Raw genomic sequence first — 57,671 nt, 5'->3', positions numbered from 1 at the left:
GTACATCGAAAACCTGCTTGGCGGTTTCGATATAGTGCCGCCCATAGTGCCGTTTCAGCTCGACATTGGTAATGATACCTACATGACATCCGTCGTAGGCCAGACCCTCACCCAGAATGCTATCGCTACCATTTTCAAAAACCGCGGCTTCTATCGAACGATTCGTCAGGATGTTGTTAGCCGTCTTCCATTTAGCATGATCGCCCTTATGGACTTGCCTGCGGTCGAGGTAAAACCCATCGCTGCATGCCAGTCCCGTATGTTTGCCGGACAACGCGAGTAGATGAGCGATAAGGTGCGCCACTGTGGTTTTACCATAGCTGCCAGTAATGCCGACGACCGGAACCCGGCCGTCTCCCTGGTTGGGGAAGAGATGCTCGACGATAGCTTCGCCAACGGGGCGCGGCGTACCGATGACAGGTTTGATGTGCATCAGCAAACCGGGCCCGGCATTGACCTCGACAATCGCCCCTCCCTGTTCGGCAAGTGGACGGGAAATATCCCTGGCAACGAGATCGACGCCGGCAATATCCAGCCCGACGATGCGGGCCGCAAGTGAAGCAGCCGCAGCGATGCTGGGATGTACTTCGTCAGTCACATCAAAAGCATGATTGCCATTACGCTGAATCAGAACTTCAAGACCGGCTTGCGGTATTGAATTGATGGTAAAGCCCTGGCGGGTGATTTCCATCATCGTTACGCCATCGATGCTGACCGGATTCAAGGGATGGTCTTCGCTTGTCCCGCGGCGCGGATCTGAATTGATCTGGTGGCGTATCAACTCGTCAATGGTTGATCTACCATCGCCGATCACTGAGACCGAATCGCCTCGGCTGGCCGCCACGAGGCGTCCGCCAACCACCAGCAAGCGGTGTTCCGTACCCGGAACATAACGTTCGACCAATACGCCGTCACCTTCTTCCAAAGCAGCGCGATAAGCGGACTCGACTTCTTCCTGCCTGCTCAGCTCAATAAAAACGCCACGTCCATGATTGCCATCGCTGGGCTTGACCACGACCGGCAGACCTATGTCCTGGGCGGCTGCCCATGCGTCTTCCGCACTATGAACACTGCGCCCGTCAGGGACTGAAACGCCGCAGGACTGAAGCAACACCTTGGTCAGGTCCTTGTCCCGCGAGATGCTTTCGGCAATGGCCGGCGTGAGATCGGTCTCGGCTGTCCATATACGCTGGCTTCGAGCGCCATAGCCGAGTTGCACGAGATTTCCCTTGGCGAGAAGGCGGATGGCGGGAATGTTGCGGATGGCAGCAGCCTCGACGATACAGGCGGTAGATGGCCCCAGCCAGAGTGAATCCACCATGTCGCGCAGGCGCTCGATGGAATCCTTGACGTTATAGGGTTGGCCGTTGGGCTGCAAGTGTCCCATTGCCGCCAGCACCAACTCACGCGCCTCCGACAGAGCGCTACGCGCGATATTCTCATGCCAGGCGCTGACGGCAACCTTATAAACGCCACGCAAGGAAGTTTCTCTGGCTCTGCCAAAGCCGCCGTGCATGCCCGCGAGGTTTTGCAGTTCAAGCGTAACATGCTCGAGAATGTGGCCGGTCCAGGTGCCGTCCTTGAGTCGGCGCAGGAATCCACCGCGCTCTCCATAGCTGCAGCGGTGCTCGATCAGCGAAGGAAGCCAGGAAGAAAGGCGCTCGTAAAAACCGGGGATGGTATTTGACGGAAAATCCTCCAGATCTCCGATATCAACAATAGCCTCGAGCACCGGGCGAAGCGTCCAGATGTTAGGCCCATTCAGGTGGCGAACCTCAAGAAATTTAATGTCCCTGTTTGCACAATCGGTATTTGTATCCGCGTACGCCAGCATAAATAGGATTCTCGAAAGAGTAAGTTAAATCCGGACTAACGCGGCTGACGGAAATCGGTTTACAGCTAAGCAGTCCAGCGCTGCTGCATGCTTCAACCAGAATCCGGCAGTTGGACGGGATGGAGTGAGCTCACCAGAAAGGTCAAGCTCACAGGGCATGAAAAATCCTTTTCGGTTATAGCGCTTGGTTGACAAATGGGCTGACCAACGAGCTGAAGAATGAGCGGTCAACTACCGGATTCAGGTTCAAAGTCTGCTGCAAAAAGGTTTCAGATCCTCGGTCGTTCATCCGGATGCTCTCGCTCAGCTCGAGGCAGCCTGCACGATAGCAGGCATGACTCAGGTTTTTTATTGATAGCTGATGCCGCTATCTCGTGGCGTATCGGCTTGACGATTTTGGGGAACTCGATTGTGCCATGTGCGTCTTGCGATCGGCACTTCCAAAGTGGAAAAGTCTCGTGAATTTACCTTATCGTTTATGGCGCCCGGTTATTGCCCAATTATTGTCCGTTATGGATTGGTAACCCGATAAAGAATAAAGCATTCATCATACCAGCTTTAATTAATCTTATTAAACAATATGTTGCCTCCATCAAGGAAACTATTATTGTCGCCATTCAGCGACAATAATATTCAAATTGATACTAACCGGTTGATGAAATATGACTATCGTATGTCTCCTGTCAGCGACAATTCCATACAGAGCCTAATGAGACCAAAACGGGACAACATGAAAAGAACAACGACGTAAAGTCGACACACAAGATCAGCCTGTCTTGATGAGAAGTTGAGACATGCTGAGGCGGATTATCGCAAACTGTGAAAGCATTTTTGTGACACATCTCTTTTGTAGTCCGGGGGCTACAGGAAGCGATCCAGAATCCTTCGGCTGTGATGATCCAGAGCGAAACGGTCGCGGATGAGGAAGTGAATGCCCTGACTGTCCGTGACCAGCAGAGAGGGCGGCTTGAGCCTGCGAATGTATTCCTCCCCCTTGAGGATGAAAGCGGTTTCGCCCCGATCCGTTTCCACGTACCAAGTGCTGGGCGTAGCAAAACTTGAAACCTCATGGATACGCCTGATTTCCGGCATGAACTCCCGACCCGCAAGATCCGCTTCCACGAGTTTACGCATTTCGTCCGGCAGATCGCTTAATTTCTCGATCCAGGCGAGTTCGCGACCGTGCGAATCGATCAGGGCGATATCTCGCTCGGGCGCGGTAATCGGAAACGCTCGTACTGGAACTACGCCTTCCTGCACCTTCCCATCGTTCGCGACAAATACCAGTCGCCCGAACGTGTTACGGCTTAACAGATAATCAGGTTTGCCGTTCATTCTCGACCATCCTCGGCTTTGCGGTCGACATTCGGTCTACGCAAGTCATCCTCGGTATCGATGTTACGTGCCTGGGCCTCATAGAGGCTGTAGTAATGGCCTTTTCGTGACATAAGTTCTTCGTGGCTGCCGACCTCGATGATGCTGCCGCGGTCGAGTACGATGAGCCGGTTAGCATCGCGTAGCGTAGAGAGGCGGTGGGCAATCGCAATCGTCGTGCGGCCCCGCACCAGATTTTCGAGCGCTTTCTGGATTTCTTTCTCGGTGGTTGTATCGACAGAAGAAGTGGCCTCGTCGAGAATGAGAATACGAGGATCGATGAGCAGGGCGCGAGCAATCGAGATGCGCTGCCGCTCGCCCCCCGAGAGCGTCTGGCCTCGCTCGCCGACCAGGGAATCATAGCCGTGCGGCAGGCGCAGGATGAACTCATGGGCATGCGCTGCGCGGGCTGCGGCAACGACCTCCTCCAGGTCTGCATCCGGTTTGCCGTAAGCAATATTCTCGGCGATGGTTCCAAAAAACAGGAACGGCTCTTGAAGCACGAGCCCGATGTGCCGGCGGTATTCGGCGACCGGCAAGGAGCGAATGTCTACACCGTCCAGCAAAATTGCGCCTTCGGTTACATCATAAAATCGGCAGATCAGGTTGACAAGCGTGCTCTTGCCTGAGCCGCTGTGCCCCACGAGACCGATCATTTCGCCCGGCGCAATGGTGAGGCTGATATCCTGTGTCACGGTGCGGGTACCATAACGGAATCCAACATTGCATAACTCGATCCGACCTTCAACGATCATATCAATTGCTGCCATCAGGTTCGCTCAGCACAAGGAATCCAACATTGCATAACTCGATCCGACCTTCAACGATGGGTAAATGCACGGGATGCGCAGGATCCGGCACGCTGGAAACGTGATCGAGGATTTCGAAGATACGCTTGGTGCCGGCCGCTGCTTTCTGCGTAAACGAGACAATGCGGCTCATCGAGTCCAGCCGCATGTAGAAACGGCTGATGTAGGCAAGAAAAGCGATAAGCACGCCCACCGTGATTTCGTCCCTGGATATCTGCCAGATGCCGAACACCCACACCACGAGCAAACCGACTTCGGTTAATAGTGTCACGGTCGGCGTGAACAATGACCAGACCTTGTTGACCCTGTCGTTGACTTCCAGATTATGATCGTTTGCCGAGCGGAAGCGTGCCGCTTCGCGTTTCTCCTGCGCAAACGCCTTCACGACGCGTACGCCGGGGATGGTATCGGCAAGCACGCTGGTAACCTCCGCCCAGGCGCGGTCGACTTTTTCAAATCCCGTTCGCAGCCTGTCGCGCACCAAATGGATCAGCCAGGCGATAATCGGCAGGGGCATCAGCGTTACCAGCGCCAGCCAGGGGTTGATTGAAACCAGGACGGCTACTGTCATGCCGATCATCAACACGTCAGTAAAAAAATCAAGCAGGTGTAGCGACATGAAAACGTTGAGGCGATCGGTCTCGGAGCCGATGCGCGCCATCAGGTCGCCCGTGCGCTTTCCGCCGAAATAGGCATGTGAAAGTTTGAGGAGATGCTCGTACGTGGCAGTGCGCAAGTCGGCGCCGATACGCTCTGAAACAAGTGCCAGCATATATGTTCGCGACCAGCCCAACACCCATGCCAGAACTGCGGCACCCAGCAGGCCGGTCAGATAAAATATGACCAGATCAATATCAATCGGCTTGCCGTTCTGATAGGGAATCAGAATATTATCCATTAGCGGCATGGTCAGATAGGGCGGCACCATCGTTGCAGCCGTGCTGCCCAACGTCAGCAAGAATCCGGCAAGCAATCGTCCTTTATAGGGTTTGGCAAAGCGCCACAAGCGGAACAGCGTCCAGGTCGACGGCGGCGTTTCGGTTTCCCGGCTGCAGACCTCGCACTCTTCCTGCCCCGGCAATAGGGGTGTATCAAGCGCCCTCTGGCATTTTGGGCAGAAAGCCTGAGCAGGCGCCGACGGAACCTCGCCGGTAAGTTGATGGTTGAGTTGCAGGTTGAAACTCTCGATCAAGCGCCCAGCTGCAGTATCCGCGCCAAGCGTGTAGCGCCAGTGAGCAAGCAGTGAATGCTCATCAAGAAGCTCAAGGCTGCCAATACCGGCGTGATCGTAGCGCGCCAACGTCAATCCGGGACGATAAGGCCATTCCTGCCAGGTTGTATCCCTGCCTGATGTCGCTAACAGGCGTTTATTGGTAACAACAATCAGGCCGGATGCAAAATACAGTTGGGTATCAAGATCCGTCTCAAGCCAGGCCAGGACATTTTCTTCCTGGTAAAGCCGTGATTCAACGCTTGTAATCCAGGCGGACGGCAGAATGAGCGGCGGCCTGCCGGGCAGGTGGCCGGCAGGCAAAATCGGCAAAGACTTGGAGTGTGGCGTTGTCAATCTGGTGAATGGACCAAAAATTTTCTTTACTCAAAAGCGGGTTGCCGCTACGCGACATTGCTCATCGTTTCCATGGGCCGATATACAGATCCTCGCATGTCGCTGTCGCCAATACAGTTCCTTAACATCGGCCTTCATTCAATCGATGACGATTTCGGGCTCCCTGCAGGCGATTCTTGATGGACTGGAGGCGCCTAGTTGGGATCAGCTTCGTTGGGATCAAGCGGATTATGCCCTATCGAAGTTGTTATGTTACTTACATTCAAGCTCTGGTTCTGCTTCATGATTCTCCCGTGCTCCAAGGATGGCGCCTGCAGTCACCGCCGCCAATCCCGACAGCGTCAGCAGGGACAGCGGTTCCCCCAGAATGGGCACAGCAGCCAGCGCGGATGCGACAGGCACAAAAGCCATCAGCAAAGCCACTGTTTGGGAACCAAGGCGGCTCACCGCGAAGGTAAAAAGCAGCATAGCCAGGAATACCACTACTACGCCCTGATATATTGCCTGAACGGCAATTTCGTTGACAGGTGCCTGGCCAAGCGTACTGGGCAGGAACAACCACCAGATCGGCAGATAGACTACCGCGCTACCCAGCGTAGTCGCTACCGTCGCGGCAAGCGGCCGTATCGGGTAGCGGCTGAGCAGCAGCGTGAAGACGGCCCAGGATGATGAACCGCATAGTAAGAGCAGGTCGCCAAGAATTTGCGTATGGGTGAGTTTCGGTCCGCGAGAAAACGAGTCTACGGCAATCAATACGATTCCGGCAAAGACAATGACCAGCGCAATGTGGCGTTTTCTCAATGGCCTCTGCCCAAGCCATAACCATGCAATGATCGCCGTCAAAAAAGGCAGTGCGCCAGGCAATAGCACAGAAGCATGAGCAGCCGGCGTTATGCGGAATGCAGCATACACGACGATAGCATAACCTATGCCGCCGAACAGCGAGAACAGCACGATCACCTTGAATGGCGGCAGCAGAATCCGTGGCAAAAAAAAGACCGCGATGCAGGCGCCGACACCAAAACGCAGCGCCGCGATGTCCCAGCTTGTCAGCATGCCTGTGCCACCCAGACGCGTAACCAGGATGAAGCCGGTCCAGATGCACATGCTTAAGAAAGCCGCGATCCAACCGCTACGAGAATGTGCTGCTGGATTCACGATGTTAACCACTGTCGGCAAGATATCCAAATACGAAAACTATAGCCGGAACGCGGCAATAAAGGCTATCACTCTAGCGGAACGGCGGGGCGTTTTTGTCAAATACTATAGGGAGGAGAAGGCAGTGCCGGGGGAAGCTTCCTGAAAACTTCAGATATAAGCCCATACGCCATGCATTTTGCGTTGCTATGGGCAAATGCTTATCGTGGATGAGGGTTGACCTGAACCCGATTCATCGCCCGTGCCTAATAGCTTGTGCTAACTCAACCCATCATAAATTGTGGTTATCCAGGGTAATGGATAAACAATATTGGAAATAAACCGCATGACTCGTTGGGCCAAATAACTCAGCAATACCCACACTCACCGATAGGTGTACCTCGGTCCAATTGCTTGCTTAACCATTGAGCCTACAATCCAGTCTGGTCGGATATCTGATCTTCAAGGACCTCCTTAAGAAACAGAAACTTACCCCGTTGGTTAATCACGATATTTATTCAGTAACTCGAGAAAATGATCAGCTTCTCGCCTCTCAATCAGGAAGAACAACAACAAGGAGAAAGGTATGAAGAAAGTAGTTGCTACAATTGTTGCATTCAGTATTGCAGTTTCGGGATGCTCTGCATTTGTGCCAAAAACCCAGACTGTTAGTGCCGTCTGCTCGGAGCCTGATGCAAACCTTCAGGTCAATGGTCAAATGTACCAGGGAAAAGCTCAGATTGAGGCAAAAAGAAACAAGTCAGTTTCCATTATGTGTACGAAAGCGGGGTATTTCCCTGCACAGAAAACGATTGATCACTCTTTGAGCGGAACAGGGATTGCGGACATCATTGGTACTGTATTTTTCCTGTTCCCTGGCCTTGGCCTGTTCACCGCTGGAGCGTGGAATCTTGACGAAACAGATGTGAGCCTACCCATGATGAAGAACGAAAAATAACCACCGCTAGCTAATTTTTCCTTTTCGAGGGGTTGGACATTAATAGCCAAATTGCGGCGCGAGTTGTTCCCTCGTCAGGATGAAGTCGATCCGCAACACAGCGATCTGACTGGTCCACTTGAGATCGTCCAGTTGCAGCAACAGGTTCACGAACAATCGCCGCTCACCATCAATCAAGTGGAACTGACATAAAAAATGCCGCGCTGATCTTCTGGTCCGGATCCCCTGTGGCAAGTGAATACTATCGTCATTACGTAAATGCGATTGCTGACAAGGGACTGGGTAAACAATATCCCGAAGGAAATGGAGTCATGACTGAACCGGCAATTACCTGCTCGCGATTTCTAATCTGTCTGAATTGAGGGCCATTGCACGAGCTAGCGACTGGAAAGTATTTGTTCTGCATCCTTTAAGAAAGTACTCGCAGCTCGCGTGTCAAGTCTGCTTATCATTCGGTGAACACTGATAACACCCTGTTCAACACCGCACCTTGCGTAAACAATGCCAAGATTAGTCAATATTGTGACATTGGTTGGGGCAGCGGCGACACCGCTTTTAAAGGCCTTGGCCGCTTCCTGCGGATTGTTTGCGTTAGTATAAGCGATGCCGAGATTGTTCCAAATCTCTGCCACTTCTGGATCAATACGAGCGGCTTCTCTGAACGCATCTATTGCTTTGGCCGAATCGCCCAGCTTAGTATATGCGTTACCAAGTCGATACCATAACGGACCAGCCGAGAGCTTCCTGCCAAAGAAGTCAACTGGATGAGGAGGGGCTACCTCCAGTCCTTTGCGATATGCGGAAATTGCTTCTTCCACCATGCCTAGTTGGGTAAGCGAATCTCCAATGCCTTGCCATGCAAAAAGATTATGTGGTTCCGCAGCAGCCCATTCCTTGCTGTGGGTAAGCACTTCTTGCCAGTTACCAGTCTTCTCAAGCTCTGCGGCTCTCTCAAGTCTTTCGAGTATATAGTCCATTGCAATTCCTCAAAGAATTACACAAACGATCTCATATACACTGCACACCACGCTGCAAGAGCGCTAACGACTGATGCTCCGGCAGCAATAATCGCCATAACCCACATTTTCTGTGCTTGAAGATGGCGCTCGGCCTCGATAACGCGACGCTGCAGTTCAGCATCAGATACTCTAGCTCTAAAAACCTCATATGCACCAGACGATTCGTTCGGATCATCTTTTGTGATGACCACACCAAGAGTTTCTGCCCGCTTTCTTAGCGCCTCGCCAGTTGGAAGTGCATTCTTCATTTTACTGAATCTCGATATATTGATCACTTAACATTAGCCAACACCTATGTCCAGATATTTAATGCTGACAGGTGAGTAGCAGCCATTAGCACGTTTTTTCTGTTTGGAATGTCTCAAAATGACACATTCCAAACAGTTAGATCTCCCGGATAACGTTGCCGTGTCAGGGGCCGACGTATGCCTCTAACTCGGCGTATAGGGTATCTTTGAAAGGCACTTGCCGAATGGATATCTCTTGTCCATTCGTTATATGCAGTATTAAATTTTTGCAAAAAGCATATAGAATATGGGCGGCAACATACACTCCACGCTCCTGACTGTCAGTTTTTTGGCGGAAACACCAATAGCTCGTTTTGGCACAAAGATGCCTATCCAAGATTCACATCACGAAGTAATGGATTGCAAATAAGCAATTCAATTCTAAGTAACCTTGAAGTAAGGGCGCTTGGCACCCATATGTCAAGCGCTATAACGAAAAGGTTTTTTCGTATCCCGTGAACCTCACTTTTTTGGTGAGCCTGCTCCATCCTCCAACTGCCGGATTTAGGTTGAAACGTAATTGCTGCGGTAATGAAAATATGAATTTCTAGAGATGCTGTCAGGCTGGAACCGATCCAGGTTGAACTCTATGTCGTGCTTTCCTGATATTTTCAAGGGCAGCTTCAATGATGTGGCGCGGCGTACCGATATTCATGCGCATGAAGCCACTTCCGGCTTCGCCGAAAAGCGTACCGGGACTCATGCCCACGCCAGCTTCGTGTACGAAGAAATGCCTGAGCTGTGCATCGTCTATATCTAATGCAGTCATTAGCGCACGACAATCAAGCCAGAGCAGATACGTTCCCTCCGGTCTGATAAGGCGAATTTCCGGAAGATGCCTTGCCAGATACGTCGCGACGAAATCGCGGGTATCCTGAAGATAAACAAGCAACGCGTCCAGCCATGCCCCGCCTTCTCGATAGGCAGCCTCGAAAGCAGTGATACTGAAAGGATTGGATGCACTGACGTGCATCGTATCGAATATTTGCGTGAGTTCCTTGCGGCGCTGCGGATCGGCCACAACAAGCGCGGAGAGATTCATCCCGGGGATGTTGAATGTCTTGCTGGGCGCGGTAGCGGTCACAATATTGCAACCTTTTCCGGGTGCCGCTTCCGCCAGCATCGACAGCGTATGGTGCTGATTTCCAGGATAGACCAAATCGGCGTGAATCTCATCCGAGAATATCACCAGATCGTGTTTCTCGGCAATTTGCAGAATCCGCTCCAGCTCCTGCTTGCTCCATACCCTGCCGACCGGATTATGTGGGGAGCATATCAACAACAGGCGGGCTTTCTCCGCGCATTGCTCCAGGTGGTCATAGTCGATGTCGTAGCGGCCGTTCCTGAGGCACAACGGATTATGTATCAGTTGCCGGCCGGTGCCGGTAACCGCCGAAAAAAAAGGAAAATAAACCGGCGGTTGCACGATAACCGACTCGCCCACTGAGGCGAAAGCCATTACAGCTGCATGTAGCGAGGGGACCACACCGGGACACATCATGATCCAGTCGCGGCGTACTTCCCAACCATGACGCTGCTTCAACCAGCCTATCAAGGATTCATACAAGCTTTCCGGGTAGACGGTATAGCCGTATATGGGGTGGGCGGCACGCCGCGAAAGGGCCTGGGTCACTGCCGACGGTGCCGCAAAATCCATGTCCGCCACCCATAGGGGAACGACGTCCGCTGCACCAAACATACTCTGGCGTGCTTCATATTTCAAACTGGCGGTACCGCCCCTTTTGATTTCAATATCGAAATCAGGGGCGGGAATATTGCTGCCGCTCAATCAATTCTCTCCCAGATCGTCGCTTGCGAGACCGTATGCTGGAATTTCCGCCGGGTTTCCCGAATTACGAATGGTACGTCCTGTGGATCTTGGATCAGTTTGAAATGGCTGCCCAGGATCTTTTTCAGGCCGTCAAGCGTGGTAAAACTTTCACCATCCCGCTTGAATCCACCAATCCATGCATCCCGCTTGGTATGTTCATCCAACCAGGTATACGGCGAAGCGATCAGCAAAAGACCACCTGGGTTGAGCCGTGTATGAATGGTTGTGAGCAGTTTGGCCGGATCGTAAAGACGATCGATGAGGTTGGCTGCAAGGATGAGATCGTAACCGGTAAAAATAGGCTTGAGGTTACAGGCGTCTCCCTGGTAGAACATTACTTTATGCTTCACGTCATCCAAACCAAGGCCGGTCAGCGTACGCTCTCTATAGAGAACGAGATCGCCCTCATCCGTTAGTGTATAGCGCAACATACCCTGCGCAGCAAGCTGGACGCCTTGTCCGATGAAGCGGGCGGAGAAATCGATACCGGTTACCTCATCGAAATGCCGCGCCAGCTCAAAAGTCGAACGTCCGGAAGCGCAACCGAGGTCGAGTGCTTTGCGGGACGGTTTATTACCCATGGCGGCGATAGCCAGCTTGGCAAGTGCCTTCGAAAAATTAGGCACACCAAAGTAGGTATCGCCATAATGAAATTCAGCGTACTCGGAAAGGAGCTTGTCGGTTTCATAGTGAGAGTCATGCCGCACGGCAGGCGCATCGCTGACCACGTAGCGAAATCCGGCATGCTGAAAAAAATGACGCCGAAACGCATAGCGAGCGCTCTTCCGCGATTCATCCCCACATGAAATCCAGGAGCCGCCCTTCATGAGATTGTGCCGCCCATCGAATGTGGGCGTGGTGAAATCATCGTAATGCGGATGAATATCAAAACCTTCAAATGGATAGATAGGGGTTTCAGTCCATTGCCAGACGTTACCGACGATATCGTAGAAATCTCCCTGAGGAAATTCATTGACCGGGTGAGCGGATGCAAAATGATCGAGATGAATATTGGCCGGCGCAGGTTCAGCGGGGGGAAGCTCGGATATTCCGGCCATATCGTAAAGGCGATACCATTCGTCTTCCGTCGGGAGCCGGTACGGTTGACCGCTTGCTGCCGCTTTCCAGTTGCAAAACGCCTTTGCTTCATGATAATTCACTTCAGCCGGCCAATCCCATGGCATGGGTATTTCTTCGGTCATCAGGCGCAATCGCCACTCGGCGCCTTGCCTGATCCAGAAAAGGGGGTATTCCGCGCGAGTATGACATCGCCAGGCACGGCCTTCTTCTTCCCAGAAACTTTCGGTGCCGTAGCCGTTTGCCTGGACGAAGGCAAGGAACTCCTGGTTGCTTACCAGGTATTTGCCGGCTTTAAAAGCCGCAACTTCCGCTACATGGCTGCCATACTCATTATCCCATCCATAGGTGGGATCGGCTTTGTCTTTACCAAGACGCACGGTGCCCGAAGTAACATTGATGAGCCGGTTTTGGGGCGCCGGGCCGGACTTCCGGCAGGGTTCCCATGCTGGATGAGGCTTGACATGTTTAATTGCATGCTGCCGGATGAGCACGGATGACGTCTCAAGATGGATGAGCTCGTGCTCGATACACATCATGATGGTCCACCAGGGGTTATCCCAGCCTATCGGCAAGCTAAGCGGCGTGTCCCTGATAAGTTGGTCCACGACATTGCGCACCGTATTGCGGTAAGCTCGCACTTCTTCGACGGACGGCCAGTCGTAATGGGTCGTGTCCAGGTCATCCCAGCCCATTTCGTCGACGCCTACCGCGAACATGGATTCCATCCTGGGGTTGATCCGTTCCGTGATAAGCCCCGCAAGCAGCAGCTTGTTTGTAAAAAAAGTAGACGTATGGCCCAGGTAAAAGACTAGCGGATGACGCAACGGAATCGGTTTTTTGAAATAGGCTTCATCGCCCTGCAAGGTCTCAAAAAGCTGCTCGTAGCGATCCAGCGTGGCGTGAAAATATTCGCGTATCTCCTCACGTTTTGCAGCGACATTATCGCCAGAAAGAACAGGCGTTCTCGGGAAAAGCAATTTTGGCATCATGCGTAACTTTGGAATTTCAGAAGCGGACTGGACGGGCATTATGCCTTTTTTTGCGCTCAGATTCATATTCAACCTCGGGTATGAATTGCCTCGATAAAGTAAAGAACAAACCAGGGAGTGTACACCCGGATACATTGCCGCAACATTGCTTTAAACCTGAATCCCCCACTCAGCCGCTCATTTTTTTACTCATTTTCCACTTAGCGGCATGATCCAAAGAGACTTTTTACACCACTTTTTTCCATTCCTCGACCTCGTCTTTTTGGTCGGTTCGCTACAGCACGGATAGATTGGATCGTCTGAGGGAAAATCAGCGTATCCCGGATTGGAGGATTAAGGTTAAGTCAGCTAAATCAACCAGCAAGTCGAGCCGATGCACCATTTCAGATCAACCGGTCGAACAGATATTATCTTCGAATTCGATTCTGATGACAGGAATGAGTTCCTTAACCTGCCTTCCCCTTCCCCCGCATTCCGTCTTTTGGAGCTGGATTCTGCGTGTATAGCCGCAAAGTGGAGGTAAAGGATGTGCATGAGGCAAGAGAGTAGCGCAAATAAGAAAAAAAATGAACGCCTTCGACGATTCAGGCAGGGTTACCCTGGCAGCCTGTCCGGCTTCGTGATGTCAAAGGCTCAGGATCAGGCTCAACGATAGGTGAACTCTTGCCGCGCTGTACCGAAAAATCGATATTGTTGATGCAGGGGGATACAGCCATCATTCATCGCAGGGTGACGCCTATTTTCGAGAAGGCATCTAGATATACCCAGATGGCTATGCTGGCTTGGGTACTCGCATTTTTACCGGTCCTGTCATCGGCAGGGAATGAGCGAGTGGACATCGCCCGTTTCTCGCGCGGCGACCTGGCCGGCTGGAAACCGAAGGTGTTTTCCGGTTCGACCCATTATGCCTTCACGAACGAGAACGGACGAACCGCGCTGCGTGCGCAGAGCAATGCCACCGCATCGGGGCTCTATCGCGAGGTGAGCATAGAACTCGGCAAGACGCCTATCCTTAACTGGACATGGCAGATTGGCAACATACTGGCGGGGGCGGATGAGCGCACTCGTGCAGGCGACGATTACCCTGCACGCGTCTATGTCGTCTTTTCCGGCGGCATGATGTTCTGGCGCACGCGCGCCATCAATTATGTATGGTCAAGCAAGCGGCCGGTCGGTAGTGGCTGGCCTAATGCGTTTACGGGTAATGCATACATGATCGCAGTAGAATCGGGCTCTGAGCGGGCCGGCCGATGGGTTGAGGAGCGCCGCGACGTTCTTTCCGATTACCGGCAGGCTTTTGGTGAAGAGCCTGGCCCCGTCGATGCCGTGGCAATCATGACCGACACGGACAATACAGGCACAACTGCAACCGCCTGGTATGGAGACATCTGGTTTAGCTCGAAATAAAAATCGGTACTTATCGATATCGTGAAATTGCGCCCTCTTTTCCTGTCTGTTCCTATTGTTATTGTGAATGCTACCGCTCGCCAACGTCATCGTCACCGTCACCGTCACCGTCACCGTCATTGGGATATGTTGCGTTTCATCGCCAACCTACGCCGAGCTTGATCGAGGGTACTCCATGGAAGAAATAGAGCTTCGTCACGAGCGCATGGCGGGCAATGGCATAGATCTTCATGTTGTCGCCGCCGGAAAGGGGCCGGCGGTCATTTTGCTCCATGGCTTCCCCGAAAATTGGCGCTCCTGGTTGCATCAGATCCCGGTCCTGGCCGCCGCGGGCTTTTCAGTACTGGTGCCGGATATGCGGGGATACAATCTTTCAGGACGTCCGGCGGAGCAAGATGCTTATAAATTAGATCGCCTTGTTGCAGACATCGCTGCTCTGGTGCATGCAACCGGCTACCCCCGAGCCCATATCGTCGGGCACGACTGGGGCGGTATTATCGCGTGGTCGTTCGCAGACCGGTATCCCGAGCTGGTGGACAAGCTTGTGATCCTTAATGCGCCCCACCCCAAAATCTATCTCGAAAAAGTGCGGCATCTGCCACAAATGCTCAGGAGCTGGTATGTGCTCTTTTTTTTACTGCCACGCTTACCCGAGCTTATGCTTTCAGCCAATAACTATCAGGCAATACGCGATATGTTCCAACTGCGCCCGGCACGAAGAGGAGCTTTCGGCAAAAGGGATATCGAGCATTATATCGAAGCGCTTTCACAGCCGGGGGCGCTTACCGCCGCACTTGATTACTACCGGGCAAACGTGCCTGGAGGCTTGCGCAAGTTTGCGCAAGATGGGCGTATCAACGCGGAAACTCTTGTGATCTGGGGAGAACTCGACCCCGCGTTAGGACCCGAGTTACTTGACGGACTTAGCAATGTTGCATCCCACGTCCGGGTTTATCGAATCCCGGATGCGAGCCATTGGGTACAAAATGAGGCGCCTGCGGAAGTTAATCAGGTACTCGTGGACTTTTTAAAGGGTGAAAACATCAAAACTTCCCGTCAAGAGACCGGCAGCGCTGCTCAGGAAAATTTTTCGTGAAGTCAATATTACTCTTCCAGTTTTCAACTATGCTGTAAACGATATTCGGAGAAATTTTGGGGCGCCAGTGGATGTCACCGCGCATTCCGGAAAGTGCTTTCATAATCGAAGGGAACAAGGCCATGAAATTATATCTATTATCCTTCTGTATGTTGTTGAGCGCATGCGTCGGGCTGCCGTCCGCGGTCAGGAATGTGCCCGTTGCAGATATTACCTATCCCCAGGCGAGCCGGGACCTGAACCAATACAAGGATACATCCGTCCGCTGGGGTGGGGTCATAATCGATGTAGACAATGAAGAAAATTTCACGCTCGTACAAGTATTGTCCTATCCCCTTAATTATTATGGCCGACCCCAGCTAAGCAAGGCGGCGGAAGGGCGTTTTGTCATTAAAAGCAGTGAGTTTCTTGACCCGGCCGTTTATGCAAAAGATCGGGAAATCACGGTGGCGGGAAAACTTGAGGGCAATATCCAGCGTATGATAGGAAAGAAGACCGTGCTGCTGCCATTGCTGGCTTCTCAAGCTCTTTATCTATGGCCGGTTTATCAAAATGATCCTTATGGCTATGGTTATAGAGGCATGGGCGGTTATGGCTTTAATCCCTATTTCGGATATGGATACTATGGCAGCCCATTTTATTGGGGTGGATACTATAGACCATACTGGTAAGATATGGGCCTGATATTCGGGTCCTTAAGCCATCCGGGTGCCACCATTATCGATTTTCCACGCCGCTGCATGGGTGGCATTCGGCCCGGATGCTCGACTTTTGCGTTTCGTTCACCGATAGCTCTCGAAATACTCCCGCTTGATGCACAAACTTCTCCTTATTTCGATAAGCTTGCTGGCCGTTGTCCTTTTGGCACTGGCGACCGCGTTATCGCTCGCCATTGAAGACCGCCCTCGTATCGAGCGCCAGGTCACTCTCACGCCAGAGCATATAGGCCGCGCCAAGGGGATCATCGACGCACATCGTTACTGGGTGAGGCCAGGCATGCTCGCAGCCGCCAACATAACGTCCTCCGATGTTGATCTTGCCGCAAATTACCTGGCGCATCGTTTTGGAAAAGGCAGCGCGCAGGTAATCCTTGCCGATGGTAACGCGGTCATCCACCTGAGCCTTCCTATGGCGACAATTCCAATTAATGGCTATATAAATCTTGCGGCATCGGTGATGGAGGTAGATGGAAAACCAAAGCTCCAGTCAGTGCAGATAGGGAAACTCATGCTGCCCGATGTGCTTACGCAGGTACTCGCACTTCAGTTCATGGACTGGCTGCGGCAAAGCGACGAATATAAAGCAGGGCTCGATGCGCTGAAACGGATCAAATTGTCGCGCAACGAATTGAGTATCGTTTATCGTTGGGCAGGTGGTTTTTCCAAGGGTATGCGGGCTTCGATCATTGATAAACAGGAGCGCGAGCGCCTGCTCCGTTATCAATCGATCCTGGCTGCGAATAGCATACGCAATGAAGCCGTAATGCCTCTATCCGAAATCCTGCCTCCACTCGTCCGTGTTGCCGCCGCCCGCTCGGTGAATGGAGACGCGTTGGCGGAAAATCGCGCGGTAATCCTGGTCATGGCATTTCACGTACTAGGTGTCTCTTTGAAACGGATTGTTCCGGAAGCTGCGAACTGGCCCCGGGCTGCACCTCAGAGCATTACGCTCGACGGACGTGATGACTTTGCAAAACACTTCATGGCCTCTGCCGCTATCGCGGCCTATGCCGACACCATGCTGTCCGATGCGATCGGGTTGTATAAGGAGATCGAGGATTCCCTGCACGGCAGCGGCTTCTCATTCAATGATATTGCCGCTGACCGCGCAGGTACGAAATTTGGGGAAAAGGCGGTAATAAGCGAAGCCTCCGCACTGCAACTTCAACACCGGGTTGTTTCAGGGCTCAAGGACGCGGATCTAATGCCTTTGTGGTCGGATTTGCCTGAATTCATGTCTGCGATGGAGTTCAAGCAACGCTTCGGTGGAATCGATACGCCGGCCTACCAGGGAATGATGCAGAAGATCGAGCAACGCGTCGCAGCTTTGCGCGTGCTGCAATAAGAATTTTGGGAAGAAAGGTTGACACAAGGAATTGATGCTTGGGGACGGCGTCCCCCGTACCCGAGGCGATAGCCAAGTATTAGCAGGGGCGGAGAAACGCTTCGGCAAGAGTCAATGCACCGGCAGAGCAGTAAAACCATGGATCCGCTTGCAGTGCTCGAATTTGTTGTATGCCGCCCCGTACTCGCTGTGGCTGGCTACGCAGTAGCGCGCTTACAGCCTGTTGAGGAATGTTGATATGATAGGCCAGGTCCACGCATCGATATCCCGCTGGCCCACTGGCTCAGGCAATTTTGCCGGCAGTTTATCGTCATCGCCGTGGATGAGCAGCACGGGCACCCTCCCCTCATAGGCACAGCGCAACTCCCATTGCTGACCATCAGCCCTGATAACGTTTTTCGTGATAAGGCCAATCACGCCATCACAATCGGTCACCACCTTGCGGCACTCTTCCTTCCAGGATGGCTCCCATGATTGCTTGATGGGCATTTCCACAAAAGAATAGGTTGTTTGCTCCTTATTCAATTGCTCAAGGAGCCGGTCGTGCGCCTTGATATCCCTGAGCGCAAAGCTGATAAAAACTTTATTCGTTGAAGCCATTCATTACCTCCCTGGAGTAATTATTGTTACCGGACTCTATGCAAGCTCAAATTGCATTCGTCATCGACTGACCACCTACACCTGCCACCTGCAACCGTGGCAATATCTCAGGTACCCGAGCCGCGACGGGCCGTTACCTGGATTTCAATACGCATGCGCGGATCGGACAAGCCGGCTGAGATCATCATCGCCGCGGGCCTGATCTGCCCGAGATGTTTGCGGAAGATCGGCCAGCACTTGGGGAAGTCTGCTGCATGAGGCAGTACATAGGTTACCCGGACAATATCTCCCATACTTGTTCCCGCTTCGCCCAGGGCTGCCTGGATATTCTTGAAACACTGTTCAGCCTGCTCCAGCAGATCATCGGAAATGGTCATCCGGCCATAGTCGAATCCGGTTGTGCCGGAGACAAAAATCCAGTCGCCGTCAACCACGGCTCTCGAATAACCAATCTCCTGCTCGAATGTAGAACCTGAACTTATTAATTGGCGTGGCATAAAACTCTCCCAGTTACCGTAGCCGCAAATGCTCAGTTACTGCATTGCGGCTCGAAAGCAAGCACATCGAAAGCGACCCGGTAGCGTCCGATACCCACTTAGCCCAACTCTGCAGGCATTAATTGGAAAAACATTGACTCTTGTCTGACACAACAGTGCAGGCATATAGCAACTGTTGAACGCCTCCGGCACGGTTAAAAATATACTCCGCCCTCAGTGCCTTGAACTCGGAATCTTTAAAAGAAATCGATTGAGACACGTGGCGCTCCTGGTTCCAGAACCTCACTCTGCAAAAGTCAGGCTCGGATCGGCATAACTTGCTAAGTGCTGCGCCATAAACAGCCTTGTCCATATCGCGGTTGCTATCGATCAGGACCATGTGAATAAAATTTCCCGAGTTTCCGAGCTCGAGTGACCGGACAAGGCGCCAGCCATCGCCATGGGGTAGCTGTGTTTGCTGGGCCTGTGGCTGTGCCTGCGGCTTTGGTTGCGATAACGAGGCGGCAGAAACTGGCCATGACAAGACCAATGCGACAAATGCAATACTTGTTAATTTTTTGTTCATGAGTACTCCTGAGCTAAATTTTTTCCAGCCGTAGAACAAAAAAAAATGCCACCCGGCAATAAAACAGCATCACGACTCGCACCACTTGAACGTGCCGCAAGCCACCGCTAAATAGCCGAGAGCATATATCCAACTTTTATGAAGTGTACCTAAAAGCGGCGCCCTATTTCCATAAACTTTTCCATGTCTTGCCGCCTGACGCGTTCAAGACCCCCTCCCGATATCTCTCGATAAATTGAGCAGATCCGAGTATATGATCCTGGATCCGCCAGTTGACCGCTCATTTGTCAGCTAAGCGCCATAGCCGAAAAGGGTTTTCTACCCTTTGCGCCTCACTTTCCTGGTGAGTTCGCTACGGAACGAGTTGAACGGGTTGAACGGTTTTTGCAGCGCTGCGCTGCAACTTCCTGGAATGGAATGGCACCCCGAAGCGTCGCATGAGGATCCCAGCAAAGCGGGAACCGGGCAGCTTAGGGAATACCGCGATCGCGTTCTACGTGCATGTGCGCATCCCGCTTCGAGGCTGCACCTTCCTGCGGAAGGCACTGCTGTCCTGCACCGTTACATCCCGTGTCGTTGCGCCGTTCTTTTCTCCAAAAACCGATCATCCATTCCGTCCAGCCGCCGGATTCAAGATTATCGAATTTATTCTATCAACAAAGAAAGTCGTCAACAAGGAAATCCCGTTCTGCGGTTAACAACTGCGCTGCGTATCACCAGCTTCGGACGCTGGATCACGATCGATGCTTTCCGCCGCAGGTCCTATACCTCGCGTTGAATCAGCGCCGGGAATGCGAGCAGACTCGAGACTGCTTATTGATGGGGGAGCAGTGCCTGCGCCATGGGACGAAATTGCAAATGGTAAAACATATCGAGATAACGTTCAGTTTCTTCATGCTCCAGATTGCTGACGAATTTCCAGAAACCGTAGATACGCGATAAAGTCATCATTCGTTCTGCGTACAAACGCCATGTATAACGTGATTCAACCCGTTTTAAAGCCATTTGGGAAATATGGTCCCAAAAATCGGGATCGGCGGCTGAGCGAGTGAAAAAATCAGCCATGGCTTCGGCCGCGGCAGAACCGTCGTTCGGGTCGAAATGATAGCCCGATATTCCATGCTGAATGATCTCCCGCGGACCGCCATGACACGTAGCGAATACGGGAAGGCCGGAAGCCATAGCCTCGATGATGGTCAGCCCAAATGCCTCGAATCGGGCCGGCTGGACAAAAATGCCGCGCTTATCAGCCACATGCCGATACAATTCGCCCGCCAGATTCTTTTCCAGGCGAGTGCCGAGCCAGCGCATGCGCCCTTCCAGCTTATATTCATTCATGATGGCGTGCATGTGGTCAATTTCGGCCCGTTCCTCACCATCGGTCGAAGCGGCAGGGTCGATATACCCACCGATTACGAGTAGATTGGCTGCATCAGATAGACGCGCACATTGTGCAAACCACGCCGCCAATCCAGTCAAATTCTTGACCAGATCGAGGCGGGCCATTGTAAAAATCAGGGGCTTGGCAGGATCGCTGAAATGACCGCGCCAGGGTACGCCGGGATCGTCTCCATATAAAAGACGCTCGATGTCGGGCAATAGCGTTTTCAGACGGCGCTCCCCGTCGAGATAGGAGAAATACACCTCGGCATCGGCACCGGGGGAGACGATATTGAACTTGGGGTCAAAAAGATCGACGCCGTTCAGCACTCGATACAAGCCGGGCATCGTGTAGTTCTGATAGGTTTCATATTGGCCCACGGTATGAGAGGTACCCGCAATCTCCTGATAGGTACTGGTAATAATAAAATCGGCGCTATTCATTGCAATCAGATCAGCGGTGTACTGGCAATTGAAATGATACTGGGCTTCATTCTCGCGCCAGTGCAAGGCGGAATGCAAATATTTGCTCTGCTCCAGCGCGTGGGCGATATTGCACTGTGTTACACCGATTCGTTTGGAAATCAGTGAGGCCACCAGGTTTCCATCCGAATAATTGCCGATTACCAGGTCCGGGCGGCCACTCAGTTGTGCCAGCGCTTCGCGTTCAAGATCATGCGCAAAATTCTCCAGATAAGGCCATATCTCGAAACGCGATATCCAGGACCGGACAACTTCGCCGTTGGGTTTACGAAATGGCACACGCACAATCCATGAGTTCTGGGTGCCGTGGATTTTTTCCAACGGCTGGTTGCACAGGGTATCTCCCGCCTCGGGGATCAGGCGTGTGCCTATCAGAATTTTCGGTTGGGCCGTTATCCCCTGGAGCATTAGGCGCTCGCTCATGTCCCGTTCCAGAGCCCTTACCTGATCCAGGATGTAAACCACCTGACCGCCCGTATCCGGCAATCCCAACACATTATCCTGCCCGAAATAGCCATGGGGCGACAGGACCAGCAACTTTGATATCATGGGAATTCGCGCTAGGAAATTCTCGAGTATTTGTGCTGAAGGCGCTTCGAGAATATCCACCAGGAGGCTCATGGTGTCGCTCACCCGCTTGGCGCAATCACCCCAACCCGGTGCAAAACCCAGTCCGCTCAGTAACTCCGCAATCGTTATCCATGGCGTATCGTCGGGATATCTGTCGAGCAACCCAAGCGCGCGGCGCAACCCGGCGCGCAACGCCGCAACGTCGGCAAAGTTGCCGTTGAGCATCAATTGATGCCCGTCCATGGAATGCACCGCCAAAAAATTCAATAGCTTGACCGAGCCCATGCCCGGATGGGTAAACAGCGTGCCTGCCAGTTGCTTGTTGAGAAAAATCACCCCTTGACCGATCGAGCGAATTTCCTTGAGCCGCGGGAAACCACGATTAAATGGCGCGAAATCCAGTTCCAACACCGGTTCATGAGCGCTATCCGGGCGCACCAGCATTTCCTTGAAAGCCAGATAATCGGACACGCTGACAGGCTCAGGTATCAACTGCTGCTGATGAATGCTCATGAAGTGCCAACTCCCGGCACCTTCGCGTAACGCCATATAAATCAGCGGGGGCCGGCACACCGCCTCTTGCAGAAGATCGACGACTTCTTGCAGCGGTGTCTCGACGAGGGAGTGGGGAAGCTCTGCGCTTAATGCATCAAAAGCTGCCCGAAGGTCCGAGCGCAGCAAAAGCGGACGTTCCAGTTCGAACCATCTACGTAACAATGCATACAAATCGCTACGGTGATCCGCAGCCCAGGCATCAAATTTAGGTATCATTCGCAGTCTCCATGAGGGAAGTGCCAAACTCGTAATGTGCCATGCCTTCAGCGATGCCGTCCGCGTAGCCTGCACGGGCAAAATAAATTTGCTCATTTCCCCTTAGACTCGCCAATTCGGGGCTATGGTTTGCAACGATCACGCCAAGTGTGTCACCGATCAGCATTTCTCTATCGTTGCCTGAATCACCTGCGACTAAAAAGGAGCGCAACGGCAGCCCCCATTTATAGGCAAGATAACGTATTGCCCCCCCTTTGGAACCGCGCAGAGGCAAAATGTCGAGATAAGCCTGGCGCGAATAAACCAAATGTGCGGACAATTTTTGCTCACGTAATAGAGCCCTGATTTTTGCCATTGGCGGCATTTTTTCGGGATCTACATTGTAGCTAAGCTTGAATTCGCGCTGATTCTCCTTCGCTTGCAATGTGAGACCCGGCACTCCGTCAAGCACGCTTTCAATCGCATCGCGGCGCCACAGGTACTTGATGAAATTTTGCCATCCTATATCCGGGCGGAGTTCAGGACCATAATTGATCTCGCTGCCGACCGCGGTAATCAGCACATCAGGTAAGGGAACGCCCCATTCCTTTAATATCTTGAGTGTACTTTCCAATGTGCGCCCTGTGGCGACTCCAAAGCCTAAATTGGACGGGGTCGCCCGCAAGATAGTCAGAAAACGGCGCAAGGCGGCACGATCACCCAGCAGGGTATTGTCGATATCGCTAATGAGCATATGCGATATCAGCGGTAACGGATGGCGTTGCGGCCTCTGGTATATCGCCATGGTGCGCCGGATTTGCTTACGCTCCTGATGCAACAGACGGAACAGAACGCGCAGGTATTTCCTGACGTGCGCATCCCAGGTGTAGTAATTCCTGACCCCTGCAATACCATTGCGCGACCAGCGCCGCCAACGGGTCGAATCCGCCAGTCCGTATTCAATCGCCTCCGCTATGGCATTGATATCCATGGGATTCACCAGCACGCCATTTTTGCAGTGCGCCACGATATCGCGCGGTCCTCCGTCTTCTGTAGCAACGATGGGAAGCCCGCTGGCAGCCGCTTCGATCAAGGTAAGACCGAACGGTTCGGTGAGCGCCGGATTGACAAATATGCCCCGGCGCCGGGCTGCAAGCCGGTAGAATCCCGCGATATCGGCCGGCTTGTGCTGTTTGGGTAGCGCCACTTTACCCCATAAATCGTAAAGATCGATATCGAGCAATAGATCGGTCATTACCTCAACCTGCGCGACGTCAAGCTTACGGATGTCCTCGCGATTACCCGCTATGATGGCCAGGTTGGCGTGCTCATGCAATTCAGGTGAACTGCCGAATGCGGCGATCAAAGCACCGAGATTCTTTCGCATTTCCGGGCGGCAAATCGTGAGTACCAAAGGCTTGCGCGGGTGCACCAGAAAACGGTCGATGAGCCTCGCAGCCTCCGGTTCCGGCGCTATCCGGCGACTGGGCGGAGAAAAGCGCGAGATATCAGTCCCGGGGGGAATAACCACGGCACGCTCACGTTGATAGTTTGTATACAGTCCGTATTGCTCGTCACTCTCCTGAGGTGTGCTTGTTATGATCAGGCTTGCATGCTGAAGTATGGCCTCCTCGGTCGATATTCGGCGGTAGAAGCTGAATTGACGCTCCAGTGCCTGTGGTTTACGCCCTTGTGCAAGCAGGCGCTGCTGCTTGCTTCGCCCGAGCGAGTGCCCGGTATGGATCTGCGGGATACCGAGAAGCTGAGAAAGCTGCATCCCGACATAGCCCGCATCGGCATAATGACTATGGATGACATCAGGCAAACGTTTCTGCTCGCGCAGAAAAAGCAGCGCACGATCTACCAGTTGATCGAGATAGGGCCAAAGGCTCTCCTTACGCAGATATCGGCGCGGCCCGCAAGGAAGACGAATTATTCGTGCATTGTCGCCGAGCATCTCTTCCGGGCGTGCATAGTCGGCGGATACGGAGGAATCTTCTATCCTCCGGGTCAGCAGATCGACCTTGACGACCTCGTGCTGGCGCGCCAATGCCCGGGCGACCTCCACCACGTATAGCACCTGCCCGCCAGTATCCGCGTCGCGCCCCAGTTCCAGGTCGTTCCCCCGGATCAACCCGTGCAGGCTTAGCATCAGGATATATAAATCTTTCATTCAGATGGGTTCATATGCCAGTCGCTGATGAATGGTTCGTAGAAATCGTTGTGCTCCGGAAGTCCGCCACGTATCCGGCAAATTGCACCGGCAAAATGATGTGCCCGTTGCAAGGTGAGGGGCACGGCCCAACCGTGCAGCAGGCCAAGCATAAAAACGGCCGAGAACGCATCGCCGGCGCCTACCGTATCACGGATATCCGTGATGGGATCGGATACCGCCGTTATCGGTTCCGCGGAATCTTCCAGCCACCAGGCCCCCGCTTCACCGCGAGTGACAAGCATGCCGCGCAACTGGTAACGCTTGATCAGCACCTTGGCCTGAGCCTCGGCGGATATTTCCTCGATATTCAGTAGCCGAGCTATTCTCTCAAGCTCGTCGTCATTAGCCTTGACGATATCTGCGTGCTGTAATGACCATTGTATGCGATCCACATAAACCCAGGGATCGCGCAAATTGACATCAAAGAAACGCTGACCACCGGCAGCACGCAATAAATGACGCAGGGCTCGATGCGAGCCGGCACGCTGCGCCAATGTTCCAAAATAGACAAGTTCCGGATTCGCGGCGAGGGCGGCCATGCGCGATAGCCGGGGATGAATATGATCGTAGGCTTGATCGGGAATAATATCGAACCGGTGACCTTCAGAAGTGAAATTGATATCTACCATGCCGGTAGGGTAGATGGTATCGAGCTGAACACCGTGTGTGGCGAGTCCCGAGCGTTCCAGGGTCTGCAACACGCGAGCGCCCGCGGCGTCCTGTCCTATACGCGTAACCAGGACAGGTGCGCAGCCAAACGCACGCAAGTGCCGGGCAACATTGAAGGGCGCACCGCCCAATACCTCCCTGTCGGGAAACCGGTCTACCAGAATTTCACCAAACAGGAGTACGACATGACGACTGCCGGTCATTGTTTTTACCTTGCGAAGGATTGATTCCCCAATTCAACCTTGATTCAAACATAAATCGGGCCGTAACCAACGCATCTGCGAGACTTTCCTGATGGTGGTCTTCTTCAATGCCGAAGATCAGGGAGAGTTGCTTATCATGGATTGGTCAAGGCTCTTCTTGTACAGCAACCGGATCTCATGCTCGAGGCCAGCACCTGTCTTATGGTGTCTTATCGGTGTCCATGCGCATTGCACAGACACCCGATAGGGTCTCAGCTCATTTTCTGCGGATGAGCAAACCTTTTATCTGCGTGGAGAACCGGGGGGAATTAGAGTGATACTAACAAGCGCCAGGAAATTTTTCTGTACGCTATCATACATACAAGAGTAATCGTTTCTCCTCCAATCGCCGAGGTGTTTCGGCCTTAGAGTCTTTCGGCCTTAAAACTTGTAGCCACGGTGAAGCGCAACCACGCTCGCCGATAGATTGAAGTACTCTACTCGCTCGAATCCGGCGTTTTGCATCAATTGTTTCAATTCCTCCTGCGAGGGATGCACGCGAATGGATTCGACCAGATAGCGATAGCTATCCGGGTCTCCGGCAATGAACCCGCCCATCGCTGGAAGTACCTTGAATGAGTAAAGATCATAAAAGCTTTGCAATGGCTTCCATACCTTGGAGAATTCAAGCACGATAACCCGTCCGCCAGGTCGGAGCACGCGCAGCATTTCTTTCAATGCCATATCCTTGTGGGTCATGTTTCTGAGGCCGAAGGCAACACTGACACAATCAAAATAGTTGCTTGGGAATGGCAGCTTTTCCGCATCGCACTGCGCTACCGAGACAGCCGCACCTTCATCGAGTAACCGGTCGCGGCCTATCGTGAGCATAGCGTTGTTGATGTCGGTGAGCCAGACCTCGCCATTGCTGCCCACCTGCTCCAAAAACAAGGCGCTCAAGTCGGCGGTGCCGCCGGCAATATCAAGCACCCGGTCTCCTTTTCTGACTCCGCTGGTCTCTACCGCAAATCGCTTCCACATCCGGTGCATACCCGCCGACATGAAGTCATTCATCAGGTTGTAGCGCTCGGCAACCGAATCGAATACCCCGGCTACCTTGCGGGCTTTCTCTGCTTCAGCTACGGTATTGAAGCCGAAATGAGTTGTTTTTGTCATGGATGGTCAGTATTTGAATGAAGGGCACATACTACAGCAAGACGGGTTGCTGTAGAACCTGTGCAAAAGCCGCGGATTGGGGCGAATAGTTGGGGCTGGGCTGGCAGCCGAGCCGATTACCGAGCCGCGAAACCGGGAAGTTGTTCAGCGGATTTCCTTGCCGGTTACGGTTCAATGCTTGCTGGGGGTCATCGGTTCCCGGCTCGCGCCTGCTTCTTGCATGCGATGAAGGTACCGCTGCCACATTTCATCGTGGCGCAAGCCGTAGTCATAAAGTAAATCCCACGAATAAAGGCCGGTATTATGCCCATCCGAGAAATTAAGCTGGATTGCATAATTGCCCACGGGTTTGATATCGTTGATATTTACCTCTCTCTTACCGGTTTGCAGCACTTCTTGCCCGGGGCTGTGGCCGCGCACTTCCGCGGAAGGCGAATAGACCCGCAAAAACTCACAGGGAAACTGGAAAATTTTTCCATCACTGAAAGAAATCTCCAGTATTCTGGACTTCCGATGAAGTTTTATTTCGCTGGGACTGGGAGTGTCTTTACTTAGCCCTGCCATTGTGCCGCTCCTCCAGTTTGCAACTGGCGAATGATAAACCAGCGTGGATAAAACAAAAACATCGATACGGGGATGCCGACCATTATAACCAACTCGTCAAATGGCGCCCATCCTCATGAGCTGATACTTATCGGTGGCGGCCACACACACGTCTTATTGCTGCGAAAACTCAGCAAAAATCCTTTACGCGGCGTGCGTATGACCATGGTGAGCGATTTCGAGTGCGCTGCATACTCGGGAATGTTGCCAGGGCATATCAGCGGCTTCTACCAGCAAGCAGAACTGCTTATCGATCTACGACATCTATGCAGGCTCGCCAATGTTCAGTTCATCCATGCAAAAGCGTGTGGAATGAATTTGAAACAAAAGCAGGTGCTGCTCGACGGCAGTGCTGAGCCCCTGGCTGCCGACCTGGTTTCCATTAATGTCGGCGGGATATCTTGTACGGAAGGTGTAGAGGGCGCGAAATCATGGGCGATTCCGGCGAAGCCTGTGCCATGCCTGCTGAAAGGCTGGGCAAGCACCATGGCCGCGGCCCGGAATAGCACAGGCCGGCTGCAAATCATTCTCGTGGGCGGCGGTGCAGGCGGCGTGGAACTGGCGCTAGCCATGCGTTCCCGGCTGGCGCACGCTGAATTCACCATCATTCACAGCGAGCCATGCTTGCTGCCGGGGCACAATTCACGCGCACGACACATTGTTCACAACCTGTTACTGGAACGAAATGTGGCTGCGATAACCGAGGCCAAGGTGGTCGAGGTGATGCCGGATAGTGTGCGTCTCGATGACGGACAATTGTTGGCTGCGGACTTCGTTTTCTGGGTTACGCAGGCTGTACCCCCGGCGTGGCTGGGGGAGAGCGGCCTGGATATTACGCGTGAAGGCTTCATTAGAGTCAAGCCAACCCTTCAGGCAATAAATCATCCCTGGATTTTTGCTGCGGGGGATGCAGCTTCCATCGAAAACCGGAAATTACCCAGATCCGGTGTATTTGCGGTGCGTATGGCGAAACCGCTGGAGCACAACCTTCGAGCCTATCTGGCGGGTCGTCTACTCAAGGATTATAAACCTCAGCGGCACAGCCTCAGCCTTATCGGCACTGCGGATGGACGCGCCATTGCTTCTTACAGCGACTTGGCAGCGCGTTCCGCTTTTTTCTGGTGGTTAAAAAACTGGATTGACCAGCGTTTCATGCGCCAGTTCCAGTAACGGCCGTTATGTAGCTATCTTGCAAGACATGTCAGAGGTTTAAGGAAACGCGGGTATTATGGGTTCCGTCCCTTCGACCTTCACTTCAGGCAAGTGTGCTTTTATCCGCGCCTCAATATCGGCAACGCGTTTTTTTGGCACATCGGCCAGAACGAGTAACTGGCCAGCCTCGATTGCCTCCTCAAATTGCTTGACCCTGGAATTGGCCGTGCTCACGCCTATCATACTACCCGCCCATGCGCCTACTCCCGCCCCTGCGAGAGTGCTGCCCAACAGAATTCCGCCTGCAATGACCGTCGAGGCGGGGGGAAGCGCGATGGCGACCAGTCCGGCGAGCGCACCCGCTGTTCCGCCCAGTGCAAGTCCACGCTCCACTGCAGGAACAAAATCGCTCTTCTGAAGCAAGCTGGCTTCGGGCAGTTCTTCCAGAGGAGTACCGCGCTTCGCCAGCACGTGAATGTGTCGTTCTTCGATTCGCGAAAGGAGTAGCTCGTCGACGATACGTTTGGTCGTGGTTAAATCGGGAACAAGAAAGTAGATTCGTCGCATCATGATCTCCTAAAAATTGTTCACAGATAAATCATTCAGGGCGGAAATGGCAGAGACGCAAACCAGCCTGATTTCATCATAGGACGGCTCAAATGAAAAAGCAAACCATCGCAGAAATTCTCAAGCGAGACGCAACCACCGCTAAAAAGAAGTAACGGAATTTGAAAACTGACGGATTCCTGAGCATACTAGCCTTGCTGATCAAAGTACGAAGACGGAGCGAACTACATGGAAACAATCAAAACACGTGCAGCGGTTGCATGGGGACCGGGCCAACCGTTAACTATCGAAGAGCTTGACCTGCTGCCGCCACGAAAAGGCGAAGTACTCGTTCGCATCGTAGCCACCGGCGTTTGCCATACGGATGCATTCACCCTGTCGGGGAAAGATCCCGAGGGAAAGTTTCCGGCGGTTCTCGGTCATGAGGGTGGCGGCATCGTCGAGGCGCTCGGCGAAGGTGTCACGAGTGTTGAGGTGGGAGATCATGTAATCCCGCTCTACACCCCTGAATGCGGCGAGTGCAAGTTTTGCAAATCGGGTAAAACCAACCTGTGCCAGGCTATCCGGGCCACCCAGGGACAAGGGCTTATGCCCGACGGTACGACACGTTTTTTTAAGGACGGGAAACCCATTTATCATTACATGGGCACCTCGACCTTTTCGGAATATACGGTAATACCTGAAATTTCATTGGCCAGAATCAGTAAGGAGGCACCGCTGGAAAAAGTATGCCTTCTCGGTTGCGGCGTGACGACAGGTCTGGGCGCTGTTGCCAAGACCGCGAAGGTGAAGGCAGGCGATACCGTGGCGGTTTTCGGCTTGGGCGGCATTGGCCTGGCCGTGATTATCGGTGCGGCCATGGCCCGGGCCGGGCGCATTATTGCAATCGACATCAATCCCGGCAAATTCAAAATAGCACGTCAACTGGGTGCCTCCGATGTCGTGAATCCCAAGGACTACGACAAGCCGATTCAAGACGTGATTATCGATATGACCGGCGGAGGCGTGGATTTTTCGTTCGAATGTGTCGGCAATGTCAAGCTGATGCGTTCTGCCCTTGAATGCTGTCATAAAGGCTGGGGAGAATCCGTGATTATAGGCGTCGCCGGCGCGGGTGAAGAAATCTGCACACGCCCTTTTCAACTGGTAACGGGGCGTGTATGGCGCGGCTCGGCATTTGGCGGCGTAAAAGGCCGTACCGAACTTCCCGGCTATGTTCAACGCTATCTGGATGGAGAATTCGAGCTCGATACTTTTATTACTCACACTATGGGCCTGGAAGATATCAATAAAGCGTTCGACCTCATGCACGAAGGTAAATCCATTCGCACGGTTATTCATTTCGATAAATAAGGCCAGGGGTTTTACCCGAGGCTGAAGGTTGCTTTTAAGGATAGGGATATGCCGGAACTACAGCTTCTCTCGTCGCACCGCTCATTCGATGGGTCGCAAGCGCGTTACAGACACGCTTCGAAGTCTTTGAATTGCAACATGAACTTTTCTATTTATCTTCCTCCTCGGATATCCTCCCCGCTGGGCAATCGCGGGCAAGTGCCGACCGTTTACTGGCTATCGGGATTGACCTGCACCGATGAGAACTTTGTCACCAAAGCCGGAGCCCAACGGGTCGCGGCGGAACTCGGGATTGCGCTTGTCATGCCGGATACCAGCCCACGGGGTGAGGGCGTAGCGGATGTTGCGGATGCGTATGACCTGGGGCTGGGCGCCGGTTTTTACGTAAACGCAACCGAGGAGCCCTGGCGCAGCCATTACCGCATGTACGACTATATCGTGGATGAACTACCGGCCCTGGTCGAGCAGCATTTTCCGATTAACGAGCGGCGCTCGATCTGCGGACACTCCATGGGGGGCCACGGCGCGCTCATGATTGCATTGCGAAATCCTGTACGCTACCGGTCGGTATCGGCTTTTTCACCTGTGGTCAACCCGACCACCAGTCCTTGGGGGAAGAAAGCGTTCAGCCATTACCTGGGCAACGATATGAAAAACTGGCAGGCTTATGACGCCACGCTACTGATTGAGGCCGCACACGCATCGGAGCATCTGCCGATATTGATCGATCAGGGCGATGCGGATGAATTCCTGGCTGAGCAACTGAAAACCGAGCGGTTCATTGCCGCCTGTGAAGCAGCACACTATCCCGCACAGATCAACATGCGAACGGGGTACGATCACAGCCACTTCTTTATTAGTACATTTATCGAAAACCATCTGCAGTTTCACGCTCAGGCATTGCGTAGTTGATCGAGTAATCAATGGATTAACGGGACGGCAGTTCGGCAGCGTCAAGCGGCTTCCTTCGTTTATTTTTGATATCTGCGTACATTACGACAGTTGACCGCCCACTTCCTATTTGTTAATTAAGTACTATCGCTGAAAAGGATTTTTCTACCCACAAGCTTCACCTTTCTGGTGAGCTCGTTACGGGGCGGATGGCGGGAAACACAGCAACGCTAACCCGACTTTCGCTATTCGCGCCCTGAAACCACTATTTTCCATTGATTTTTGACGCGGCCTCTGCGGTAAGTCGTTGATTTTGCTTTTGGGTGTACTGTTAAAAGCGTGAAAGTCGCTGTAATGAAGACCTTGGTCCTTGGCAACGGGGGAGCGAGTTCTTAAACTGGGTGCATGTTCCTCAAATGCACACGACGGACCAAGGATGGCAAGACGCACCACTACTGGAGTGTAGCGGAGAACCGACGTCTGTTGAATGGCAAGGTGGTACAGCGTCAGGTGCTATACCACACGTTGCGCTTATAAGTTGAGAAAGAGATAGGAGTTCAATAACGTTTAATGAAACTTTCTGCCTTCTTGCGTCGTGCCATAAACCTGACCAACCCCAGCCCTATGAGCATCAAGGCATAGATTTCTGGTTCCGGAACAATGCCTATGCAATCACTTGTCCATTGTTATTGAGCCCCCTGGCTTCCGTTAGAATCCATCCCTCGGGCAGATCCACTAGTGAATTAAAGTTCATCATCCCCATTCCATCTGGACGGTGATGAAGGCACGGTCAACACCTGTAGACGCTCCTGTAGCTATGCTAGAACCGGCCCACCACTTGGCCCACATCGTTGATGTCATTAGGAAGCTGAAATCCCGCCTAACGTGCTAAGCACGGTCACTGCCCCGGTATTGAGGTATGAGGAAGGAGCGCCGTTCTAGGGCGAAAACGTGAGTAACAAGGCCGAGGCCGGTAATCAGGGCTGCGGCCCGAATGAGGCTGCAGATTTTGAAGCGATGGCAAAGTGTCATGGCACCCTCCAACAGGTGGCGTTTAGCATTCATTGCTTCAACTTAGGTGATGGAATTTAAGCTATCAAAGCAATACGCCTATACCCACTGCGTTGGCCATAGGTTCCATGAAATGTAGTAAAAGGGAACTATTTTGCTAACGGATTAATAGTAAGATGCCATTTCTTGAACTACAAATAAACAAGAATGACGAAAGAATATGGCTGACGTTCTAAAACTTCTAACAAAATGGCATCCCGAAGATGATCCGATATCGAGAGAGCAAGCAGATGTACTAATTTCGATAGTCGGGGAGCGCCTAACTGAATCGGCAATGGAAGGCTTCCTGATTGTGTGTTGCCGCTTTGTAGATGAATATGGAAATCATCGAACTTCCGAGTTGGAGAATATTTTCAGGACTCATACAGAAGCGGGAAAACAAGCTCTCGTCGCAAGCTTGGAACATGTGAACAGTTGGGTTGGCGGAATGGAAGCATATGAGCGAAATTACCCAGTTACCGTCAACCCTTCCAATCCTGCGTTTCCACTTTTTAAAATCCTTAAAATTGAAAACCTAGCGCCTTCTATTTTTAGAATCCTAAACTCAAAAGGAATGGTAGATCCAAAGGAAAGTCTCATAGATTACATCTCTCGAACTGGTAAGTTACCAGCGGTACCCAAACAAACGGAGCCTGTAAGGCGGATCAAACCTGACTTCCACTGGTGCTCCTACGACAAATGGGAAAGCCCTGAGCAGACACGAAATGCACTGCAAATTCTCTCAGAATGGAGTGATTGTCAATTACGCGCCACGATCATGACTGCGGGCTTAGGAGAATCATGTTATGTGGCCTTCAATGGTGATAAATCTGACCCAGCAGATTCCAAATTACGCTTCTACAAGTATTTTTATGAACCCATTAGCCAGGATCATCCAGAATTCGAAGGGGGTGGACTGCAGATAGGTGTTGAGGGGGCACCAAAGGTTCAACTCCTCGAGCTCTGGGACTTGGACCATGGCCAATGGAAGGTAATTTGGAAAAGATAGTTCGTCTCCGTTGCCTAGGGAAGCGCTGATCAAATAGCTGCTTCCAGATCTGTGGAGGCTGGTTGCTGTTTTTTTAGCGCAAACCAACCGACAATTCATTTCCCGGTCCTATTTCATTGCCGAGTTGCCCTGTTTTTCTGTTTCATCGTCCGCTCTGGACAATAGCGAACGGATTTCGCCCCTCAGATATTCCCATCTGCCGTGATCCCCGCTTGTATTCCTCACTGATGTAGCCCGCATCGCCAAAGATGACTTCGTCTTGCGCAAGCCAATCGCTGAAAGTTGAGATCATCGCTGTCTTTCGACGGTGAAGCGGCACCATTCGTGACGGAATACATAATGCTAAATCAATAAAATAAGTAGAGACGGATCCTCTTCTGTGGTATGCTATTGACATTATGAGTAGAAGAGGGAATGCGCTGGTATGGCAACGAACCGTGCGACACCCGGTGGGTGACATAACCTTGCGCAACCAGGAAAGCAGGCTGTATCTGGCGTGGCAGTGGATTTTTACTCGGGCATCGTGGTGGGCTGGTCGATGAGCAGGCCGTACTTGTGGCGCTGTGGCAACGCGGGGGGAAAACCAAGGTCATCCTGCGTTCGGATCGCGGCTGTCATTTTACCAGTGACGAATACCAGCGCTTCCTACAGGGACACAATCTAATTTGCAACATGAGTGCGGTAGGCAGTTGTGTCGACAATGCAGCAGCGGAAAGCTTCTTTGGCGTGCTCAAGCGCGAGCGAATATATCGCTGACAGTATCGAACCCGGGCTGAAGCGGGGACAGATATCTTCGACTATATCGAGCGATTCCATAACCCAAGAAAAGGAAGGCAACTGGAAATGCGTCAGCAGTATGCTTTAGGCTTAACCAAACCGCCCGTAAAAATTGGATAAAACCCCAAGTTTGAAATGACAGAAAAATATTTTTTTCGACACACATTCGAAAAAATATGGCATCATGGATTTAAAGCACTATATATGGTAATTATAATCACTTCAAATACTACATTTAGCGGGTTAGTCTTAACTTATAAGATCCAACAAGCAGAATACTTTCCACGGAGTTGGAGGAAGCTATGAGAAGATAATCGGCTCATTTGACGCGGCCCCTCGGTCAAGTGAGCAAATTAAGACCCCCGATTAGCATAAACCTTCCACGGTGACTAATCAGGGGTCGGTAGGGGCCAAAAATCCAATATTTAAAGTTGGCTTGCGCATACTGTGTATGAATTTGACTTACTGGTCAATAGACAATATCGCGACCGTTTCATAAGGAACTGAAATGAAGAAGCAAAATAGTGGCAGCAATAAAATTGGACGTGATGCAGGTACTGGACGGTATATCCCAGTTAGTGAGGCAGAACGTCGCCCTAAGACAACTGTCGTAGAAAAACGTACGCCCCCTCACTCAGGAAAGAAGAAGTAAATAAATGGCCCTACTTCGGTAGGGCATTTATTTGGCACGCCCGCCCGCACAAGATTGAAATCGCAGAATATTTGTTTTAACTATACGATGCTCCACATTTTCTTGGATATGGCACAACGCTTAATGCGAGTTTCAAGGAATTAGCTGAACGCATTACCAAAGGCGATCCGCTCACATTCCTAATTTATTTAGGATTATTACTCTCCTCCATATCTGGTCAACTTACGGACGAGATTCTCGCTTCCTGTATAATTCTTGATCTTTGCACTTTCAAAGGCTCCTATGGAAGCGGAACAGCTTAACGACATTGCCCATCAACTCGTGGATCTCGACAGCCGGGCAGCAGCATTGCGGAGGTATCTTTGACTTCGATAACAAACAAACACGGCTGAACGAACTCACCCGGCTGACGGAAGACCCTGCGATCTGGGACGACAACAAGCGCGCCCAGGAATTGGGGCGTGAGAAAAAAATGCTGGAAGGTGTCGTCATTAATCTGGAAACGGTCGGTCGGCAGTTACATGATGCGCGAGATCTGTTCCAGATGGCAAAGGAAGAGAATGACGACGCTACGCTGCACAGTATCGAGCACGACATCAGCCGATTGGAAAAGACCGTGGCGGAAATGGAGTTCCGCCGCATGTTTTCCAACCCCATGGATCACAATAATTGCTTCGTGGATATTCAGGCCGGCTCCGGCGGCACTGAAGCCCAGGACTGGGCGGCAATGCTGGAACGCATGTATCTGCGCTATTGCGAGCACCGCAATTATAGTGTGGAGGTGATGGAGGAGTCGCCGGGCGAAGTCGCGGGTATCAAGAGCGCAAGTCTCAAAATTTCAGGCGATTATGCCTATGGCTATCTTCGCACAGAGACAGGCGTTCACCGGCTGGTGCGAAAATCCCCGTTCGATTCGGGTAATCGACGCCATACATCCTTTGCCAGCGTGTTTGTTTATCCTGAGGTGGATGAGACCATCGAAGTGGAAATCAACCCCGCTGATTTACGGGTCGACACTTTCCGCGCATCCGGCGCGGGTGGCCAGCACATCAACAAAACGGACTCGGCCATCCGGATAACCCATAATCCCACGGGTATCGTAGTGCAGTGCCAGAGCGGCCGCTCGCAGCACCGCAATCGCGCAGACGCGATGGCCATGCTGAAATCGCGCCTGTACGAGGCGGAACTGCGCAAGCGGCATGACGAGAAACAAGCGATAGAAGACAGCAAGACCGATATCGGCTGGGGACATCAGATCCGCTCTTATGTGCTGGATCAGTCTCGCATCAAGGACTTGCGGACCAATATCGAAAGTGGCAACACACAGGCCGTACTGGACGGCGGGCTGGATGATTTCATCGAAGCCAGCTTGAAACAAGGCATATAAGGAGAGCTGACAGTGACGAATGATGCTTTAGAGGAAAGTCCGGGCGAATCCCTCGATTCGCTTAACGCGGAGACGAGGCTCGTCGAGGAGCGCCGCGCCAAGCTGGATCTGTTGCGCAAAACAGGTAACGCCTTCCCGAACAATTTTCGTCGCGACGATTTTTCGTCGGATCTTCACCGGCAATATGGCGACCATTCCAATGAAATGCTGGAAGCGGCGCCAAAGGTTGTAAACGTCGCGGGACGAATGGTATTGAAGCGCGTGATGGGCAAGGCAAGCTTCGCCACCATCCAGGACATGAATGGGCGCATCCAGCTTTATATCGCCAACGACGTCGCCGGCATCGAGGCGCATGACGCATTCAAGCATTATGACCTCGGCGATATATTGGGCGCCCAGGGGATGCTTTTCAGAACGAGAACCGGTGAGCTTTCCGTTCGCGTCACGAATTTGCGGCTGCTCACGAAATCATTGCGCCCTCTGCCGGAAAAATTTCATGGCCTGGCCGACCAGGAGCAAAGATACCGTCAGCGCTACCTAGACCTCATCACTAACGAAAACAGCCGTAGCGTTTTTGTTACGCGCTCCCGGGTCATCCAGTCCATTCGTGAGTTTTTGGTCAGGCATGGCTATCTGGAAGTGGAGACGCCAATGATGCACCCGATTCCGGGCGGCGCCGCGGCACGGCCTTTCATCACTCATCACAACGCGCTGGATATGCAACTGTATCTCCGCATCGCGCCGGAGCTTTATTTGAAGCGCCTGGTCATCGGCGGCATGGAACGCGTATTTGAAATCAATCGAAGCTTCAGAAACGAAGGGATTTCCACCCGGCATAACCCTGAATTCACCATGCTGGAATTCTACGAGGCTTATCAGGACTACACATACCTCATGGATTTCACCGAAACAATGCTGCGGGAAGTCGCGCTAAAGGTGCTGGAAACAACCAAAGTCATTTATCAGGGGCGTGAAATTGACCTCGCACAACCGTTCGAGCGGCTTACCATTACCCAGGCGATCCGAAAATTTCATCCGGAATATACCGATTTACAACTCGGCGACCGATCCTTCCTGGTCAAGAAACTCGAGGCGCTCGGAATCGCTTACAAACCTGCGGACGGCATCGGCGGGCTACAGCTTGCCTTATTTGACGAAACCACCGAGCATTTACTGCTTGAGCCAACCTTCGTCGTTGACTATCCAGCCGAGGTTTCGCCGTTGGCACGGCGTAACGATGCAAATCCCGCGATAACCGACCGGTTCGAGCTCTACATTGCCGGCCGCGAAATCGCCAACGGGTTTTCCGAATTGAACGATCCGGAGGATCAGGCTGCGCGCTTTCTCGAACAAGCCGATGCAAGAGAAGCGGGAGATGCCGAGGCCATGTATTATGACGCCGACTTTATTCGCGCGCTCGAATACGGCCTGCCACCCACCGCAGGCGAGGGTATCGGTATAGACCGCCTGGTAATGCTCTTCACCGATAGCCCGAGTATTCGCGACGTGATTCTGTTTCCGCAATTACGACAGCAAGATTGATTCGGATTAAAGGAATAGCTTATGCAAATACACGCCTACCAGCTTAGGTATCCGCCACTGATAAATAAACAAGGGACATGTCGTCAGAAATATTTGAATCAGTTTATGATTTGTTAAGCTTCATGTAATCGGTTTAATAAGCCAATCAGTTGACAAGCTTGGACCCTCAAATTGTCGATTGCCAAGCCGATTAAGATGTGGTGTCAACCCAAGCCCATATGAATATGGTTTGGTACCGTTGAAGCCAAAGCTGCCTCGTAACTCGCTGGTTTCGTTGTACGTAGCAATTAGTGCATCGATTTGCGATGAAGACAGTTTTTCAATACTCGGTAAAATTTCTGCTAATACATTTCCAGCATTCCAACTCGGGCAGTTGTGGAGCGCGTTTATATAAGCATTGAGGGCTTGGCCGTTCTTGATTAGGATCTTCATAAGATCTACCACAACTGCTGGCCATGTGCTGGAAAGTGCTTGAAACTTCCCAATGAATCCATAAGGATCTTTGCCTAATCTCACCGGAATAATCGGTACTCCTCTAGCAACTGCATAACCGACTTCTTGGTCTGTCCAAACGCTGTCGTGGAAACCCTCAGTCATGAGTGCGACGAACCCATCCATGCTGGCAAGAGCGTTCTCGATTTCTTCCTGCCATGCCTTTGTGGGATGGATATCATTGTGGGCCACAAAGCAGGATATGCCAAACAACCGGAGTCCATCTTTTACGGTGGTAGTTTCTTTTTTTACCTCTGTTTTGTGGCTTAAGAATAAACGGAAGCTGGCATCCCCCCAGATACGCTTGGTCGCGTCAGGAGGGGCCTGCCGTTTTCCATCTATGAGTAATCCCGATTCATTACGCCATTCTTGATTCGCAGCGTCCTCCATTTCGAGGAAAGCCCTTGCAATAAACTCACTATGGACGTTATGGAGCTTATTAAGGTCTGCTGTAATTTGGTCTTGAATGTCGCTTTTTTTCTCAACGTAACTCAAGAACAGTTGCTCTGGGATAATTAGATAAAGTGCATGTCCGTAGGTATTTCCATTCCAATTATCACTATCCTCGGTCCATCTCTCATGAATTCGTATCTGTGCATTGACGATGATTTCCTGAAACTGCCGTTTTCCATTTTGTGCATAAAATTTCGACAATGCCGCCAGATAGCGCTCAATTTTTTTGGGGAGTTCGAAGTTAAATTCTTGCTTACTCATGTGATAGGGTCATTTAGGTTTATCGCATTACTGCTTGAGAATAATCTACTTACCTTTAAACCGAGACGAGTCATTCGCCCGGGATTTGTAGACAATTTCAGCAGGATATCTATCGGTTCATTTCCTAATTTATTTCCTAATTTATTTTCTAATTTTACCGTATCGATATCCAATCCAATAATCATCGTTGTACTGTTGGATAAGAAAGATAGTCAACCATATAAACTGTTTACTTTCTTGAAATTTGGACACTTGTTCATCACGCTTCTTTTCATAGTCCTTCCTGTATGTGATAACGTCCTCTATCACATACAGGGAATATGCTGGAGATATTCATGAACCAGCTCATCACTCCGCCGTCATTATCTGCTCCTCCGACTTGGAATACGAAGCAGAGGCTGTAATAATGCCGTCCGGCCGATTCTCTGCCAACGCCTTGGCAAGCAGGGTATTATGCCTGCTACGCTTGACAGACTAACGTGTAACCTTGTTTCGGCCAGCACGATTCATGGCAACCAACCCCATGATGCTAGGGAAGATGGCAATGACTGCGGCAATCAGATGGATCGGCACGTTATTCACCCGGTGCGCACCGCCTCGCGGCATTTGCCTTGGTGATGCTGCCGTTGACATGGGATTACTCATCTTCTACTCCTCGAAGACCAATGCCCCAACAGGAGCGATGCTGCCGTTATTAGTCAGGTACGCACGTGTCAACAGGTAATCGCCGACTTTAAGCGTGATGCGCGAGAAGTCCGCTGCACTGGAATGAACAAGCATATAGAGAAGCTCGATTCCGGCGAATGCCAGTAGGTATCCTGGGCATTTCGGCCGTCTGGGCAGCAGGCTTTGGCGGATAGGCCGAGCCAAAACTGTCGTTCTCAAAAATAGCGCCAATGCCTGTTGTCCTGAGCTTGAATTCGACTACCGCCTACCCTTCTGCGCGCAGCTTTTCCACCAGAGTGCACCAAAATCCGCTAGTGCGGATTCAATGACATTGAACTGCGTCTTCGCTGGTGGATAAAGCTTCATCAGTTGACCAACCGCATCCGTTGCTATTTTCTCGTTATGAAAGGAATAGCTCTGGTCCTTTCTCACGAGTAGATTGCCTGCGCAAGCGCCCGAGGTTGCGCTTAAGAATAGGATAAAAAGTATCCGCATTTTTTATCTGCCTCGTTTGATAGTAACGCGATCCCCCGGAGCCGGTAATTCACCTGCACTTGTTCTTCATCGGAAGACAACCCGCCATCCTTGCCCACCATCAACAGGATGGGCGCGCACTTTTTTACGCCTGTCGAGCATACCCTAACAGGGTATTGACAATATACCCCATCAGGGTATATTATTTTGCCATGGACTGCTTAATTGGCGCTGGATTTCCCGCAGCGACGGTGGGAAATCATATGAAGTAATTGAAGCCGACAAGTAGAAACAAGCCATGTATTGGATAGGGCAAGCGCGGCGAAATTGCGTTATGGACGTCTGAAAACTCAGAAGTGCGACGATGACGAATAAAGCCTCTCATCTGAAAGTCAAAGGCATGCATTGCACGGGTTGCGAAGAAACCATTGAGCATGCTGTGAATCATCTTCCTGGCGTGGAGAAGGTAAAAGCGGATTACGTAAAGCAGACTGTCGATATCGAGTTCGACGGCAAGCACATCAAGGAAACCGATATTCGCAAGGCAATCGAAGAAAAAGGTTATGGGTTTGAAAGCGCCTTCCCCGACGCTTCAGGCCAGCATCTGCGAAATGGACTCATTTTCCTGTTCTTCCTGCTGATAGTCGGCGGGGTTACCTTCTGGGGCAAAAGCATGATGCCGGGGTTGGTGGGGGAGATGAACCCCAATCTCGGGCATGCCATGTTATTTTCCATCGGGTTTTTTACGGGTTTCCATTGCATTGGCATGTGCGGCGGCTTCGTGGTCGGCTACGCAACCGCAGGTGGTCCTCAATCCGCAGCTTCCACCGCAATGCGCCACTTGATGTACGCAACCGGCAAGACAGCCTCTTACGCGGCCATTGGCGGCACGTTAGGCTTGCTGGGCTCGGTCGTGACCTTCACCCCTTACATGCGGGGCATCATCAATATTGCGGCCAGCCTCTTTGTCATCATCTATGGTCTGAAAATGCTGGATGTGTTTCCGGTGCTGCGCGGTTTCACCTTGCGTTTACCTCATTTCTTGACCAAAGGCGTCGCGAATGAACTACGAGGCCATCGCAGCCCTCTCGTCATCGGGCTGTTGAATGGATTCATGCTGGGTTGCGGTCCTCTGCAGGCCATGTACATCATGGCAGCGGGTACTGGCAGTCCCCAGGAAGGCGCTACCATGCTGCTCTTCTTCGGTCTGGGTACGCTGTTGCCGCTCCTGAGCTTCGGCCTGATGGCCAGCAGCGTGTCCCGCAGCATCATGCGCCAGTTGGTGCTTGCTTCCGCAATTCTGGTTATCGCCATGGGTCTGATGATGGCGGATCGAGGACTCAAGCTGACGGGGTCCGGCTATGACTTTAACTCGCTTTCGTCCCGCTGGCAGCAGGTAAAGCCCGCAGATAATCACCTCGAGCCGAGCGATGCGCTCAAGCAGCGTTGAACGCATCCATTTGCCGAGTTTATCAATGAACCTAAATCCGGTAGTTGACCGCTCATTTAATAGATCAATGCTATGATTAATAACAATATTTCATATTATTTGACGCTCACCTTCCGGGCGAGGGCGCTACGGGGTGAATTGCACTTCACCCCGTCCAACTACCGGATTTAGGTTAAATCTTGCGATGCGAGGTATCCATGCACTCTCTTGCGCTTAAGCAAATAGAATTGCCGATCGAAGGCATGACCTGCACCGCCTGTGCGGCCCGTATTGAAAAAAACCTCAATAAGCTCCCGGGCGTACGTGCTGCGGTCAATTTTGCCAACGAGAAAGCGCGGGTTGAGTTTGACGCCGCCACGACCCAGCCTGAAGATCTGGTCCGCTCGATCGAGAAAGCCGGGTTTCACGTGGTTCCACAATCGGTGCAACTGCAAATCACGGGAATGACTTGCGCCGCGTGCAGCGGCCGTATCGAAAAAGCGCTGAATAAACTGCCGGGTGTCACCGCTACCGTCAATCTCGCTACAGAGATTGCCCACGCCAGCTTCAGCCCTGGCGCGACCGCGGTGGATGACTTGATCGCCGCGGTTGCCCGGGCGGGCTATGGCGCCAGCGAAATCAGCGATACCAGTCGCACCGAGGAGAAAGCACGCAGGCTTGCCGCTTACAACGCGGAACTTCGCGTGTTCTGGATTGCAGCTGCGCTCAGCCTGCCGCTATTGCTGCAGATGGCGCCCATGCTCTGGGGAAGCGGTGCCGAACTGCCGCGCTGGCTGCAATGGCTGCTGGCAACGCCGGTACAGTTCTGGGTGGGCAAGCGCTTCTATACTGCGGCATGGAATGCGTTACGCGGCGGCGGAGCCAACATGGATGTGCTGATCGCGCTGGGTACCAGCGCAGCATACTTTTTCAGCGTAGTGGTAGTGGTGCTGAGCCTGGATCAGCACGTCTATTTCGAGGCAAGCGCGGTCATCATCACGTTGGTTCTATTGGGTAAACTGATGGAAGCCCGCGCCAAGGGCAAGACTTCGGCGGCTATTGAGGAACTTATCAGGCTGCAGCCCAAGATTGCCCGAGTGGAGCGCAACGGCGAGATCATGGAAGTGGACGCCAGCAGCCTCAAGCAGGGAGAAGTGTTTATCGTTCGCCCCGGCGAGAATATGCCGGTGGATGGCATCGTCATTGAAGGCGCTTCCAGCGTGAACGAGGCGATGTTGACCGGCGAAAGCCTGCCCGTTACAAAACAGGCGGGCGCGAAAGTATACGCGGCTACCATGAATCAGCAGGGGTTGCTTAAATGCCGCGCAACCGGTGTCGGCGCTCATACCCAACTTGCGGCCATTATCCGTCTCGTTGAGGAAGCGCAGGGTTCCAAGGCGCCTATCCAGCGATTGGCCGATACGATTTCAGGCGTGTTTGTGCCGGTGGTAGTCACACTCAGCGTGCTGACCCTGGTACTCACCTGGTGGCTGGCCGCAGATTTTGTGCCGGCTCTCATTAACGCTGTAGCGGTGCTGGTTATTGCCTGCCCCTGCGCATTGGGGTTGGCTACGCCAACCGCAATCATGGTGGGTGCGGGACGCGGAGCGCAAGCCGGCGTGCTGGTAAAAAATGCCGCTGCGCTGGAACAGGCCGAAAAAATTCAGGTTCTCATTGTGGATAAGACCGGAACGCTCACCGAGGGTGCGCCCGCAGTGACCGATATTGTTACGACAGGAACGGTTGCGGAACACGATTTGATGCAAACCGCCGCAACACTGGAGCAGGGCTCGGAGCACCCTCTGGCAAAAGCCGTGATAGAGCATGCCCGCCGCATGGGTATCCAACCGCAGGCAGTGAGCAATTTCAGCGCCGTCACCGGCAGCGGTATCACTGGCTGCATCGATGGCATCGAGTATCTTCTCGGCTCGCCCCGATTTCTGCACGAACATGGTGCGCTGTCCGACGAAAATTCGATAGCCATTCTTCAGGCAGAGGGTAAAACCGTCGTGGGCCTGGTCATGATGACCGCTGCAAATAACGCGGCGCCTGAAGTTCTCGGCTACCTCGCCATCGCTGACCGGCTGAGGCGTACTTCGGCACAAGCGGTAGCGCGGCTGCAGTCGATGGGTATCGAAGTCGTGATGCTCACTGGCGACAATTCCGCCACCGCAGCCGCCATTGCCAGACAGGCGGGCATTGCCGCTTACCGTGCCGAGGTGCTGCCTCAGGATAAAGCTGCCGAAGTGGGCAGAATGAAGGCGAGCGGTAGATTTACCGGCATGGTGGGCGATGGCATCAATGATGCACCGGCGCTGGCCGCGGCCGACGTGAGCTTCGCTATCGGAGCGGGTTCCGACGTAGCGATCGAGGCTGCCGACATCACACTCATGCGCAATGACCTGATGAGTGTGGCCGACGCCATCTCGCTTTCGCGCGCAACGCTGGGGAAAATCCGCCAGAATCTGTTCTTCGCCTTCATCTATAACGTGCTGGGGATACCGCTGGCGGCGATAGGATTGCTTAATCCCGTGGTCGCAGGTGCGGCGATGGCAATGAGCTCGGTATCGGTGGTAGGCAATTCGCTGTTGTTGAAACGGTGGCGAGCCGGCGCTTGAGCAGCTGATCGATTCACTTAACGCATTCACTTAATCGGAAGGAGTACGAAAATGCAAACGGAAGTCATAAAAATCAAGGGAATGACCTGCATGGGCTGCGTCAATAGCGTGAAGAGCGTGCTGGAAAAAATTCCTGGTGTGGGCAGTGCGGATGTTTCTCTCGAACAGAAACAGGTGACTATCCAGTACGACGCCGCCACTACTCAATCCAGCCAGCTCAAGGACGCTATCGCGGGTGCCGGTTTTGAAGTCGTCAACTAGCAAGAAGCCGTGCCATGCACCGCAGACGGTGGTGCAACCGGATAAGGAAGCGCTGATAAAGCGGCTCAACCGCATCGAGGGGCAGGTACGGGGCGTCAACAAAATGATATCGGAAGATCGTTATTGCGTGGACATCCTGAACCAGGTCTCTGCGCTGCAATCGGCACTTGATGCCGTGGCCATGCTGTTATTGGAGAACCATACCCATGGATGCATGCAAGGCGCCATCAAATCAGGCCAGGGCGATGAGGCAATTGATGAGCTGATGGCGGTAGTGCGAAAATTTGCACGGTAGGGGCAGCAAAGCTGCGGGATTTTGGTTGATCTTACTGTGCATCCGGCTAAACGAACTAAGCGAACTAAACGAACGGGTAGAGAACACAATGATACGAGTTGTCCTGATCGCTTTTTTGTTTTTTGCCGACCATGCTATCGCCACCGGGATTTCCCCGGTTGACGTGCCCGACACGATGGCGGAACGGGTAAAGGCCTGCACTGCCTGTCATGGCAAAGAGGACAAACAGGGGAGAGACGCATACTATCCGCGTATTGCCGGCAAACCGGAGGGCTACCTGTTCAATCAGCTGCGCAATTTCCGTGACGAACGGCGCCACTATCGGCCCATGGCGTTGCTGCTTGAAGGTTTGCCCGATCAATACCTGCGCGATATGGCGGCCTATTTCGCTTCGTTGAAACAGGCTTTTCCCGCACCCGAGCCGCTAAAGTCGTCGCCTGCCGAAGTTGAGCTTGCCCGCAGACTTATTACTCAGGGCGACCCCAGCCGTAAAATTCCCGCATGTGTTGAATGTCACGGCAAAGATCTGATGGGAACGGAGCCTTTTATTCCCGGCCTGCTGGGTCTGCCGCGGGTCTATATCATCGCCCAGTTCGGTAACTGGCAGAATGGCGGAGCAATGCGCGGAGAAACTCCCGATTGCATGTCCGAAATCGCAAAACAGCTCACGACCAGCGAGGCGAGCGCCATTGCGGCATGGCTGGCCGCGCAACCGGTTTCCGAAGCCCTCTCAACGCACGCGGCAAGCCCGGCGGCAGCTCTCCACAGTAAACTGGCTATGCGCTGCAGCAGCATCGTCCTCCCGTCCGGAGGGTTGCAATGAAACGTATTCTTTCGGCTGCTGTGCTTGCCGGGCTGACAGGCCTCGGCATTTTCATGGTACCGGCAAGCTCCTCATCTGTTCCTGCAGGCGTAGAAACACCGTCGGCAAAGACAGATGGCATTACCCGGCAAGCACAACAGCAACTGCAGGCACGAGGCGCCTATCTGGCGCAGGCCGGCAATTGCATGGGTTGCCACACGACACAGGGTGGGCGACCCTACGCGGGGGGACACATCCTCGACACGTCTATCGGGACATTCATCACGCCTAATATTACTCCAGATCCGGAAACCGGTATTGGACTCTGGAATGAGGAGGACTTCTGGCGGGCACTGCACGATGGCAAGGCACGCAACGGCAGCCCTTTATACCCCGCCTTTCCCTATACGGAATATACGAAGATCACGCGCGAGGATTCCGATGCAATCTTCGCCTATCTTCAATCACTTCCCCCTGCTCAGCAGCGCAATCGGCCGAACCAGATCCATTTTCCTTTCAACCTCCGTCCGCTCATCTATATCTGGCGCGCCCTTTACTTCGAGCAAGGCGTTTATCGGGCTGATGAGGTAAAGAGCGATGAATGGAACCGGGGCGCCTATCTGGTGCAAGGACTCGGCCACTGCAACGCTTGCCATACCGCCCGAAACCCGTTCGGCGCAAGCCAGGGTGAACTATTCGGGGGAGGACAACTCATGGGCTCGAACTGGTACGCTCCCTCTCTGACATCCCTGCAGGAGGCCAGCACTTCCGACTGGCCGGTCGAGGACATTGTCCAATTACTCCGGACAGGCTTGTCAAGCCGCGCAATCACAACAGGACCGATGGCGGATGTCGTCAGTCAAAGTCTTCAATATCTGACGAAGGAGGATGCCTATGCCATGGCTACCTACCTGAAGTCACTGCCTGAAACCGATCCACGCTCCAGAGGGATAGCCCCTGCGCTGACGGAAGAAGTCGACAGACTGCTCCGCCAAGGCGGCGAGATCTACGAGACGCACTGTCAGGATTGTCATGGAAATCTGGGGCAAGGCGCACCCGGCGCTTATCCGGCGCTGGCAGGCAACCGCGGCGTCACACTGGCCTCCCCGATCAATGCAATCCGCAGTATTCTCAATGGTGGCTACGCACCGGTCATCGCAAGCAATCCACGACCTTATGGCATGCCACCGTTTGCGCAGATCCTTCGCGATGATGAGATTGCGCTGGTCTTGTCTTATATCCGCAATGCATGGGGTAATCGGGGCACCCTGGTTACGGCGGCTCAGGTTGATCGGAGCAGGAAGGGTGCGCAATGAATATCGCAATGAAAGATTGTGCCAGCAGCGATTGTGCCAGCAGCCTTTATTATCCGTAATGCGTCGGCACTACGCGTTGGTACTACGGAGCATCAGTGATGGGCATTAAACCCGGATAATCCATTAGACGGCTCTGCGAGCCTACGCGAGTGCTGGCGGTCAGTTTGCGGCCATTTTTGCCGCTTGCTCGGCGTCCATAGGCTAAGCTATGGACTTCTCCCAACCGGCAAAACTGTCTCGCAACCTGCCTCGCCATCATCTCGCGTCCTAATGGATTATCCGGGTTAACGACTTATTTCAATTATCGAGGAGAATCAAGATGAATAAGTTCATATCCACCATTCTGTTTGGATCTGCTTTTGCTTTTACCTTTGCTATTGCCTTACCTGCCGGAGCCCATACCGAAGAATATTTCGATTCCAAAGAGTCGGCTCACGGTGGGCAAACGCGCATGGCCGGACCGTATCATCTGGAGCTTGTCGCCAAGGATAAGGAAATCGTACTCTATGTAATGGATCATGCCGACCGTAATCTCAGCACCGAGGGCGGTACAGGCAAGGCAACCGTTCAAACCGGCAAGGCCAAGAACAAGATCTCGGTCAAACTGGAACCGGCGGGTAATAATTTACTTAAAGGAACGGGAGACTTCGTCGTTTCACCAGAATCGGTGGTAACCGTATTCGTTGAGCTACCGGAACAAGAGGTAACCGCCGCCCGCTTCACCCCACTCAAGCTCAAAAATAAAACTATCACGAAAGTCCACAATGGCAAACCTGTCGCAGATAGGCAAGGCGCCAGCGCCAGCGCATTTTGAACCTACCTTTACAACTGCAGAGTGCTGCTCATGGATGGCGGCATCTCTGCAAATAACGAGGGTTCGGCGGCTACCGAGCCATGAGTGTTTTGGATCGGAAGATAATGATTATGCATTATTCGGCCGGTTTGCACCGTGGAGTTCACTGTGAAAGCCTGCAGTGCCCAAAAAAATCTACCCGCAATAACCATTGGCCAGAAACCAGTTCATCGCATCTTCAAGCGCTTCCGTCGCTGGCCGGTACTGGTAACCCAATTCACGTATGGCCTTGTCGCTGGAGTAAAACATCTTTTGTTTGGCCATCCGCACGCTGTCCACTGTCACGCGCGGCTCGACATTCGTGACCATTGCCATTTTTTCCATTAACCAGGCAGCGGGGAGAATCATCCTGACGGGAAGGCTGACCCGCTTTTTCCGCTTACCGCCAATCGTGTCTATTGCCTGCAATATCTGCAGCAATGTCATGTTTTCGCCCCCCAGGATATAACGCTCTCCTGGTTTTCCATGCGCGTAGGCCAGCAGGTGGCCCCGGGCAATGTCATCGGAATGCGCGACGTTCAAGCCGGTATTCACATAGGCCGGCATGCGGCCGCGCAAAGTGTCAACGACTATACGCCCCGTCGGCGTCGGCCTTATGTCGCGCGGCCCCATCGGCGTAGACGGATTCACTATCAGCAAATGCAGCTTATGCTCATCGGCCATCCGCTGAACGACTTGTTCCGCCATGAATTTGGATCGCTTGTAGTGCCCATTCATGGCCAGGAGACTCGAGGGTGTGTCTTCATTTGCAGGGACGCCGTCCTGGGTCGTTCCCAGCGTCGCCACGCTGCTGGTATATACCATGCGTCTCATTCCCGCTTCCGCGGCAGCCAGGATCAGCGCCTGAGTCCCCTTTACGTTGATGTCATACATGGTTTCAGGATTCGGCACCCAGAGCCGATAATCGGCGGCAACATGAAATAAATTATCGCAACCCGCGACCGCACGTTTCAGTGATGGAGCAGAGCGCAGATCTCCTTCCGAGATCTCAACAGGTAGTTGATAAAGATTTCTGCGGTCACTCCCCGGCCTGACCAGGCACCGCACCTCGTGACCTGCGTTAAGCAAACAGCGCGCGACTGCCGAACCGACGAATCCATTCGCACCTGTAACCAAGGACTTCAGCATGGCTGACCTCCGGTCAGCTCGGTGGACTCAAAATTTATAAGCGACGTTCGAAACTGCATTGTTGCGGTACTCCACAGCTTTTACACCCCAGGCCGATTTCAGACCGGACGATTGAGGGTGTAATTCAATAATAGATAACGCAACGAAATGAAAAGATCAAAGCACACTCACCTATCTGCATCAATACATCCAATACAAAAACAGTCCTCTGCCTTGCGCTCACACACGCCGTGTCGTAAGGTATTTCTCCACGTCTTCCTTGCTGAAACCCAGGGCAGCGGCCACACGGTCGGCATGGCTTACCGTGGACACACCTGGAATTAAACGATAGGTGGGCCCTTCAGGAAGAAACTCGCCCTGAAGGTAACGGCCCATTCCCCTTTCCTGCAGGCGTTCGCATAACTCGTGGTTATGCGTAACAAGCAGTGTGCTTGCTCCAAGCTTGTAAAAGCCTGCGAGGACATACTCGGAAAGCTCCATTTTCTCTTCGAACGTCGTCCCCTCCGACAACTCATCAAGCACGACGAGGCTGCCAGCCGTAGCGCTGAAGAAAATCTCGCGCGTTCGCTTCAGTTCATGGCCAAAGCGTCCTATACCTTCGTCCAGATGTCCCGGATCCGGCACCTGATAAAAAATACGTTCCGCCAGAACCAGTTGTGCCGCGGTTGCGGGAATGTAACAACCGATCTGCCCCAGTAGCTGAATCTGAACCACTGTTTTACAGTAAGCGGTCTTGCCGCCGCTATTTGGCCCCGTGATCACCAGTAGCCGCCCGGTATCGTCCAGTAAAATGTCGTTTGGCACATAGTCGGGATTGGCTTTGGCAAGCAACGGGTTCCTGGCTTGAGCAACATTCAGGAAATGGCGCTCGCGGTCCAATATCTCCGGCAGGACCATCTTGCCGCCAAACGTGAGTGAATAACGGCGAAATGACAAAAGCTCATCGATCATTCCCAGCGTATCCAGCAGACGCGCCAACTCGGGGCTGTTCTTGAATAGCTTGCGCAGCGGATATATGACTGAATCGCGGTCGGACGCGGCAATGGCAATCATGAGGACCGGCAGCACCGGTACCGCCAGCACGAGTATTCCGTAACCCAGGTAAGAAATGCCGAAGCCGGCCAGCAAGCCCTGAAAGAAATAAAGCGCTGCACCTATCGCACCCAATGCCCCGAACATCGGAAGGGGTTTAATCATCGATGGTCTAAAGCGCGGGATTGGCAGATAAGGTGGTTTTTCGTCCCTAGTCTTGAGCTTCCCGTCCACGGAATAGACCGGTCCGTGCATCAGGGAATAAGTACGCGTGTTTCCAAAATCGCGAATCGCGTCGAATAAGCCCTGCAGATATGTGCTCTTCGGCTGTGGCAGGGTTTGCATTGCCTCGACCATATCGATGACAAAAGCAGTACCATCGACGAATTGATGATAACCGTAACCGCTGAATTCCATTTCATCTTTACCGGCCCTGGAATTAGCGATGGCGAGCCCGCCGGTAAACGTACCGTAGAGCAATTGATGAAGACATTGCTCTCCCCCCGCCATGGTTTCCACGAAATGCTGCAAAGCGTTGCAAAGGCCGGGATCCGATTCCAGCTCGCGCAATGCCTCATGTTTTTCCCGCGTCACTTCGGCATCGATCCCTGGCTGGGCCAGGGATCGGTAAAGTACCGACTGCCCGGCATGGGTGATGGCATGGTTAAGCGAATCAAATAATTGGTCCGTTTCGATTGCGCTAAAAGTTTTTGCGTCCAGCACGCCTTTGACGGCTTCCGTCGGGCGGCTGTCTCGAATGCCCGACGGCCTGTCGCCAGTCGAAAGAATAGACGACTGACCCCGGTATGTATCAGATACGGCTGGCTCATTCATGGTTGGCCTCGGTAGCCATCAAGCTACGTATATTCGATTTGAAGATACAACGGCACGGCTACAGGCGCCGTGGAAGATCACGCCCGTTTCCGCTTGAATTAGGCCGATATGCCCAGGTAAATAAATGGTCGACGATATGTTACGGAGAATTCGAGCTGGAGTTTTCCTGCGTTCGTTGCTGCGAGCTTACTCGATAAAGCATGGTACTGCGATGGCCTCAACCGCAAATGCAGTTCCTGGCGGAAAGCAGATTCAGGCACCCGAACAACACAATGTAATGGCCATTAATGCGTCAAAACGACTCGCAACTTCTCCTTTCGAGAAAATCTAACACTCAACCACTTGCGCGTCAACGCAGGGAGGGAGTCCGTAGTCAAAAAACCTCATTTAAAAAGGGGTTTGAAGAGGTTATTGCACCAATGCCTGGTTTACCTCCCTCAAGTCATCCTCGTCCAACTCTCCTGCCTCGGCCTCCAATCTCAATCTTGACATGAGAAAGTTATTTCGCGCCTGGGCGAGATCCCGGCGGGCCGAATAATACAGCTGCTGAGCATTTAATACGTCCACCTCCGTTCTAACGCCGACCTCCTGCCCGAGCTTGGTTGAATCCAGCTGGCTCTTGCTCGATAGCAGCGCCTGTTTCAGCGCTTTCACCTGGGCGATACCGTTGGTAACATTCAGATACTGCTGGCTCACTTGCAGCACGCTGTTGCGCCGAGTATTGTTCAGCTCCTGGAACACCCTTTCCTGGATAGCCAGGGCTTCACGCACCTGCGATTGCACCGCGAAACCCTGAAATATGGGAAAACTGACCTGAATCCCTATTTCTTTTGAGGAAAGATTAATTGGCCGGCCGGTGATTGTACCGCCGACACCTTTCTGGTCGCTGTATATGGCGACCAGGTCCAGCGTGGGATAATGCCCTGCCTTGGCTCGTTCCACATCCTGTTTTGCGATTTCGTATACCGATTGCTGTACTTTCAGGGCGAGGTTATTCTGTTCAGCCACGGTAATCCAATCCTGCATGTTTGCGTACTTCAGGTTAAGCAACTCGTAAGCAGTGTCTTTCGGGCGTACGAGTTCATCGGGCATATGCCCAATGATCTGTTGCAGAGTGCGTTGCGCCACTTCCAGCTGGTTCTTGGCGGCGATTTCCTGGGATGTGGTCAGATCGAAACGGGCCTGGGCTTCGTAAGTATCGACGATAGTCGTCGTGCCCACCTCGAAGTTGCGCTTGGCCTGCTCCAATTGCTCCGAAATTGCTTTTTTCTGAGCCTCCGCGACCTCCAGATTCACTTGCGCGGTGAGGATATCCAAATACGCCTGGGCTACCCGGAGTATCAGATCCTGTGCTGCAATGATGAACTGCGAGTCCGCCTGAGCAACCTGAAGCTTGGATTGTTCATAGATTACGAAATTTTCCTTGCGATAAATGGGCTGGGTTGCCGTGATCGTCACACTCTGGTTATCGATGATCACTTCAGACGGCCTGACCGCTCCGACAGCCGCAGCCGTAGTGGTACTTCCGATATCTATGAATTGTCTCCGCTTCACGAACGCAAGCGAGAGGGTGGGAAGCAGTCCGGCCCGACCCTGCGGCAGCCTTTCCTGCGCCGCCATGTGAGCAGCACGCGCCGCGCTATATAGCGCGTCCTCTTCCAGCGCTTGACGATAGATTTCCATCAGATCGGCTGCGTGGAGTGGAGTATGTAAAGCTGCTCCTGCAATCAATAACGCACAAATATATTGCGGAATTTTCACTTTGATTCCAGATTGTCTAACTCTTGGACGAAAAAAGAGCTATCGACCGATTGGACGCGGTTGAGCTAGATCAGCCAGGCGGACTTGTAATTCATGGGATTGGGCCGTAAGATCAAAATGTAAATCTCTCGGGCTGCATCGCGTTCTTGAGTGGGGAAATACAGGTTTCAAACAGGCCGACTGTATTATATACGCCTGCATTTTCCTTTTGGACCACGCAAGTGACGAGCACGGCTTGCATGACAGGTGCGTCGCCTACCACCGCGAACAGACGTCCACCGGTTTTGAGGCTTTTTTGGAAAGCCTCCGGCAGAACCGGAGTCGACCCCGTCAGCACGATCACATCGTAAAGCCCATGCTGAGGCCAGCCACGGGCAGCATCTCCATTCTCCAGGATTACATCGGTGATTCCGTGCGCCCGGAGATTTTTTTCCGCAATGGCTTTCAGTTCCGGCACGATTTCCACGCTGCAAACAGACCCGCCTTTGGCTGCCAGCAATGCAGTCAGATACCCGCTGCCGCTGCCCACCTCCAGAATCCTGTCGGTTTTTTTTACCTGCAATTCCTGCAAGATCCGCGCTTCCATCTTTGGGGCAAGCATGACTTCACCGTATCCAAGCGGAATTTCCATATCCACAAATGCAAGAGAACGGTAAGCCGCAGGGACGAATTCCTCACGCCGCAGCTCGAATAATAATTTGAGAACTTCCTGATCCAGCACGTCCCATGTACGAATTTGCTGTTCTATCATGTTAAAACGATTTTGCTCAAGATCCATGTCCAGCCTTATATAAAATATCATCCCAGACTTGCAATTATTCCACATTTCCATTAGCTTCACAGCAGCAGCTAGGGGTCCTTTCCGGAAACACCGGAAACTGGTGAGACAGTCCCTTACTACCTGACACGGATAATGCCGCCGTAGGGAAGCTGGGATGTGACTAATCCCGCTTCTTTACCGCGCTAAAGGAGCGTATTATGAATGCAACCGTTTTAAATGCAGCACAAATCCCTTTGCCCTTTTCGAGCAAAACAGCCCATGTGGACGAAGGGGCGGTCAAGCCTCTGCCTGAATCCCGAAAAATTTATGTACATGGCTCCCGCCCTGATATTCAGGTGCCGATGCGGGAAATCAGCCAATCCGATACGCCTGCCAGCATGGGTGCGGAACAAAACCCGGCAATTTACGTTTACGACACTTCTGGCCCATATACGGATCCGGCGGTAAAGATCGACATCCGTTCCGGCCTGGCTCCCTTACGTGAAAAATGGATAGATGAGCGGGGCGACACGGAAATTCTCTCCGGCCCCGCTTCCGCTTATGGCAGGCAGCGCCTGTCCGACCCAAAGCTCGCTGAAATGCGCTTTGACTTGAAGCGCCAGCCCCGCAGTGCCAAGGCCGGGGCAAATGTCACGCAAATGCATTATGCGCGTCAAGGCATCATTACGCCGGAAATGGAGTATGTAGCCATACGTGAAAATCAACGTTGCGAACACCTGAGCAATCAACATCGGGAATTACTCACACGCCAGCATCCCGGGCAGGATTTCGGTGCCTTTCTGCCCCAGCATATCACGCCGGAATTCGTACGCGATGAAGTGGCTAGAGGTCGCGCCATCATTCCTGCCAACATCAACCATTCCGAATCCGAACCGATGATCATCGGCCGCAATTTTCTGGTGAAAATCAATGCGAACATCGGTAACTCGGCACTGGGCTCAAGCATCCAGGAAGAAGTCGAGAAAATGACCTGGGCTATCCGCTGGGGCGGAGATACGGTAATGGATCTTTCCACCGGCAAAAATATTCATGAAACTCGTGAGTGGATAATCCGCAACAGCCCCGTTCCCATCGGCACCGTGCCAATTTACCAGGCGCTGGAAAAAGTCGATGGCAAAGCGGAGGATCTCACCTGGGAAATTTTCCGCGATACGCTGATCGAACAGGCTGAGCAGGGCGTGGACTATTTCACCATCCATGCCGGCGTACTGCTCGCCTATGTCCCAATGACGGCAAAACGGCTGACCGGCATCGTTTCGCGCGGCGGCTCCATCATGGCCAAGTGGTGTCTCGCGCATCACAGGGAAAGTTTTCTGTATACCCGCTTCGAAGAAATCTGCGAAATCATGAAAGCATATGATGTGAGCTTTTCCCTGGGAGACGGCTTGCGCCCCGGTTCGATTCACGATGCCAACGATGAAGCCCAGTTCGCGGAACTGAAAACCCTCGGCGAATTAACGCAGGTCGCATGGAAGCATGACGTGCAAGTGATGATCGAAGGTCCGGGCCATGTTCCCATGCACTTGATCAAGGAAAACATGGATATGCAGTTGAAATACTGCGCCGAGGCTCCGTTCTATACGTTGGGGCCGCTCACTACCGACATCGCGCCTGGCTACGATCATATTACGTCCGCCATCGGCGCTGCAATGATCGGCTGGTATGGTACGGCAATGCTGTGTTATGTTACGCCAAAGGAACACCTTGGCCTGCCGGATAAGGATGATGTAAAAGATGGCATTATCACTTATAAAATTGCCGCTCACGCGGCAGACCTGGCGAAGGGCCATCCCGGTGCGCAGATTCGCGATAATGCGCTTTCGAAAGCCCGCTTCGAGTTTCGCTGGAATGATCAGTTCAATCTTGGCCTCGATCCCGACAAGGCAAGACAGTTCCATGATGAAACTCTGCCGCAGGAAGGCGCCAAACTTGCCCACTTTTGCTCGATGTGCGGCCCCCACTTCTGCTCGATGAAGATAACCCAGGATGTGCGCGACTATGCCGCACAGAAAGGTGTTGGCGAAAATGAAGCCTTGAAAAAAGGCATGGAAGAAAAAGCGGTCGAATTTGTGGCAAAAGGGACGGAGATTTATAACAAGCTGTAATGGTGATGGCGCATTGCGCTCATCCTGCCATAGAGCCGACCGTTAAACAGGAAGCACTCGTCTCTCCCGGGAAACGGGAATGAAAAGTCTTCTCTAAATTATTCGCTGATCGGTTCTATGGCAACTTCAAGAAGTATTTTCAAGCCTGAAGCAGGCTTCGATGCGATAATGCCGAAAAAAATAATCAGCCGGATAAATCGCAACCTATATGTCGCCATTGGAAAAACCCATTGCCTGGTAACACTTTGACTTACCCGCTTCCGCTCGTGCTTATCCGGCACTTAATTCGTTTGGCCGGATAATCGCATATGGACTGGTTCCTGTTCCTCAAGGCCCTGATCCTCGGCATTATCGAAGGCCTGACCGAATTTCTCCCGATTTCCTCTACCGGCCATCTCATCCTGGCGGCTGATCTGCTCGACTTCAATGACGATAAGGGAAAGGTATTCACGATTGTCATTCAACTGGGCGCCATTCTGGCGGTATGCTGGGAATACCGCGTCAAGATTCGTAGCGTAGTTGCGGATGTGGGTTCGCGTCAGGATGCAAACCGCTTCGTGCTCAATCTTTTCATCGCGTTTCTGCCTGCCGCGATTCTGGGTTTATTGTTCATTAAAACCATCAAGCAATATCTGTTTCATCCAGTACCCGTGGCAATGGCATTTATAATCGGCGGAATTCTAATTCTGTGGGCCGAGCGCAGGCAACATGTGGTGGAAGTTGAACGGGTGGAAGATATGGACTGGAAACACGCGCTGAAAGTCGGATTAATGCAATGCCTGGCCTTGATACCAGGCACCTCGCGCTCAGGTGCAACGATTATTGGCGGACTCTTTTTCGGCTTATCGCGCAAGGCTGCCACCGAGTTCTCTTTTTTCCTGGCAATACCCGTGATGTTCGCGGCCACCTTCTACGATATTTTCAAAAATCGCGATATTCTCCATTTCGATGATATCGGCGTATTTTTTATCGGCTTCGTGGCCTCCTTCATCAGCGCATTATTGGCTGTACGGGGATTATTGCGCTTTATCAGTCACCATGATTTCACCGTATTTGCATGGTATCGCATCGGATTCGGGATCATTGTGCTAATCACGGCTTATTCGGGAATGGTCAAATGGTCAGCGGCTTGAACTGAAGCCCGTCGACTTCCTGAATCCGGACGCGGAGGTCGGCTCAGCCTTGTATCCAAGGTAACCCTGCTGCTTTCCACCCCCCTTTGGTACCACGATGGCCGGTTGCGTCTTTCTCGCCTTCAAAACCTTCGAGAATATTGTAGCAATTTGCATAGCCCGATTCGGTGGCGGTAGCCGCAGCCTGATGTGATCGGCCTCCGCTGCGGCAGATGAACATCACCAGCGATTCCTTGTCCACCTGGCTGGAAAGATAGTCGATGAAGCTGGAGTTGGGCCGCATCCCAGGATAGGACTGCCACTCGATTTCAACCGCACCCGGTATTCTCCCTACCCAATCCCATTCGGCTCTGGAACGCACGTCCACCAATTTTGCTCCGGGCGCTTCCTGCAGCAGATCAAGCGCTTCACCGGGCAACAGTGCCCCTTCGTACGGCAAATCCATTTCCCTGGCACGCTGTTGCGCCCTCTCCAGTATTGCAGTGATGGTTTCCATATGGTTTTCCAGAATAACGGATTAAAATGCAATGGTAATCCATTTTCAAGCGGGTGTTTACCTAAAAACTTTATGTATCGGATAGGCTTCATAGCGAGCGCCACGGCAGCACCCGCGATTCCCCGGCATCTTTTCCAAAGATATCGGGTCCCGGGTAGATTCGGCTCGACATCTTGAAAAAATGGAAACGTTCCTGCTGATATAATGTTACCTTTAACCTAGATAATCCATTAGGACGCGAGATGATGGCGAGACAGGTTGCGAGACAGTTTTGCCGGTTGAGAGAAGTCCATAGCTTGGTCTATGGACGCCGAGCAAGCGGCGAAAATGGCCGCAAACTGACCGCCAGCACTCGCGTAGGCTCGCAGAGCCGCCTAATGAATTATCTGGGTTTATACTTATGTCCTTTAATTCAAGACAGTCTTCATGGAGAGAAATATGGCGGTACCCGATGTTCTGAAAATGATCCAGGACAATGAAGTCAGGTTCGTTGATTTAAGATTTACGGATACCCGCGGTAAAGAACACCATGTAACGCTTCCCGCCCATGCCATCGATGCGGACAAGCTGGAGGATGGTCACGCGTTCGATGGTTCCTCCATTGCCGGCTGGAAAGGCATTCATGCCTCCGACATGCTGCTGATACCCGACCCCGAAACGGCGAAAATGGACCCGTTCATGGACGAGGCGACAATGTTCATGACCTGTGATGTGGTGGAGCCTTCCGACGGCAAGGGCTATGACCGCGACCCCCGCTCGCTGGCGAAACGCGGTGAAGCTTACCTTAAATCGACCGGCATCGGCGACATCGCCTATTTCGGACCGGAACCTGAATTCTTCATCTTTGACTCCGTTATCTGGCATGCCGATATGTCCGGCTGCTCGGTAAAGATCGAATCCGAGGAAGCAGCCTGGAGCTCGGCAGTAAAATACGAAGGGGGCAATACCGGGCACCGCCC

General features: G+C 52.6%; 48 protein-coding genes, 2 pseudogenes and 1 riboswitch (2 of these 51 cut by a window edge). Of the genes and pseudogenes, 23 read left to right on the top strand and 27 right to left on the bottom strand.

Annotated features, from left to right (window positions below):
* The 4 genes and pseudogenes from cphA to BLP78_RS07745 form a co-directional block, all read right to left on the bottom strand.
* Window positions 1–1,834 carry the 5' portion of a cyanophycin synthetase gene (gene cphA / locus BLP78_RS07760; RefSeq protein WP_090458145.1) on the bottom strand. It extends 401 nt beyond the left edge of the window, so only the first 1,834 of its 2,235 coding nucleotides appear in the window; it begins with the start codon at window positions 1,832–1,834; the stop codon falls past the left edge of the window.
* An 861-nt stretch (window positions 1,835–2,695) separates the two neighbouring features.
* Complete coding sequence (locus tag BLP78_RS07755) at window positions 2,696–3,169, bottom strand: cyanophycin metabolism-associated DUF1854 family protein (protein WP_025041885.1); 474 nt, start codon at window positions 3,167–3,169, stop codon at window positions 2,696–2,698.
* Window positions 3,166–5,536: pseudogene (locus BLP78_RS07750) on the bottom strand (ABC transporter ATP-binding protein). The gene BLP78_RS07755 and the pseudogene BLP78_RS07750 overlap by 4 nt, the downstream one beginning before the upstream one ends.
* A 300-nt stretch (window positions 5,537–5,836) precedes the next feature.
* A complete protein-coding gene (locus tag BLP78_RS07745; RefSeq protein ID WP_090458143.1) occupies window positions 5,837–6,742 on the bottom strand; it encodes a DMT family transporter in 906 nt (301 codons plus the stop codon).
* Between the two features lie 565 nt (window positions 6,743–7,307).
* Between BLP78_RS07745 and BLP78_RS07740 the strand changes: the two genes are divergently transcribed.
* The gene (locus tag BLP78_RS07740; RefSeq protein ID WP_090458141.1) at window positions 7,308–7,679 is read left to right on the top strand and encodes a hypothetical protein; all 372 of its coding nucleotides are present in this window, start codon (window positions 7,308–7,310) and stop codon (window positions 7,677–7,679) included.
* Window positions 7,680–8,056: 377 nt separating this feature from the next.
* On the opposite strand, the gene BLP78_RS07735 is transcribed toward BLP78_RS07740, so the two are convergent.
* The 4 genes from BLP78_RS07735 to ovoA all read right to left on the bottom strand — a co-directional run bounded on the left by BLP78_RS07735 (window position 8,057) and on the right by ovoA (window position 12,882).
* Window positions 8,057–8,656: a tetratricopeptide repeat protein gene (locus tag BLP78_RS07735; protein WP_090458139.1), complete on the bottom strand. Its 600-nt coding sequence runs from the start codon at window positions 8,654–8,656 to the stop codon at window positions 8,057–8,059.
* Between the two features lie 17 nt (window positions 8,657–8,673).
* Window positions 8,674–8,946 carry a hypothetical protein gene (locus tag BLP78_RS07730; RefSeq protein WP_090458137.1) on the bottom strand — a complete coding sequence of 91 codons (273 nt, stop codon included), beginning with the start codon at window positions 8,944–8,946 and terminating at the stop codon, window positions 8,674–8,676.
* A gap of 598 nt (window positions 8,947–9,544) precedes the next feature.
* Window positions 9,545–10,774 (bottom strand): MalY/PatB family protein, encoded by a 1,230-nt coding sequence (locus BLP78_RS07725; protein ID WP_256330163.1) that lies wholly within the window; start codon window positions 10,772–10,774, stop codon window positions 9,545–9,547.
* Complete coding sequence (ovoA, locus tag BLP78_RS07720; RefSeq protein ID WP_256330165.1) at window positions 10,771–12,882, bottom strand: 5-histidylcysteine sulfoxide synthase; 2,112 nt, start codon at window positions 12,880–12,882, stop codon at window positions 10,771–10,773. The genes BLP78_RS07725 and ovoA overlap by 4 nt, the downstream gene beginning before the upstream one ends.
* Before the next feature lie 699 nt (window positions 12,883–13,581).
* Between ovoA and BLP78_RS07715 the strand changes: the two genes are divergently transcribed.
* The 4 genes from BLP78_RS07715 (at window position 13,582) to BLP78_RS07700 (ending at window position 17,452) form a co-directional block, all read left to right on the top strand.
* Entirely contained in the window at window positions 13,582–14,292 is a 711-nt protein-coding gene (locus BLP78_RS07715; protein ID WP_256330162.1) for a DUF3047 domain-containing protein, read from the top strand.
* 67 nt (window positions 14,293–14,359) lie between these two features.
* The gene (locus BLP78_RS07710) at window positions 14,360–15,388 is read left to right on the top strand and encodes an alpha/beta fold hydrolase (RefSeq protein ID WP_218118942.1); all 1,029 of its coding nucleotides are present in this window, start codon (window positions 14,360–14,362) and stop codon (window positions 15,386–15,388) included.
* 122 nt (window positions 15,389–15,510) lie between these two features.
* The gene (locus BLP78_RS07705) at window positions 15,511–16,059 is read left to right on the top strand and encodes a Slp family lipoprotein (RefSeq protein ID WP_090458187.1); all 549 of its coding nucleotides are present in this window, start codon (window positions 15,511–15,513) and stop codon (window positions 16,057–16,059) included.
* Between the two features lie 142 nt (window positions 16,060–16,201).
* On the top strand, window positions 16,202–17,452 hold the full coding sequence (locus tag BLP78_RS07700; RefSeq protein WP_090458131.1) for a YfiM family lipoprotein: 1,251 nt from the start codon (window positions 16,202–16,204) through the stop codon (window positions 17,450–17,452).
* Window positions 17,453–17,665: 213 nt separating this feature from the next.
* On the opposite strand, the gene BLP78_RS07695 is transcribed toward BLP78_RS07700, so the two are convergent.
* From BLP78_RS07695 to BLP78_RS07685, 3 genes are all read right to left on the bottom strand, one after another.
* Window positions 17,666–18,052: an alpha/beta fold hydrolase domain-containing protein gene (locus tag BLP78_RS07695; protein WP_090458129.1), complete on the bottom strand. Its 387-nt coding sequence runs from the start codon at window positions 18,050–18,052 to the stop codon at window positions 17,666–17,668.
* A gap of 107 nt (window positions 18,053–18,159) precedes the next feature.
* Window positions 18,160–18,549 (bottom strand): RidA family protein, encoded by a 390-nt coding sequence (locus tag BLP78_RS07690; protein ID WP_090458127.1) that lies wholly within the window; start codon window positions 18,547–18,549, stop codon window positions 18,160–18,162.
* A 118-nt stretch (window positions 18,550–18,667) separates the two neighbouring features.
* Window positions 18,668–19,114, bottom strand: coding sequence for a hypothetical protein (locus BLP78_RS07685; RefSeq protein ID WP_090458125.1), 447 nt, complete (start codon window positions 19,112–19,114; stop codon window positions 18,668–18,670).
* Window positions 19,115–19,551: 437 nt separating this feature from the next.
* Between BLP78_RS07685 and BLP78_RS15245 the strand changes: the two genes are divergently transcribed.
* Complete coding sequence (locus tag BLP78_RS15245) at window positions 19,552–19,812, top strand: hypothetical protein (protein ID WP_143002915.1); 261 nt, start codon at window positions 19,552–19,554, stop codon at window positions 19,810–19,812.
* Between the two features lie 115 nt (window positions 19,813–19,927).
* Here the strand turns inward: BLP78_RS15245 and BLP78_RS07675 are convergent, their stop codons facing one another.
* The 5 genes from BLP78_RS07675 to BLP78_RS07655 form a co-directional block, all read right to left on the bottom strand.
* Entirely contained in the window at window positions 19,928–22,318 is a 2,391-nt protein-coding gene (locus BLP78_RS07675) for a sucrose synthase (RefSeq protein ID WP_090458121.1), read from the bottom strand.
* Complete coding sequence (locus BLP78_RS07670; RefSeq protein WP_090458119.1) at window positions 22,308–24,470, bottom strand: HAD-IIB family hydrolase; 2,163 nt, start codon at window positions 24,468–24,470, stop codon at window positions 22,308–22,310. The genes BLP78_RS07675 and BLP78_RS07670 overlap by 11 nt, the downstream gene beginning before the upstream one ends.
* Window positions 24,467–25,384 carry a PfkB family carbohydrate kinase gene (locus BLP78_RS07665; protein WP_090458117.1) on the bottom strand — a complete coding sequence of 306 codons (918 nt, stop codon included), beginning with the start codon at window positions 25,382–25,384 and terminating at the stop codon, window positions 24,467–24,469. Before BLP78_RS07665 ends, BLP78_RS07670 begins: the two co-directional genes overlap by 4 nt.
* 420 nt (window positions 25,385–25,804) lie before the next feature.
* Entirely contained in the window at window positions 25,805–26,539 is a 735-nt protein-coding gene (gene ubiE, locus BLP78_RS07660) for a bifunctional demethylmenaquinone methyltransferase/2-methoxy-6-polyprenyl-1,4-benzoquinol methylase UbiE (protein WP_090458115.1), read from the bottom strand.
* A 171-nt stretch (window positions 26,540–26,710) separates the two neighbouring features.
* Window positions 26,711–27,103 carry a gamma-butyrobetaine hydroxylase family protein gene (locus BLP78_RS07655; RefSeq protein WP_090458113.1) on the bottom strand — a complete coding sequence of 131 codons (393 nt, stop codon included), beginning with the start codon at window positions 27,101–27,103 and terminating at the stop codon, window positions 26,711–26,713.
* Window positions 27,104–27,175: 72 nt separating this feature from the next.
* On the opposite strand from BLP78_RS07655, the gene BLP78_RS07650 reads away from it, so the two are divergent.
* Entirely contained in the window at window positions 27,176–28,312 is a 1,137-nt protein-coding gene (locus tag BLP78_RS07650; RefSeq protein WP_090458111.1) for an FAD-dependent oxidoreductase, read from the top strand.
* Window positions 28,313–28,351: 39 nt separating this feature from the next.
* Here the strand turns inward: BLP78_RS07650 and BLP78_RS07645 are convergent, their stop codons facing one another.
* Window positions 28,352–28,861 carry a DUF1269 domain-containing protein gene (locus tag BLP78_RS07645; protein WP_090458109.1) on the bottom strand — a complete coding sequence of 170 codons (510 nt, stop codon included), beginning with the start codon at window positions 28,859–28,861 and terminating at the stop codon, window positions 28,352–28,354.
* Between the two features lie 228 nt (window positions 28,862–29,089).
* Between BLP78_RS07645 and BLP78_RS07640 the strand changes: the two genes are divergently transcribed.
* Entirely contained in the window at window positions 29,090–30,214 is a 1,125-nt protein-coding gene (locus BLP78_RS07640) for an S-(hydroxymethyl)glutathione dehydrogenase/class III alcohol dehydrogenase (RefSeq protein WP_090458108.1), read from the top strand.
* Window positions 30,215–30,262: 48 nt separating this feature from the next.
* On the top strand, window positions 30,263–31,126 hold the full coding sequence (gene fghA, locus BLP78_RS07635; RefSeq protein ID WP_090458106.1) for an S-formylglutathione hydrolase: 864 nt from the start codon (window positions 30,263–30,265) through the stop codon (window positions 31,124–31,126).
* A 536-nt stretch (window positions 31,127–31,662) separates the two neighbouring features.
* Here fghA and BLP78_RS07630 read toward each other — a convergent pair.
* Entirely contained in the window at window positions 31,663–31,767 is a 105-nt protein-coding gene (locus tag BLP78_RS07630) for a PEP-CTERM sorting domain-containing protein (protein ID WP_371128868.1), read from the bottom strand.
* A 569-nt stretch (window positions 31,768–32,336) separates the two neighbouring features.
* Here BLP78_RS07630 and BLP78_RS07625 point away from each other — a divergent pair.
* From BLP78_RS07625 to lysS, 4 genes and pseudogenes are all read left to right on the top strand, one after another.
* A complete protein-coding gene (locus tag BLP78_RS07625; protein WP_090458104.1) occupies window positions 32,337–33,164 on the top strand; it encodes a hypothetical protein in 828 nt (275 codons plus the stop codon).
* A gap of 449 nt (window positions 33,165–33,613) precedes the next feature.
* Window positions 33,614–34,061: pseudogene (locus tag BLP78_RS07620) on the top strand (DDE-type integrase/transposase/recombinase); the annotation flags it as partial.
* A gap of 814 nt (window positions 34,062–34,875) precedes the next feature.
* Window positions 34,876–35,980, top strand: a protein-coding gene (gene prfB / locus BLP78_RS07615) for a peptide chain release factor 2 (protein ID WP_143002914.1) whose coding sequence is annotated in 2 segments (ribosomal slippage) — window positions 34,876–34,956 and window positions 34,958–35,980 — 1,104 coding nt in all. Because the reading frame shifts where the segments join, the coding sequence is not laid out codon by codon here.
* A 12-nt stretch (window positions 35,981–35,992) separates the two neighbouring features.
* Window positions 35,993–37,522, top strand: coding sequence for a lysine--tRNA ligase (gene lysS, locus BLP78_RS07610; protein ID WP_090458103.1), 1,530 nt, complete (start codon window positions 35,993–35,995; stop codon window positions 37,520–37,522).
* A 120-nt stretch (window positions 37,523–37,642) separates the two neighbouring features.
* On the opposite strand, the gene BLP78_RS07605 is transcribed toward lysS, so the two are convergent.
* From BLP78_RS07605 to BLP78_RS16245, 4 genes are all read right to left on the bottom strand, one after another.
* Window positions 37,643–38,728 carry a toll/interleukin-1 receptor domain-containing protein gene (locus BLP78_RS07605; RefSeq protein WP_090458101.1) on the bottom strand — a complete coding sequence of 362 codons (1,086 nt, stop codon included), beginning with the start codon at window positions 38,726–38,728 and terminating at the stop codon, window positions 37,643–37,645.
* Window positions 38,729–39,202: 474 nt separating this feature from the next.
* Window positions 39,203–39,373, bottom strand: coding sequence for a hypothetical protein (locus BLP78_RS15555; protein WP_176752817.1), 171 nt, complete (start codon window positions 39,371–39,373; stop codon window positions 39,203–39,205).
* Between the two features lie 3 nt (window positions 39,374–39,376).
* The gene (locus tag BLP78_RS16250) at window positions 39,377–39,508 is read right to left on the bottom strand and encodes a hypothetical protein (RefSeq protein ID WP_143002913.1); all 132 of its coding nucleotides are present in this window, start codon (window positions 39,506–39,508) and stop codon (window positions 39,377–39,379) included.
* A 144-nt stretch (window positions 39,509–39,652) separates the two neighbouring features.
* Entirely contained in the window at window positions 39,653–39,889 is a 237-nt protein-coding gene (locus BLP78_RS16245; protein ID WP_090458097.1) for a hypothetical protein, read from the bottom strand.
* A 343-nt stretch (window positions 39,890–40,232) separates the two neighbouring features.
* Between BLP78_RS16245 and BLP78_RS07590 the strand changes: the two genes are divergently transcribed.
* The 7 genes from BLP78_RS07590 (at window position 40,233) to BLP78_RS07560 (ending at window position 47,403) form a co-directional block, all read left to right on the top strand.
* On the top strand, window positions 40,233–41,318 hold the full coding sequence (locus BLP78_RS07590; protein WP_090458095.1) for an urease accessory protein UreH domain-containing protein: 1,086 nt from the start codon (window positions 40,233–40,235) through the stop codon (window positions 41,316–41,318).
* 197 nt (window positions 41,319–41,515) lie between these two features.
* On the top strand, window positions 41,516–43,915 hold the full coding sequence (locus BLP78_RS07585; protein WP_090458093.1) for a heavy metal translocating P-type ATPase: 2,400 nt from the start codon (window positions 41,516–41,518) through the stop codon (window positions 43,913–43,915).
* 51 nt (window positions 43,916–43,966) lie between these two features.
* A complete protein-coding gene (locus BLP78_RS07580; RefSeq protein WP_090458091.1) occupies window positions 43,967–44,176 on the top strand; it encodes a heavy-metal-associated domain-containing protein in 210 nt (69 codons plus the stop codon).
* Complete coding sequence (locus BLP78_RS07575) at window positions 44,160–44,471, top strand: metal-sensitive transcriptional regulator (protein WP_371128866.1); 312 nt, start codon at window positions 44,160–44,162, stop codon at window positions 44,469–44,471. Before BLP78_RS07580 ends, BLP78_RS07575 begins: the two co-directional genes overlap by 17 nt.
* 88 nt (window positions 44,472–44,559) lie before the next feature.
* On the top strand, window positions 44,560–45,294 hold the full coding sequence (locus BLP78_RS07570) for a c-type cytochrome (RefSeq protein ID WP_256330161.1): 735 nt from the start codon (window positions 44,560–44,562) through the stop codon (window positions 45,292–45,294).
* Window positions 45,291–46,589 (top strand): c-type cytochrome, encoded by a 1,299-nt coding sequence (locus BLP78_RS07565; RefSeq protein WP_090458090.1) that lies wholly within the window; start codon window positions 45,291–45,293, stop codon window positions 46,587–46,589. Before BLP78_RS07570 ends, BLP78_RS07565 begins: the two co-directional genes overlap by 4 nt.
* A 319-nt stretch (window positions 46,590–46,908) precedes the next feature.
* Entirely contained in the window at window positions 46,909–47,403 is a 495-nt protein-coding gene (locus BLP78_RS07560; protein ID WP_090458088.1) for a hypothetical protein, read from the top strand.
* Window positions 47,404–47,577: 174 nt separating this feature from the next.
* On the opposite strand, the gene hpnA is transcribed toward BLP78_RS07560, so the two are convergent.
* From hpnA to BLP78_RS07535, 4 genes are all read right to left on the bottom strand, one after another.
* On the bottom strand, window positions 47,578–48,570 hold the full coding sequence (gene hpnA, locus BLP78_RS07550) for a hopanoid-associated sugar epimerase (protein WP_176752815.1): 993 nt from the start codon (window positions 48,568–48,570) through the stop codon (window positions 47,578–47,580).
* A 219-nt stretch (window positions 48,571–48,789) separates the two neighbouring features.
* Window positions 48,790–50,436 carry a MutS-related protein gene (locus tag BLP78_RS07545; protein WP_090458085.1) on the bottom strand — a complete coding sequence of 549 codons (1,647 nt, stop codon included), beginning with the start codon at window positions 50,434–50,436 and terminating at the stop codon, window positions 48,790–48,792.
* A 408-nt stretch (window positions 50,437–50,844) separates the two neighbouring features.
* Window positions 50,845–52,119, bottom strand: a complete 1,275-nt coding sequence (locus BLP78_RS07540; protein WP_090458083.1) for a TolC family outer membrane protein — start codon at window positions 52,117–52,119, stop codon at window positions 50,845–50,847.
* Between the two features lie 190 nt (window positions 52,120–52,309).
* Window positions 52,310–52,999 carry a protein-L-isoaspartate O-methyltransferase family protein gene (locus BLP78_RS07535; protein ID WP_256330160.1) on the bottom strand — a complete coding sequence of 230 codons (690 nt, stop codon included), beginning with the start codon at window positions 52,997–52,999 and terminating at the stop codon, window positions 52,310–52,312.
* Window positions 53,000–53,038: 39 nt separating this feature from the next.
* Window positions 53,039–53,142, top strand: a riboswitch (TPP riboswitch).
* Window positions 53,143–53,175: 33 nt separating this feature from the next.
* On the opposite strand from BLP78_RS07535, the gene thiC reads away from it, so the two are divergent.
* Both thiC and BLP78_RS07525 read left to right on the top strand, forming a co-directional pair.
* Window positions 53,176–55,083, top strand: coding sequence for a phosphomethylpyrimidine synthase ThiC (gene thiC, locus BLP78_RS07530; RefSeq protein ID WP_090458081.1), 1,908 nt, complete (start codon window positions 53,176–53,178; stop codon window positions 55,081–55,083).
* A gap of 308 nt (window positions 55,084–55,391) precedes the next feature.
* Window positions 55,392–56,216: an undecaprenyl-diphosphate phosphatase gene (locus tag BLP78_RS07525; protein ID WP_025041918.1), complete on the top strand. Its 825-nt coding sequence runs from the start codon at window positions 55,392–55,394 to the stop codon at window positions 56,214–56,216.
* A 43-nt stretch (window positions 56,217–56,259) separates the two neighbouring features.
* On the opposite strand, the gene BLP78_RS07520 is transcribed toward BLP78_RS07525, so the two are convergent.
* Window positions 56,260–56,712, bottom strand: a complete 453-nt coding sequence (locus tag BLP78_RS07520) for a rhodanese-like domain-containing protein (RefSeq protein WP_090458079.1) — start codon at window positions 56,710–56,712, stop codon at window positions 56,260–56,262.
* 438 nt (window positions 56,713–57,150) lie between these two features.
* On the opposite strand from BLP78_RS07520, the gene glnA reads away from it, so the two are divergent.
* Window positions 57,151–57,671 carry the beginning of a type I glutamate--ammonia ligase gene (glnA, locus tag BLP78_RS07515; protein WP_090458078.1) on the top strand. Its footprint extends 889 nt past the window's final position, so only the first 521 of its 1,410 coding nucleotides appear in the window; it begins with the start codon at window positions 57,151–57,153; its stop codon lies off the right edge, out of view.

The sequence above is a fragment of the Nitrosospira sp. Nsp1 genome, assembly GCF_900100985.1.
In the GTDB taxonomy this organism is placed as follows: domain Bacteria; phylum Pseudomonadota; class Gammaproteobacteria; order Burkholderiales; family Nitrosomonadaceae; genus Nitrosospira.
Note: the sequence above shows the minus strand (reverse complement) of the source record. Positions and strands in the feature narration are given on the sequence as shown.

What these genes read in the sequence shown, in the direction of transcription:
- BLP78_RS07755 (WP_025041885.1), bottom strand. Translation starts at nt 3,169, where the DNA reads ATGAACGGCAAACCTGATTATCTGTTAAGCCGTAACACGTTCGGGCGA.
- BLP78_RS07740 (WP_090458141.1), top strand. Translation starts at nt 7,308, where the DNA reads ATGAAGAAAGTAGTTGCTACAATTGTTGCATTCAGTATTGCAGTTTCG.
- BLP78_RS07735 (WP_090458139.1), bottom strand. Translation starts at nt 8,656, where the DNA reads ATGGACTATATACTCGAAAGACTTGAGAGAGCCGCAGAGCTTGAGAAG.
- BLP78_RS07730 (WP_090458137.1), bottom strand. Translation starts at nt 8,946, where the DNA reads ATGAAGAATGCACTTCCAACTGGCGAGGCGCTAAGAAAGCGGGCAGAA.
- ovoA (WP_256330165.1), bottom strand. Translation starts at nt 12,882, where the DNA reads ATGCCAAAATTGCTTTTCCCGAGAACGCCTGTTCTTTCTGGCGATAAT.
- BLP78_RS07715 (WP_256330162.1), top strand. Translation starts at nt 13,582, where the DNA reads ATGCAGGGGGATACAGCCATCATTCATCGCAGGGTGACGCCTATTTTC.
- BLP78_RS07710 (WP_218118942.1), top strand. Translation starts at nt 14,360, where the DNA reads ATGCTACCGCTCGCCAACGTCATCGTCACCGTCACCGTCACCGTCACC.
- BLP78_RS07705 (WP_090458187.1), top strand. Translation starts at nt 15,511, where the DNA reads ATGAAATTATATCTATTATCCTTCTGTATGTTGTTGAGCGCATGCGTC.
- BLP78_RS07700 (WP_090458131.1), top strand. Translation starts at nt 16,202, where the DNA reads ATGCACAAACTTCTCCTTATTTCGATAAGCTTGCTGGCCGTTGTCCTT.
- BLP78_RS07695 (WP_090458129.1), bottom strand. Translation starts at nt 18,052, where the DNA reads ATGGCTTCAACGAATAAAGTTTTTATCAGCTTTGCGCTCAGGGATATC.
- BLP78_RS07690 (WP_090458127.1), bottom strand. Translation starts at nt 18,549, where the DNA reads ATGCCACGCCAATTAATAAGTTCAGGTTCTACATTCGAGCAGGAGATT.
- BLP78_RS07685 (WP_090458125.1), bottom strand. Translation starts at nt 19,114, where the DNA reads ATGAACAAAAAATTAACAAGTATTGCATTTGTCGCATTGGTCTTGTCA.
- BLP78_RS15245 (WP_143002915.1), top strand. Translation starts at nt 19,552, where the DNA reads ATGAGGATCCCAGCAAAGCGGGAACCGGGCAGCTTAGGGAATACCGCG.
- BLP78_RS07675 (WP_090458121.1), bottom strand. Translation starts at nt 22,318, where the DNA reads ATGATACCTAAATTTGATGCCTGGGCTGCGGATCACCGTAGCGATTTG.
- BLP78_RS07670 (WP_090458119.1), bottom strand. Translation starts at nt 24,470, where the DNA reads ATGAAAGATTTATATATCCTGATGCTAAGCCTGCACGGGTTGATCCGG.
- BLP78_RS07665 (WP_090458117.1), bottom strand. Translation starts at nt 25,384, where the DNA reads ATGACCGGCAGTCGTCATGTCGTACTCCTGTTTGGTGAAATTCTGGTA.
- ubiE (WP_090458115.1), bottom strand. Translation starts at nt 26,539, where the DNA reads ATGACAAAAACAACTCATTTCGGCTTCAATACCGTAGCTGAAGCAGAG.
- BLP78_RS07655 (WP_090458113.1), bottom strand. Translation starts at nt 27,103, where the DNA reads ATGGCAGGGCTAAGTAAAGACACTCCCAGTCCCAGCGAAATAAAACTT.
- BLP78_RS07650 (WP_090458111.1), top strand. Translation starts at nt 27,176, where the DNA reads ATGCCGACCATTATAACCAACTCGTCAAATGGCGCCCATCCTCATGAG.
- BLP78_RS07645 (WP_090458109.1), bottom strand. Translation starts at nt 28,861, where the DNA reads ATGCGACGAATCTACTTTCTTGTTCCCGATTTAACCACGACCAAACGT.
- BLP78_RS07640 (WP_090458108.1), top strand. Translation starts at nt 29,090, where the DNA reads ATGGAAACAATCAAAACACGTGCAGCGGTTGCATGGGGACCGGGCCAA.
- fghA (WP_090458106.1), top strand. Translation starts at nt 30,263, where the DNA reads ATGCCGGAACTACAGCTTCTCTCGTCGCACCGCTCATTCGATGGGTCG.
- BLP78_RS07625 (WP_090458104.1), top strand. Translation starts at nt 32,337, where the DNA reads ATGGCTGACGTTCTAAAACTTCTAACAAAATGGCATCCCGAAGATGAT.
- BLP78_RS07605 (WP_090458101.1), bottom strand. Translation starts at nt 38,728, where the DNA reads ATGAGTAAGCAAGAATTTAACTTCGAACTCCCCAAAAAAATTGAGCGC.
- BLP78_RS15555 (WP_176752817.1), bottom strand. Translation starts at nt 39,373, where the DNA reads ATGAGTAATCCCATGTCAACGGCAGCATCACCAAGGCAAATGCCGCGA.
- BLP78_RS16250 (WP_143002913.1), bottom strand. Translation starts at nt 39,508, where the DNA reads ATGCTTGTTCATTCCAGTGCAGCGGACTTCTCGCGCATCACGCTTAAA.
- BLP78_RS16245 (WP_090458097.1), bottom strand. Translation starts at nt 39,889, where the DNA reads ATGCGGATACTTTTTATCCTATTCTTAAGCGCAACCTCGGGCGCTTGC.
- BLP78_RS07590 (WP_090458095.1), top strand. Translation starts at nt 40,233, where the DNA reads ATGACGAATAAAGCCTCTCATCTGAAAGTCAAAGGCATGCATTGCACG.
- BLP78_RS07585 (WP_090458093.1), top strand. Translation starts at nt 41,516, where the DNA reads ATGCACTCTCTTGCGCTTAAGCAAATAGAATTGCCGATCGAAGGCATG.
- BLP78_RS07580 (WP_090458091.1), top strand. Translation starts at nt 43,967, where the DNA reads ATGCAAACGGAAGTCATAAAAATCAAGGGAATGACCTGCATGGGCTGC.
- BLP78_RS07570 (WP_256330161.1), top strand. Translation starts at nt 44,560, where the DNA reads ATGATACGAGTTGTCCTGATCGCTTTTTTGTTTTTTGCCGACCATGCT.
- BLP78_RS07565 (WP_090458090.1), top strand. Translation starts at nt 45,291, where the DNA reads ATGAAACGTATTCTTTCGGCTGCTGTGCTTGCCGGGCTGACAGGCCTC.
- BLP78_RS07560 (WP_090458088.1), top strand. Translation starts at nt 46,909, where the DNA reads ATGAATAAGTTCATATCCACCATTCTGTTTGGATCTGCTTTTGCTTTT.
- hpnA (WP_176752815.1), bottom strand. Translation starts at nt 48,570, where the DNA reads ATGCTGAAGTCCTTGGTTACAGGTGCGAATGGATTCGTCGGTTCGGCA.
- BLP78_RS07545 (WP_090458085.1), bottom strand. Translation starts at nt 50,436, where the DNA reads ATGAATGAGCCAGCCGTATCTGATACATACCGGGGTCAGTCGTCTATT.
- BLP78_RS07540 (WP_090458083.1), bottom strand. Translation starts at nt 52,119, where the DNA reads ATGGAAATCTATCGTCAAGCGCTGGAAGAGGACGCGCTATATAGCGCG.
- BLP78_RS07535 (WP_256330160.1), bottom strand. Translation starts at nt 52,999, where the DNA reads ATGATATTTTATATAAGGCTGGACATGGATCTTGAGCAAAATCGTTTT.
- thiC (WP_090458081.1), top strand. Translation starts at nt 53,176, where the DNA reads ATGAATGCAACCGTTTTAAATGCAGCACAAATCCCTTTGCCCTTTTCG.
- BLP78_RS07525 (WP_025041918.1), top strand. Translation starts at nt 55,392, where the DNA reads ATGGACTGGTTCCTGTTCCTCAAGGCCCTGATCCTCGGCATTATCGAA.
- BLP78_RS07520 (WP_090458079.1), bottom strand. Translation starts at nt 56,712, where the DNA reads ATGGAAACCATCACTGCAATACTGGAGAGGGCGCAACAGCGTGCCAGG.